General features: G+C 41.9%; 57 protein-coding genes (1 of these 57 running past the window's edge). 33 read left to right on the top strand and 24 right to left on the bottom strand.

All coding sequences use genetic code 11. The features are described from left to right. The 4 genes from RMZ95_RS18430 to RMZ95_RS18415 all read right to left on the bottom strand — a co-directional run. Nucleotides 1-1,110, bottom strand: the 5' end (the start) of a protein-coding gene (locus RMZ95_RS18430; protein ID WP_409883064.1) for an AAA family ATPase. 1,197 nt of this gene lie to the left of the window's left edge; the window shows 1,110 of its 2,307 coding nt (coding positions 1-1,110); the start codon lies at nucleotides 1,108-1,110; its stop codon lies off the left edge, out of view. A 182-nt stretch (nucleotides 1,111-1,292) separates the two neighbouring features. Beyond that, nucleotides 1,293-2,000 (bottom strand): hypothetical protein, encoded by a 708-nt coding sequence (locus RMZ95_RS18425; protein WP_409883062.1) that lies wholly within the window; start codon nucleotides 1,998-2,000, stop codon nucleotides 1,293-1,295. Continuing rightward, on the bottom strand, nucleotides 1,963-3,318 hold the full coding sequence (gene dnaB, locus RMZ95_RS18420) for a replicative DNA helicase (protein WP_409883060.1): 1,356 nt from the start codon (nucleotides 3,316-3,318) through the stop codon (nucleotides 1,963-1,965). The genes RMZ95_RS18425 and dnaB overlap by 38 nt, the downstream gene beginning before the upstream one ends. Next, a complete protein-coding gene (locus RMZ95_RS18415; protein WP_409883058.1) occupies nucleotides 3,315-4,208 on the bottom strand; it encodes a MarR family transcriptional regulator in 894 nt (297 codons plus the stop codon). The genes dnaB and RMZ95_RS18415 overlap by 4 nt, the downstream gene beginning before the upstream one ends. A 283-nt stretch (nucleotides 4,209-4,491) precedes the next feature. Between RMZ95_RS18415 and RMZ95_RS18410 the strand changes: the two genes are divergently transcribed. From RMZ95_RS18410 to RMZ95_RS18400, 3 genes are all read left to right on the top strand, one after another. Further along, nucleotides 4,492-4,866, top strand: coding sequence for a hypothetical protein (locus RMZ95_RS18410; protein WP_069069515.1), 375 nt, complete (start codon nucleotides 4,492-4,494; stop codon nucleotides 4,864-4,866). A gap of 558 nt (nucleotides 4,867-5,424) precedes the next feature. After that, nucleotides 5,425-5,706, top strand: coding sequence for a recombinase family protein (locus RMZ95_RS18405; protein ID WP_409883055.1), 282 nt, complete (start codon nucleotides 5,425-5,427; stop codon nucleotides 5,704-5,706). Next, nucleotides 5,591-6,757, top strand: coding sequence for an RNA-guided endonuclease InsQ/TnpB family protein (locus RMZ95_RS18400; protein WP_409883149.1), 1,167 nt, complete (start codon nucleotides 5,591-5,593; stop codon nucleotides 6,755-6,757). Before RMZ95_RS18405 ends, RMZ95_RS18400 begins: the two co-directional genes overlap by 116 nt. A 29-nt stretch (nucleotides 6,758-6,786) precedes the next feature. Here RMZ95_RS18400 and RMZ95_RS18395 read toward each other — a convergent pair whose 3' ends face one another. Next, on the bottom strand, nucleotides 6,787-7,245 hold the full coding sequence (locus tag RMZ95_RS18395; protein WP_409883053.1) for a hypothetical protein: 459 nt from the start codon (nucleotides 7,243-7,245) through the stop codon (nucleotides 6,787-6,789). Then, complete coding sequence (locus RMZ95_RS18390; RefSeq protein ID WP_409883051.1) at nucleotides 7,238-8,002, bottom strand: ParA family protein; 765 nt, start codon at nucleotides 8,000-8,002, stop codon at nucleotides 7,238-7,240. The genes RMZ95_RS18395 and RMZ95_RS18390 overlap by 8 nt, the downstream gene beginning before the upstream one ends. Nucleotides 8,003-8,606: 604 nt before the next feature. Here RMZ95_RS18390 and RMZ95_RS18385 point away from each other — a divergent pair. Then, nucleotides 8,607-9,566, top strand: a complete 960-nt coding sequence (locus RMZ95_RS18385; RefSeq protein ID WP_409883049.1) for a ParM/StbA family protein — start codon at nucleotides 8,607-8,609, stop codon at nucleotides 9,564-9,566. A 10-nt stretch (nucleotides 9,567-9,576) separates the two neighbouring features. Then, nucleotides 9,577-9,867 carry a hypothetical protein gene (locus RMZ95_RS18380; protein WP_409883047.1) on the top strand — a complete coding sequence of 97 codons (291 nt, stop codon included), beginning with the start codon at nucleotides 9,577-9,579 and terminating at the stop codon, nucleotides 9,865-9,867. Nucleotides 9,868-9,910: 43 nt separating this feature from the next. On the opposite strand, the gene RMZ95_RS18375 is transcribed toward RMZ95_RS18380, so the two are convergent. The 4 genes from RMZ95_RS18375 to RMZ95_RS18360 all read right to left on the bottom strand — a co-directional run bounded on the left by RMZ95_RS18375 (nucleotide 9,911) and on the right by RMZ95_RS18360 (nucleotide 12,777). Then, on the bottom strand, nucleotides 9,911-10,633 hold the full coding sequence (locus RMZ95_RS18375; protein WP_409883045.1) for a hypothetical protein: 723 nt from the start codon (nucleotides 10,631-10,633) through the stop codon (nucleotides 9,911-9,913). After that, entirely contained in the window at nucleotides 10,630-11,103 is a 474-nt protein-coding gene (locus tag RMZ95_RS18370; RefSeq protein WP_409883043.1) for a hypothetical protein, read from the bottom strand. The genes RMZ95_RS18375 and RMZ95_RS18370 overlap by 4 nt, the downstream gene beginning before the upstream one ends. Before the next feature lie 2 nt (nucleotides 11,104-11,105). Beyond that, on the bottom strand, nucleotides 11,106-12,119 hold the full coding sequence (locus RMZ95_RS18365) for a tyrosine-type recombinase/integrase (RefSeq protein ID WP_409883041.1): 1,014 nt from the start codon (nucleotides 12,117-12,119) through the stop codon (nucleotides 11,106-11,108). 250 nt (nucleotides 12,120-12,369) lie between these two features. Then, the gene (locus RMZ95_RS18360; protein ID WP_409883039.1) at nucleotides 12,370-12,777 is read right to left on the bottom strand and encodes a four helix bundle protein; all 408 of its coding nucleotides are present in this window, start codon (nucleotides 12,775-12,777) and stop codon (nucleotides 12,370-12,372) included. A gap of 679 nt (nucleotides 12,778-13,456) precedes the next feature. Between RMZ95_RS18360 and RMZ95_RS18355 the strand changes: the two genes are divergently transcribed. Then, nucleotides 13,457-15,049, top strand: coding sequence for a group II intron reverse transcriptase/maturase (locus RMZ95_RS18355; protein WP_409883037.1), 1,593 nt, complete (start codon nucleotides 13,457-13,459; stop codon nucleotides 15,047-15,049). 601 nt (nucleotides 15,050-15,650) lie between these two features. Here the strand turns inward: RMZ95_RS18355 and RMZ95_RS18350 are convergent. Continuing rightward, complete coding sequence (locus RMZ95_RS18350; RefSeq protein ID WP_409883035.1) at nucleotides 15,651-17,312, bottom strand: AAA family ATPase; 1,662 nt, start codon at nucleotides 17,310-17,312, stop codon at nucleotides 15,651-15,653. Between the two features lie 326 nt (nucleotides 17,313-17,638). Here RMZ95_RS18350 and RMZ95_RS18345 point away from each other — a divergent pair, with 326 nt between their 5' ends. From RMZ95_RS18345 to RMZ95_RS18335, 3 genes are all read left to right on the top strand, one after another. Beyond that, nucleotides 17,639-18,265, top strand: coding sequence for a primosomal protein (locus RMZ95_RS18345; protein ID WP_409883033.1), 627 nt, complete (start codon nucleotides 17,639-17,641; stop codon nucleotides 18,263-18,265). A 172-nt stretch (nucleotides 18,266-18,437) separates the two neighbouring features. Then, nucleotides 18,438-18,869, top strand: a complete 432-nt coding sequence (locus tag RMZ95_RS18340; RefSeq protein ID WP_069069520.1) for a hypothetical protein — start codon at nucleotides 18,438-18,440, stop codon at nucleotides 18,867-18,869. 185 nt (nucleotides 18,870-19,054) lie between these two features. Then, entirely contained in the window at nucleotides 19,055-19,378 is a 324-nt protein-coding gene (locus tag RMZ95_RS18335) for a hypothetical protein (protein ID WP_409883030.1), read from the top strand. Nucleotides 19,379-19,456: 78 nt separating this feature from the next. On the opposite strand, the gene RMZ95_RS18330 is transcribed toward RMZ95_RS18335, so the two are convergent. The 6 genes from RMZ95_RS18330 to RMZ95_RS18305 form a co-directional block, all read right to left on the bottom strand. Next, on the bottom strand, nucleotides 19,457-19,996 hold the full coding sequence (locus tag RMZ95_RS18330; RefSeq protein ID WP_409883028.1) for a hypothetical protein: 540 nt from the start codon (nucleotides 19,994-19,996) through the stop codon (nucleotides 19,457-19,459). A gap of 152 nt (nucleotides 19,997-20,148) precedes the next feature. Further along, a complete protein-coding gene (locus tag RMZ95_RS18325; protein ID WP_409883026.1) occupies nucleotides 20,149-20,934 on the bottom strand; it encodes a DUF6753 family protein in 786 nt (261 codons plus the stop codon). 177 nt (nucleotides 20,935-21,111) lie between these two features. Then, nucleotides 21,112-21,882, bottom strand: coding sequence for a mobilization protein (locus RMZ95_RS18320; protein WP_409883024.1), 771 nt, complete (start codon nucleotides 21,880-21,882; stop codon nucleotides 21,112-21,114). 45 nt (nucleotides 21,883-21,927) lie between these two features. Continuing rightward, on the bottom strand, nucleotides 21,928-22,494 hold the full coding sequence (locus tag RMZ95_RS18315; RefSeq protein ID WP_409883022.1) for a hypothetical protein: 567 nt from the start codon (nucleotides 22,492-22,494) through the stop codon (nucleotides 21,928-21,930). Nucleotides 22,495-22,496: 2 nt separating this feature from the next. After that, nucleotides 22,497-23,645 (bottom strand): ParM/StbA family protein, encoded by a 1,149-nt coding sequence (locus tag RMZ95_RS18310; RefSeq protein ID WP_409883020.1) that lies wholly within the window; start codon nucleotides 23,643-23,645, stop codon nucleotides 22,497-22,499. A gap of 580 nt (nucleotides 23,646-24,225) precedes the next feature. Next, nucleotides 24,226-24,354, bottom strand: coding sequence for a hypothetical protein (locus tag RMZ95_RS18305; protein WP_409883017.1), 129 nt, complete (start codon nucleotides 24,352-24,354; stop codon nucleotides 24,226-24,228). 119 nt (nucleotides 24,355-24,473) lie between these two features. On the opposite strand from RMZ95_RS18305, the gene RMZ95_RS18300 reads away from it, so the two are divergent. The 3 genes from RMZ95_RS18300 to RMZ95_RS18290 all read left to right on the top strand — a co-directional run bounded on the left by RMZ95_RS18300 (nucleotide 24,474) and on the right by RMZ95_RS18290 (nucleotide 27,847). Next, a complete protein-coding gene (locus RMZ95_RS18300; protein ID WP_228043408.1) occupies nucleotides 24,474-24,848 on the top strand; it encodes a plasmid mobilization protein in 375 nt (124 codons plus the stop codon). Then, nucleotides 24,845-26,350, top strand: coding sequence for a relaxase/mobilization nuclease domain-containing protein (locus RMZ95_RS18295; RefSeq protein WP_409883015.1), 1,506 nt, complete (start codon nucleotides 24,845-24,847; stop codon nucleotides 26,348-26,350). The genes RMZ95_RS18300 and RMZ95_RS18295 overlap by 4 nt, the downstream gene beginning before the upstream one ends. 141 nt (nucleotides 26,351-26,491) lie before the next feature. Then, nucleotides 26,492-27,847: a hypothetical protein gene (locus tag RMZ95_RS18290; protein ID WP_409883012.1), complete on the top strand. Its 1,356-nt coding sequence runs from the start codon at nucleotides 26,492-26,494 to the stop codon at nucleotides 27,845-27,847. A 161-nt stretch (nucleotides 27,848-28,008) separates the two neighbouring features. Here RMZ95_RS18290 and RMZ95_RS18285 read toward each other — a convergent pair whose 3' ends face one another. Next, the gene (locus RMZ95_RS18285) at nucleotides 28,009-28,632 is read right to left on the bottom strand and encodes a hypothetical protein (RefSeq protein ID WP_409883010.1); all 624 of its coding nucleotides are present in this window, start codon (nucleotides 28,630-28,632) and stop codon (nucleotides 28,009-28,011) included. A 327-nt stretch (nucleotides 28,633-28,959) separates the two neighbouring features. Then, entirely contained in the window at nucleotides 28,960-29,523 is a 564-nt protein-coding gene (locus tag RMZ95_RS18280) for a Uma2 family endonuclease (RefSeq protein ID WP_409883008.1), read from the bottom strand. 124 nt (nucleotides 29,524-29,647) lie between these two features. On the opposite strand from RMZ95_RS18280, the gene RMZ95_RS18275 reads away from it, so the two are divergent. From RMZ95_RS18275 to RMZ95_RS18250, 6 genes are all read left to right on the top strand, one after another. After that, entirely contained in the window at nucleotides 29,648-30,292 is a 645-nt protein-coding gene (locus tag RMZ95_RS18275) for a hypothetical protein (RefSeq protein ID WP_409883006.1), read from the top strand. Nucleotides 30,293-30,297: 5 nt separating this feature from the next. Further along, nucleotides 30,298-30,735: a hypothetical protein gene (locus RMZ95_RS18270; RefSeq protein WP_409883004.1), complete on the top strand. Its 438-nt coding sequence runs from the start codon at nucleotides 30,298-30,300 to the stop codon at nucleotides 30,733-30,735. A gap of 151 nt (nucleotides 30,736-30,886) precedes the next feature. Continuing rightward, entirely contained in the window at nucleotides 30,887-31,711 is an 825-nt protein-coding gene (locus tag RMZ95_RS18265; protein ID WP_409883002.1) for a hypothetical protein, read from the top strand. After that, nucleotides 31,684-32,442, top strand: coding sequence for a hypothetical protein (locus RMZ95_RS18260; protein WP_409883000.1), 759 nt, complete (start codon nucleotides 31,684-31,686; stop codon nucleotides 32,440-32,442). The genes RMZ95_RS18265 and RMZ95_RS18260 overlap by 28 nt, the downstream gene beginning before the upstream one ends. Continuing rightward, nucleotides 32,426-32,647, top strand: a complete 222-nt coding sequence (locus tag RMZ95_RS18255) for a hypothetical protein (protein WP_409882998.1) — start codon at nucleotides 32,426-32,428, stop codon at nucleotides 32,645-32,647. Before RMZ95_RS18260 ends, RMZ95_RS18255 begins: the two co-directional genes overlap by 17 nt. Before the next feature lie 61 nt (nucleotides 32,648-32,708). Beyond that, nucleotides 32,709-34,385 carry a hypothetical protein gene (locus RMZ95_RS18250; protein ID WP_409882996.1) on the top strand — a complete coding sequence of 559 codons (1,677 nt, stop codon included), beginning with the start codon at nucleotides 32,709-32,711 and terminating at the stop codon, nucleotides 34,383-34,385. Between the two features lie 104 nt (nucleotides 34,386-34,489). Here RMZ95_RS18250 and RMZ95_RS18245 read toward each other — a convergent pair whose 3' ends face one another. Continuing rightward, entirely contained in the window at nucleotides 34,490-35,209 is a 720-nt protein-coding gene (locus RMZ95_RS18245) for a response regulator (RefSeq protein ID WP_409883147.1), read from the bottom strand. 740 nt (nucleotides 35,210-35,949) lie between these two features. Here RMZ95_RS18245 and RMZ95_RS18240 point away from each other — a divergent pair. Next, entirely contained in the window at nucleotides 35,950-37,092 is a 1,143-nt protein-coding gene (locus RMZ95_RS18240) for an ATP-binding protein (protein ID WP_409882994.1), read from the top strand. 128 nt (nucleotides 37,093-37,220) lie between these two features. On the opposite strand, the gene RMZ95_RS18235 is transcribed toward RMZ95_RS18240, so the two are convergent. Beyond that, nucleotides 37,221-37,547, bottom strand: coding sequence for a hypothetical protein (locus tag RMZ95_RS18235; protein ID WP_409882992.1), 327 nt, complete (start codon nucleotides 37,545-37,547; stop codon nucleotides 37,221-37,223). Nucleotides 37,548-37,632: 85 nt separating this feature from the next. Next, on the bottom strand, nucleotides 37,633-37,764 hold the full coding sequence (locus RMZ95_RS18230; protein ID WP_409882990.1) for a hypothetical protein: 132 nt from the start codon (nucleotides 37,762-37,764) through the stop codon (nucleotides 37,633-37,635). A 35-nt stretch (nucleotides 37,765-37,799) separates the two neighbouring features. Here RMZ95_RS18230 and RMZ95_RS18225 point away from each other — a divergent pair, with 35 nt between their 5' ends. The 4 genes from RMZ95_RS18225 to RMZ95_RS18210 all read left to right on the top strand — a co-directional run bounded on the left by RMZ95_RS18225 (nucleotide 37,800) and on the right by RMZ95_RS18210 (nucleotide 42,796). Continuing rightward, nucleotides 37,800-41,171 carry a hypothetical protein gene (locus RMZ95_RS18225; RefSeq protein ID WP_409882988.1) on the top strand — a complete coding sequence of 1,124 codons (3,372 nt, stop codon included), beginning with the start codon at nucleotides 37,800-37,802 and terminating at the stop codon, nucleotides 41,169-41,171. Between the two features lie 463 nt (nucleotides 41,172-41,634). Beyond that, nucleotides 41,635-42,051 carry a hypothetical protein gene (locus RMZ95_RS18220; RefSeq protein WP_409882986.1) on the top strand — a complete coding sequence of 139 codons (417 nt, stop codon included), beginning with the start codon at nucleotides 41,635-41,637 and terminating at the stop codon, nucleotides 42,049-42,051. A 33-nt stretch (nucleotides 42,052-42,084) separates the two neighbouring features. Beyond that, nucleotides 42,085-42,363, top strand: a complete 279-nt coding sequence (locus RMZ95_RS18215) for a hypothetical protein (RefSeq protein ID WP_409882984.1) — start codon at nucleotides 42,085-42,087, stop codon at nucleotides 42,361-42,363. An 82-nt stretch (nucleotides 42,364-42,445) separates the two neighbouring features. Then, nucleotides 42,446-42,796: a hypothetical protein gene (locus RMZ95_RS18210; RefSeq protein WP_409882982.1), complete on the top strand. Its 351-nt coding sequence runs from the start codon at nucleotides 42,446-42,448 to the stop codon at nucleotides 42,794-42,796. Between the two features lie 2 nt (nucleotides 42,797-42,798). On the opposite strand, the gene RMZ95_RS18205 is transcribed toward RMZ95_RS18210, so the two are convergent. Continuing rightward, nucleotides 42,799-43,125, bottom strand: a complete 327-nt coding sequence (locus RMZ95_RS18205) for a hypothetical protein (RefSeq protein WP_409882980.1) — start codon at nucleotides 43,123-43,125, stop codon at nucleotides 42,799-42,801. 345 nt (nucleotides 43,126-43,470) lie between these two features. Here RMZ95_RS18205 and RMZ95_RS18200 point away from each other — a divergent pair, with 345 nt between their 5' ends. Together RMZ95_RS18200 and RMZ95_RS18195 are read left to right on the top strand one after the other, a co-directional pair. Beyond that, entirely contained in the window at nucleotides 43,471-43,950 is a 480-nt protein-coding gene (locus tag RMZ95_RS18200; RefSeq protein WP_409882978.1) for a hypothetical protein, read from the top strand. Continuing rightward, entirely contained in the window at nucleotides 43,943-44,137 is a 195-nt protein-coding gene (locus RMZ95_RS18195) for a hypothetical protein (protein ID WP_199331162.1), read from the top strand. The genes RMZ95_RS18200 and RMZ95_RS18195 overlap by 8 nt, the downstream gene beginning before the upstream one ends. Nucleotides 44,138-44,274: 137 nt before the next feature. On the opposite strand, the gene RMZ95_RS18190 is transcribed toward RMZ95_RS18195, so the two are convergent. Further along, nucleotides 44,275-45,153 carry a hypothetical protein gene (locus RMZ95_RS18190; protein WP_409882976.1) on the bottom strand — a complete coding sequence of 293 codons (879 nt, stop codon included), beginning with the start codon at nucleotides 45,151-45,153 and terminating at the stop codon, nucleotides 44,275-44,277. A gap of 216 nt (nucleotides 45,154-45,369) precedes the next feature. On the opposite strand from RMZ95_RS18190, the gene RMZ95_RS18185 reads away from it, so the two are divergent. From RMZ95_RS18185 to RMZ95_RS18150, 8 genes are all read left to right on the top strand, one after another. After that, nucleotides 45,370-47,394 carry a hypothetical protein gene (locus RMZ95_RS18185; RefSeq protein ID WP_409882974.1) on the top strand — a complete coding sequence of 675 codons (2,025 nt, stop codon included), beginning with the start codon at nucleotides 45,370-45,372 and terminating at the stop codon, nucleotides 47,392-47,394. 22 nt (nucleotides 47,395-47,416) lie between these two features. Continuing rightward, nucleotides 47,417-48,049 carry a hypothetical protein gene (locus RMZ95_RS18180; protein WP_409882972.1) on the top strand — a complete coding sequence of 211 codons (633 nt, stop codon included), beginning with the start codon at nucleotides 47,417-47,419 and terminating at the stop codon, nucleotides 48,047-48,049. Between the two features lie 87 nt (nucleotides 48,050-48,136). Continuing rightward, entirely contained in the window at nucleotides 48,137-51,484 is a 3,348-nt protein-coding gene (locus tag RMZ95_RS18175) for a hypothetical protein (RefSeq protein WP_409882970.1), read from the top strand. Between the two features lie 29 nt (nucleotides 51,485-51,513). Continuing rightward, nucleotides 51,514-52,332 (top strand): hypothetical protein, encoded by an 819-nt coding sequence (locus RMZ95_RS18170; RefSeq protein WP_409882968.1) that lies wholly within the window; start codon nucleotides 51,514-51,516, stop codon nucleotides 52,330-52,332. Between the two features lie 347 nt (nucleotides 52,333-52,679). After that, nucleotides 52,680-53,798: a hypothetical protein gene (locus RMZ95_RS18165; RefSeq protein WP_162398245.1), complete on the top strand. Its 1,119-nt coding sequence runs from the start codon at nucleotides 52,680-52,682 to the stop codon at nucleotides 53,796-53,798. Nucleotides 53,799-54,252: 454 nt separating this feature from the next. Then, nucleotides 54,253-54,984 carry a hypothetical protein gene (locus tag RMZ95_RS18160; protein ID WP_409882966.1) on the top strand — a complete coding sequence of 244 codons (732 nt, stop codon included), beginning with the start codon at nucleotides 54,253-54,255 and terminating at the stop codon, nucleotides 54,982-54,984. A gap of 17 nt (nucleotides 54,985-55,001) precedes the next feature. Then, entirely contained in the window at nucleotides 55,002-56,630 is a 1,629-nt protein-coding gene (locus tag RMZ95_RS18155) for a hypothetical protein (RefSeq protein ID WP_409882964.1), read from the top strand. 173 nt (nucleotides 56,631-56,803) lie between these two features. Next, entirely contained in the window at nucleotides 56,804-57,610 is an 807-nt protein-coding gene (locus tag RMZ95_RS18150; RefSeq protein WP_409882962.1) for a hypothetical protein, read from the top strand. Nucleotides 57,611-57,671 lie beyond the last annotated feature (61 nt).

Raw genomic sequence — 57,671 nt, 5'->3', positions numbered from 1 at the left:
TTGTTGATAAGCAACTAGAGCATCCTGATTATCAGGATTTTTGCTGAGTTCTTGATAGAGAATAATTTTTTGTTCTACCTCCTGAAGATGGCTGCGGATGCTTTGTGTCAAACTATTAGCTACTGCCTTGGCAATCATGGTTTTACCACAGCCAGGAGGCCCATATAATAAAATTCCTTTGGGACGGACAAGTTGATATTCTTCAAACAACTTTTGGTAGACGTAGGGTAGTTCGATCGCATCCTTAATTGCTTCTGTCTGGTCATCTAGTCCCCCGATATCTTCGTAGGTAACATCTGGCACTTCTTCCAAAGTTAAGCCGCCAGTTTGATAGCTTGGCAGCTTTTCAAAAGCAAACTGTAGCCTTGTATCTACCCGGATCAAGTCCCCAATTTCTACACCTTCTTGAAAAAGGCGATCGCTAATTTCTACGACAATCCCATCATTACCACCACTACGAATATGTAGGCGAGGTTTAACTTTAGCTATTGCCAATTTCTGACTTTCATCAAGTTGTATTATGTTTCCGGGATACAAAGATTTACGCAGATATGGCTCACAATCAACCTCAAACTTATTACCATCTAGCGACTGTACGCGCACTGGCTTATCATCTGTGGGAACATTCACTACTCTGGCTGTGCCAACTGGACTGATCACGTTAACGACTTCTGCCGTTTCCCCGCGCATCACCTGTTCATTGTCTACGCCTATAACATTTAAAACTTTGTTGAAAATTAGTTGTTGACCTTCAGATAGTTCTTCTGCTGTGATCTCATCAGCAGCCAGTTTGACTTCATATCTTTGTCCACGCACTCCAACAACTATCTCACGTTCATTTTCGCTACCAGATATAGCGGCTCTAGTTGGGCATTTACCTAGAAAGATCCCATATTCAAGAGGAGGTTCGATTAATTCGGCGCTCTGTTTTTGCAATTCGTCAATTTTTGACTTCAAACGTGGAAACTCTTCCAGTGGTGTTCGGATTTTATCCAGAAACTGCCGGAGTTCTGTGAGTGAACTACGCTCTTGTGGCAGGCTATTGCTGGTGATTACCTTTAAAATAAGAGCTTTCCAACTGTCAAGGTTGCGTAAATCAATATCGTCCATTTGTGAACTCGCTGACTTTAAACATATTTAGAAATGCAGGAAGACGAAAACGCGATCACTTATCTGAGAGATAAATTACAAAGCTTGTTGGCATAAATTTAAGTAAAAATGATAATTATTATTGTAAACCTGTAATAGACTTACCCGGTATTTACAATTTACGCGATTTTTATGAAGTTTTTCTATAATTTTACTCGCAATATTGACAAAATCTCTCTAACTGGCGCTTTATCTGCTTCTAGCTTCTCTATTCTGCTTAATAGTCGTTTTGGAATATACTTGCACTTTTTAACAAGCCGATCGCCATCTTTCCAAAACTCATAGTGATACCAAGCTTGGGGATAATCTTTGCCGTGAAGGGTGATGGTTTTCCACTGAATGGAGCCACTACCCAATCCTTTGTCCCGTCTAGTTTTACTAGGGCTATCTTTACTGGGGGGTATTTCTGACTGCTCGACATCGTTACTAGGGCTATTTTCCATATCCCCCAGTAATGTGTTTTTACTAGGGCTAGGCACAACACCCAGTAATACCAAAATTTCTCTAATTGGGCGCTTCTTGAACTCTGCTTCTTGAATATCCCCAAGTAAATGCTTAGGGATGTACTTGGTCTTCTTTCTCCCTTTTTCTTGCCAATGATAGTAAGCCTGGGGATAGTCCTTTCCACCCTTAGTAATGGTGCGCCAATGAATAGTGCCGTTACCCTCACCCCAATTTCTACGCTTTTTACTAGGGCTATCTTTACTGGGGGATATCTGTATTTGTTCAGAGTTTTTACTAGGGCTATCATCAATACCCCCCAGTAAAAATTCCGACGCAGGAGGGGGATGATTTTGACAGCAGTTTGAGGACTCAGATATTACATGAGCGCAAATTCTGTATAATTCCATAAGACTTGTCAAAAAATACCGTTGCTGTGCCTGTTTCACCGTGTCGAGCCTTAGCCATGATGAGTTCTAATATTCCTTGGTCTGTAGTGTCTGGGTTGTAGTACTCATCCCGGTAAGCAAGAATAATATTGTCTGCCACCATTTCTAAAATTCCCGATTGGCTAAGGTCGCTCATCATTGGGCGCTTATTCTGTCTGCCATCAACTCCCCTAGAGATTTGCGACAGTGCTAACACGGGTACATCCAATTCCCCTGCCATTTTGTAAAGTCCCCTGGCTACATCTCCCAATTCATAGCTGCGGTTGCCTCCAGAGTCCTCTGCCATCATTTGCAGGTAATCAACTACAACTAGCCCCAGTTTTCCCTCTTTAGCCTTAATTTGGCGGCATTCTGAAGCAATTTGTGAAACGGTGATGCCCCTTGAGTCATTCATATACAGCGGTAATTCTGAAGCAACACCGACGATTTTGGCAATGCTTGTAAATTCCCAGTCTGCTAGGGGTTTATTACCTGAGCGATGTCTGCGGATGCGATCGCTTTTTAGTGGCGTTAACTCTAAATGCTTATAGGCGTTGCTAACACTAATTAAACTCCACAGCCTGTACTCCAATTGTTGCTTTGTCATCTCCAAGGAGAAGATGACCACAGGTAGCTCATGGAACAGTATCATTTGGAAAGCCAAAAACAAGGCGATCTGAGACTTTCCCATTGATGGCCTACCCGCAACTATGGTGAGTGTGCCGCTTTCAAATCCCACCATCAAATTATCCAGTTCATGAAGTCCTGTAGGGTAAATGGGGTTTCCTGAATTTAAATCCTCGTAAGCAGCAACGTTAATCGTGCTGTTATGTTCAGTGTTTGAAGATAGGGTTTGATTAGATAATTGGAAAATTTTCTGTTCTGATTGGTCAAGGATTTGTGGTAACTCAGTTTCTGTCTCGTAACCGAGATGTACAATTTCATTTCCAGCCTTGATTAACTGTCTACGCGCGAATTTGTCCATTACCAACTCGGCTAAAGTGTCAATGTTGACAGCTGACACTGTGCGGTCTACCAGAGTTGCTAATTTATTTCTCCCACCGATACGGACTAGTAAATCGTGGTCAGTAAGCCAAGCTGTAACTGTGAGTAAATCAGTGGGTTTACCAGAGCAATAAAGGCGCTGCACGGCTTGATAGATATCTTTATGGGCGCTAATGTAAAAGGCTTCGGGAACTAAGCGATCGCTCACTCTATCGATTGCTTCTGGGTCAAGCATGATACCGCCTAAAATCGCCTCTTCCGCTTCGATGTTTTGGGGTGGCAGTTTATCAATCATGTCGCACCGCCAGTATTCTCAGCGAGATTTTGACTTTGCGACTCTTCCCAAGCTCTTTGAGCTTGTCGCTGTCGTTCCTCGAGTTCTCGACGGAATTCATCTCGAGCATTTTTTGTTTCAGTTTTTTTGGCTTGTACCTGTTTTGAAGCCAGATATTTTTCGTAATAAACCTCCCAGCGATTCCTTCCGGCTTTGTTTTTGTGAGCTAACCAAGCCTCAATGTCATTCACTGGCTGGCTAAGATTTTTGGTTTTTTCCTCACAAAATGCTAGAAAATTCGCTCGCTCGTCTTCTGAGAGAGTCTTTATAAAGTCTAAATAATTCTTATTGATCTTAGGGTTTTGAAATTCTCTCTCCACAAGGCTTTCAGCCTCTGCATGGTGCGTGGCGATCGCGCATGGTGCGTCATGATCCATCGTGGTGCGTGGTGATCCACTGTGGTGTGTGGCGATCGCACTCGGTGCGTCATCACACCTTGGGTGCATCATTACACCATCGGTGTCTTCACACACCATTGGTGCGTCATCACACCTTGGGTGCATCATTACACCATCGGTGTCTTCAATAAATTCGGGTGTGTCATTGCACCATAATCCCTTTGGTTTCACCTTGGTTCTGACTTGCAATAGCTCTAGATCAATGAATCCCTTTGCGTCTAATTCCTTAAGAGCGCGGCTTACAGTTTGCCTGTGGACTATCCGCTCTGGTGCTGACAGCTGACGAGCTACCTCAGCGGCATTGATGTCAATCCCTTGGTTATAAGGGTCAATGGTTCGGATGTAGTATAGGACATCCCTCTGTGCTGGTGTGAGTTCACGGCAGGCTTTCAGCCATTCTTCATGCTTAAGTGGATAGAAACGTCCCTGAATTTTTGAATTTGGTTGTGTCACAATTTTGTTAATACCAATGAAAATACAAAATTTCACCTCGATCCGTTGGGATAGAGACTAATTTTTTAGGTGTCCATCATTAACACTTAGTCAACGAATTTTTATATTCAATCGTGACAAGGTATTTATTTGATGGCTATGCTAGTAATGTGAAGATTAAAGATATGTCTGGGAAAAAGCACTCCTAGCAAGAGTTTGGTAAGATTAGGGTATACATCATCGTTGTCGTTTAATCAAACATCAAATAGTATAACCGTTAAACTTAAGTATAATTAGCAAAGCAATGCAAAGTTTTGTATCAGAAAAAACACAAAGTTATCAGCAGTTATTCGATGAGATGATGAATCGCTTCAATTTGGAAGCGAAGAAAACTGCTGAACAGGCTAAAGTGTCAGAAGTAATGTTATCCCGCTTTCGTCGCGGGAAGGCGGATCTAGGAGCATCAAAACTAATAGCGCTACTTTTGGCTATTCCGGTAGAAGCTAGGGTGTGGTATTTATCTGAGTTATTTGGTCAGAGGCCAGGAATTAGCCTGCGATCGCTGATTGCTGAAGCACCTCCAGAAGAACAAGCTGAAGTTTTACGACTAATTGCTGATATTTTTGTGAATAACAGCCGTGAGGCTACAGAACCAGTGCAGTTCCTTAAAGCTTTATAACTCACCCTTTGCAATAGAATTTAACTAAGAGTAATTATCCACCAAGTTGCAAATATCCAGCAATTCTCATTATGAGAATTACTGCTTTTTCCTACAACATCCCAGATATTAGTGCAATTACCTTAACCTCTCACGGATGGATTAGGGTTAGCCAATAGCTAACTATTTGCTAACAATAGATTACGTATACTAACAAATGCTTCTCGTAGTGGTACATAAACCATACCACTACGAGAAGCAGTCAAAAGACTTGGACTGCATCCAAACACTTTAAAGAAGTACGCAGGTAATGGCAAGATCGAAAGCATCAAAAACGAGGCAGGGCAAAGACTGTTTAACGTCGAGTCTTACCTCCGTGGTGCAAGCCAGAAGCTCTCCTTTATTTGTTACTGCCGAGTCAGTTCAACCAAACAACGAGACGACCTTGGTAGACAAATTGCTTACATGCAATCACTCTACCCAGATGCCGAAATCAGACGCTCCTTACGTCGCTAACGCTTCGCTATCAAAGACATTGGCAGTGGAATCAACTTCAAGCGGAAAGGACTGCAAGCCTTATTGGACAGACTTATGCGAGGAGATAAGCTCACGCTTGTTATTGCCTGTCGTGACCGGCTCGCAAGGTTTGGATTCGAGCTTATTCAGTACATGGTCGAGCAAAACGGTGGACAAATCGTGGTTCTCGACAATACTGTACACTGCCCCGAATCAGAACTTACCTCGGATCTTCTCTCCATCCTCTACGTCTTCTCTTGTCGGATGCACGGATTCAGGAAGTACAGTAAAAAAATCAAGGAAGATCCGGATCTTCCTCACGGCGGCACAAAGGCAGATTCTTAAATCTTGGTTTGGTGTGTCTAGATTTGTCTATAACACTACTGTTAAATCGCTGCAAGATTCTAGCATCAAGGCTAACTGGAAAGCGATTAAGACTGACATATTGAATGGACTACCAGAATGGAGTAAATCAGTCCCTTATCAAATTAAATCAATCGCCATCAAAGATGCCTGTAAAGCTGTTAGTAACGCCAAGAAAAAATTTAAAAATGGTGGTGGTATTAGCAAGGTTAGATTTAGGTCAAGGAAAGACACTGTACAATCTTGCTACATTCCCAAGTCTGCGGTAAAAGACTTAGGTATTTACCACACTATATTAGGTGAGGCAATCTTCAAAGAAGCCTTGCCGCAAAGCTTTGGCGACTGTCGTTTAATATTTGCCTACCGTGATTACTATCTGACAGTTCCAGAGAACGTGCCACAAGAAAAATCTGATAACCAAGGACGCGTTGTGGCACTTGACCCCGGCATCAGGACGTTTATCACATTCTTTTCTGAATCTAGTTTTGGTGAAATTGGAACAGCTGCTAATTTGCAAATTCAGAAGCTATGCTTCCGCTTAGATAAGTTAATTTCTAAACTCACCAAAGCTAAATGCAAACAGAAAAGAAGAATGAAACTTGCGGCAAGTTCACTACGAGGTAAAATCAAAAATCTTGTAGACGAACTGCACAAGAAAACTGCTCGATTTTTGGTTGACAACTTTGACATTATTTTGCTACCAACTTTTGAAACATCTCAGATGTCTAAGAAAGCAAAGCGGCGAATTAGGTCAAAGTCAGTACGCCAGATGTTAACACTCTCCCACTACCGATTTAAGCAGTTTCTTAAACACAAAGCTTTTGAAACTAGCAAGTCAGTTATGGATGTTAACGAGGCATACACATCAAAAACAGTCAGTTGGACTGGTGAAATAATCCCCAATCTTGGTGGCGCTAAATTCGTCAAGTCTCCATCTGATGGGCAAGTGATGAGCCGGGATCTAAATGGTGCGCGAGGGATTTTCCTTCGTGCATTGGTTGATACGCCCTCTCTCCAAGAGTGTATTTGTTAATGAATGTTAGCAAAAAGGTATCGGTTAACTTAATCGTTAACGTTGATTTTCTTAGCCAATGTCTGAAATTTGCGTTGTTCACCAGCTTGTTTACGCTGTTGATAACGTTTTCTAGCTTGCTTTAGTACCTCTTGCAATAATTCCTCATTTTCTGAGCAGACGAGAAATGCAGCTTCTAGGAAAGTATCTCTAGTAATTTTATTTACATTGCAAAAGCTATCTAGGTTGGTATCAATGTCCTGTTCTAACCTGATTGTTCGCCTGATGATCTGGGGTAACTCTAACTGCTGTTCTTGATTAGAAGTGCTTACCTTATCGTTTATAACTTCCTCACTATCTAAATCTGGTTTTGGTTTTTCAGGTAAATGACTAAATTCAGTAATTTCGTCATTTAGTAAGTTATCATGTTGTACTTTTACAAGTGTTGTATCCCGTGCTGGAACACTTGGACGTGTCTTTTTCTTAAGGCGCTCAAAAACATCAGACATTCTTTTGTAACCTCTCGATAATTTGTTGGAAGGGAGTTTCGAGTTGTTCAAAGCCTAGAGAGGACAAACTTACACCTTTATCTATGGCCTTTTTAAATTGTTCAGATTCTAAAATTGAAGGTAAAACGACTATTCCTTCGGCAATTGTTCGCATTGCACTGATACTCGCCTTACTTTGTGCGACTTGGTTATTACCTACCCATTTATCTCTGAATGGCAAGATGCCAAGCACTATCCCTGAAAAAGCATCAATTTCTTGAAGTTCCTCAACTAAACTCAGAGTTCGGATGAGAGAATTGACACCCTTGGATGATGCTTCTACAGGAATAATGATACGGTCAGCAGCCCCCAACGATGTAAGGCAGATTTGCGATCGCTGAGGTGGCGCATCGACAATGCAGTATTGGAATAAATCTGATACCTCTTTTAAGCGTTTGCTCAGAACAATAGCTCCCATACCGCTCCCAGACAAAAATTCTTGAGCATTATCTAATCCATCATCAGCAGGAATTAACCATAGGTTTTCTCCGATTTCATAAATACCGTCTTCAGTATTGATCTGTTTTTTGAGAACTTCTAGAAGCGTGGGTTGATTCTGCTGAACTTCGTGTCCCAGGTAAAAAGTTAGGTTCGCTTGGGGATCGGCATCAATCATCAGTACACGCTGTCCTGTTTGAGCAAGCATTCTACCCAACAAGATTGCAACAGTTGTTTTTCCCTGGCCACCGGACAAGGATGCACAAGTAAGAATTAACATTTTACTGACTACCATCAGCATTGTGTAAATTAGTCAATATCATAATGCATAATGTCATTTTTGCATTATTTAGTCATTATACAATTTAGTCATTTAAGAGTGACTAAATTTTGTGGAGCGCTATTTAGTAATTATTTTAGCTCCCAAAAAGCCCTACTATTCGGGAAGATAACTGTAAATATAGGTTTTTAGCCTGTTTACTTATTACTGATTTTAGTCAAGACAGAATTTAGTCATTACGAAATGGTAAAAATTAGTAATGTTCTAATCTAGTAAACTAATTTTCTTTTATTCATAAAAACACTTCAAAAACTACCTTGGGGGCTATGTGGGGGCTATATGCACCCCAAAGATGATTTAGGAGTTTGATGCAAATTTGACTCCTATATAGGGTACTTATAGGGGCTAAGTGGGGTACAAAGTACAAAAGAGTTAAATGTACCCCACTTAGCCCCCAAGAAGGTATGATAAGCTCTTGAGGTTAAATAAAAAAGGGACAGAGGTCTGGGCAAAAACTTATAGCAAGTTATTTTTCTTTTACCTACTTTTCTATATCACCTGAACGGATAACTTTTACAAATAAAAACGTATTAACTTGAAGCCTGTGTCAAACATTCATACCTTGCAAAAAATTTTTCCTGCTGGCTTTGACAACGGTTACGGAAGCCTGAAACTTTTAGTCGATGGCTTTGAAGTCGTTCGTGTGCCTAGTTATATTTCCACAGCCGAAATGGAAGACGTACCAGGGAGGGTAGTTTTTAACGGTAGTGCTTACACTGTTGGAGAATCAGCTTTCCGTACAGGGAATTATTTTGACCGCAACACCGATAACAATAAAAATAAAGTCAATAATGCGTTGTTGACATTATTGGGTGCATTGGCACATCTACCACACCGTAGGGCTTGGCATTTAAAATTAGTCGTTAGCTTACATGATATTGGTTTGGCTGATGAATTGCAAAAAGTACTAAGTGGAGAATATCAGCCGATACTTGCTGGCAAACAATCAGAAGTGAAAGTAGAAGTGTTGAAAGTAGTACTAGAAGGGATGGGTGCATTGTTTGGGCATCAATTACCGAAAAAATTAACTATTTTAGACTTTGGTAATGGTACGACCCTGTATTCTCGTTACAACCAGGGAAAAAGAGAAGTTCACACCGCCTACCCCATCGGTGTAGAAGTTCTTCTCGATGATATTTCCCAAAAAATGAAACATTTAAATGGAGGAAAAATTGGGGATGCTTCCAAGATCCGGTTTTGTCTTGAGATGGGGCATACCAGGTACAGCCGTGACATCGATATCAAAGATATATACAGTGCTTGTTTGAAAGATTGGTATGAAAAATATTTGAAGAAAGTAGTGAATTTGACACTTGATGCCAAACACCAAGGGGATGAAATCTGGGCGATAGGTGGAGGTTGCTTGTTACCAGGGTTCAAGAAGCTCTTAGAGAAGAACGGGTTTAAAATTCTGGACAATCCAGTGGAAGCGAATGTCTTTGGGCTTTTAGAAATGGCAAAAACCATTAGCAGCAAGAATCCAACAACTACATCTCTTAAGTGAAGTTAGAACAATGGTAGACAAACAAGACTTGGCTCCGATAAAAATTCGGCTCAAAGATAATTACCGAGAACGCATATTTGCAGAATCCCAAAAACTAGATAAAAGTTACCTGGAGACGCTTTATTTTATTATTGATTGCTATTTTGTTTTTATAAAAGCTGGATTACCCATACAACAAGTAGCTTTCACTCCGCTGACTACTGATGAAAACAGACTCCAGCAGCCGACTTCACAACCATCTACAGACGCTAAGCAAGAGGATTCTGATGACCAAACCTTCACTCTTGATTTTGAGTTGTAAGGGAAATATAAGGCTGTAAATTAAGTCGGAAGTCGGAAGTAACTCACTTCCGACTTCCGACTTTTGAATGCTGTACAATCCTGTTGTTGCTGGTCATAGTTTCTGAGCTTTTCACCCAGACATTATGGTTGTGATAAAAATCACCACGCTGTTCTAGTGTAAACCCACCCAGCAATAGTCCCAACCATACTTCTACCATCGGCATTTGCAACACACGTTGGAGTTTAACTAAAGAAATCTCATCTTCTACATTTATCAGATAGTTAGCGATCGCGCTCTGCCATTTTTCCACATGTTCATCACCCGCCAGCTTGTGGATATCTTCTAAACTCGTTACCTCATCGAGCATTGCCAAAACATTTGCTTTCTCAACAGGTGCTACTACAGAATCGCCCTCCTCAGTAGGAGATGAAAATTGGTGTGATCTATGCGGTTTAAAGGTTTGTGGTGTTTCCGGTTCAATCAAATCATCTAAATCTAAGTGCATTGTTGTCCGCACTAACCCAGCAAAGAGATCAGTGCTAACAATTGGCCCCTTTGGGTTATTACGATCGCGCGTATCTTGCAACAGCATTTCTGCACGAGACTTAAGAATATCCGCAATTTGGCTGAAGGCAAGCGCTGCGGTTAATAACTGTGCCTCTAAGGGTAATTTTTCTAGCTCGGCATCTAAACATTCCCACATCGGTGCTAGTGTTGATGTCGTTGGAGATTCGGACAACTCATCAAGCACATCCCAGATTGTTAATTGGTGGTATGTGGTCATCGAAAAAATTCAGGACTTAACGGGCAAGGATTTACTGGGCAGTAGCTTGAGGCAATCTCAAACATATCTTTATATTGATATAGTGAAACACTATATTGTTTGGCAAACGCCTGTAAAACCTGATCTGTATAAGTGCGTATTTTACCCGTCGTTAACCCAAAGCAGTGAATTGGTTCTAAGCGACAAATAGGCTGTTGTCCCAGCCAGAGTTCTGCGCCCAAGGCGTGCAATGGCTTATCCCCCGGTTCTTTATATAGATACAGCACTGCAAAATATGTTGCTGGTGGTTCGACTCTTACTAAATCAATTTCTGCTGAATTCTTCTGGGAGCGGTGGCGATAAAATGAGCGGCGATTATGGCAAACTTTAGGATTCCAGCATCCATCCCCATTTGTCCCATGCAGCACCTTGGCTTTAGCTGTTGGTAACTTGGCACATAACTGGCATTTGGGATCGAGTGGCTTTGGCATATCTACTCTGCTTCCTCTTCACCAATGGCGCGATAATAAGCAGCGATCGCAGCTTCTTGTTCGCTGCGAAGGGTATAGCGCCGAAACGCTTTATCGCTTTGATGTCCCGTTAGCTTACGGGCATGGCTGGGGTCAACTCCCAATAGCAATAAGTCAGTGGCGTAGGTGTGGCGAAAGGAGTGAGGGTGCAAATCCTCAATGTGAGCTAGTTCACCGATTTTTTCTACAGCAAAGTAAATGCCGTGATAACTCAAGCGTTCACCTTTGTATGAAGCATGGTGTGAAATCATCAGTGGACTAAGGCTGTTTAACACCTCTCCTTGCTGTGAGCGTAATTGTAAATAATCTGCCACGACTTCTCGGCTTTCTTTTCGCAGTGGCACTAAGCGTGGTTCGTTGGTTTTGGTGTCCGGTAAAAACAGCAGCTTGCCATCAAATGAGCCAACATTTAACTGCACAACTTCCCCAGCCCGAAGTCCATGACTAAGGATGTGGACAAGTGCTGTATCTCGTTGTTTTGTTTCTCCCAATAACTCCAACGCTGACCATACCTGCTCCATCTGCTCTGGAGTTAAACTCTGGGCTGGTGGTAGAGGTACTTTTTCCAGTTTAATCCCCAGTGTGGGATTAGTAGCAATAATGTCAGGATACGCATAGCACATCCATTTAAAAAAGCTTTTGAGTGCCGCAACTGAGGCATTTATACTGCTTTTTGAAAGGGGATTACCTGCATCAGTCCGCAGTTCATCCCGCAGGTACTCTTTATATAGTGCAAGGTGACGCGGGCGTAGCTCATGATAGTGCAGCTCACTCCACGCCAAAAACCGCTTCAGTTCGCGTTCGTAAAGCTTGCGGCTGTTGGGTGCGAGATTGTTGCTGCGTAAAAATTCCAGAACTTTTACCCACCGAATATCGGTTGGTGGTCTTGTACTAGCCGTGCGCCCAGTCAGCGATGCTGTTTCAGCGTTCAGAGGAATAAGTTTAATCGGAGGCAACGAATCTGCGTTATAGTTCATTCTCTTCTTTAAAAGTCTTCACAAGTCGCAAGTCGCAGGTCGCAAGTCGCAAGTAATACCAATTAGAAGTTGCAAGTCGCAAGTCGCAAGTCGCAAGTATTGAATCAAGCCAGACACTCCGGGGCGAGGTTTTGAACCTTCACTTTTTTGATAAATATATTTTCATACTTTTAATAACAAGACAACTACTTACGACTTGCGACTTGCAACTTGCGACTTGATTTTTTATTCTCTATTCGGAGTTAAACTATTAATTCTCGCTTGCCGCTTCCATCCTCCTGCCGTTGGATTTGCTGCCATTCAATCTCTCTTTAATTTTGCGAGTAGAAGCAATGAGTATCCTCACTATTTCCTTAGTTTCTTGAAGCAACGAATCAAATTTACCTTTTTCAACAACTTCAGATTCAATTAAAATTTCCAACCAGTACTCAGTTTCGCGCGCTTCCTTAAGAGCTATTTCCATTTTGTGCAAGAAGTCTTTATCAGACTGAGCCGAACGAGATTCGTGTACATTAGCACCAATACTGGTACCAGAACGTAACAGTTGCTTAGAAAGGGTACGGCAAACACCCGGTTTTTCATCAAGAAAGCTACAAGCCTTGATGATTCTGACTGCATACGCTTTAGTTCTGTCAGTAATATTTGTGTCTTTATCCATACTTGTACCCGTTGTACTTTATCTTTCTTTATTTTTACTTGCGACTTGCGACTTCAACCATCATACCCGATCGCGGATACAAAATAAGTAACCCTTATCTTTTATCCGACAAAAACTACGATTGTGCGATTCGTTGATTAGTGAATCACGGTATAAGCCCGTACATAACTAATCCAACCTGACAGCAGATTACTGTCATCAAAGGTTGAACTCTCGGTTTGATGTAGGTGTAAGTCCTACCATTCAGACTCAGAATTGACTCCTTACCTGCCCACACCGAACAAGCTCGTTTCTTGTAGAGTGAAGCTGGGAACAGGGAGCAATCAGACAGCCGTTACGGGCTGACACTGGCGCTAATAGGGAGTTCCCATGATGAAACAGAGCCTAGAAAAGCAACTTAGTTTTGAGCAGGGCGTAACATAAAACCCCTGACTTCGCTAGAGCTAACCCCGCCGAACAAAATCGTAGTATCGGCAAGAGTCCAGGGAATCTAGCAGTTGAATTGGCTACATCTAACGGAACAATCAATCTCACCGAGGGAACGAATAAAAACGATTTGTGAGTCTTGGGGAAGTCGAACCCCAGGTAGGTAAGACGGGATACGGAACTCTCACAAGTCGGGTAGGACAGACCGTAATTGGTCTGAGGTGTTCAGAATACATGAACTAGAGAAGAGAAAATGATTAGACACAGTTACAAAACTAGTGAATCTTGGAAAGCTCTACCGTGGAAGAAATTCCGCCGTAACCTTTTCCGCCTTCAAAAGCGCGTGTACAAAGCTGTTCAAGTTGGAGACAAGCGGAAAGCTCGGTCACTCCAAAAGCTCATTCTAAAATCAACCTCGGCTCGATTTCTTGCAATAAGACAAGTATCTCAGCTAAACGCTGGTAAAAAGACGGCTGGTATTGATGGCAAAAAATCCCTAACTTTTAGCGAACGCTTCTATCTAGAAGAATGGTTAAGAGTTAATAGCGGAAACTGGAAACATCAAGGCTTACGAGAAATACCCATCCCTAAAAAGGACGGTACTATCAGAATGCTTAAGATACCCACCATAGCAGATAGAGCTTGGCAATGCCTTGCAAAATATGCACTAGAGCCAGCACACGAAGCAACTTTCCACGCTAGGAGCTACGGGTTCAGAACTGGGCGCTCTGCCCATGATGCACAAAAGTACATCTTCACTAACCTAAACTCAGGTAAGAACGGAACAGGAAAACGAGTAATAGAACTCGATATCGAAAAATGCTTCGACAGGATTAATCACTCAACAATTATGGATGAACTCATTGCCCCTAAAGGCTTAAAACTCGGAATTTTCCGATGCCTCAAGGCAGGAGTTAACCCACAATTCCCTGAACAAGGAACCCCGCAAGGGGGAGTAGTTAGTCCATTACTAGCGAATATCGCACTCAACGGGATTGAAAGTATCCACAGATATCATAGACAGTCGGGTAGTAGTAAAAAAACTCAACTCAAAGTAACTGAGAAAACACCCCAAAACGATATCAATGAACCATCAATCCGTTATGCGGATGACATGGTTATTATACTACGTCCCCAAGATGATGCAGTAGAGATACTTGAAAGAATCTCCGAATTCCTCCGCGTTCGCGGAATGAATGTTAGCCAAAAGAAAACCAAAGTTACCGCCGCGACAGACGGGTTTGATTTCCTCGGCTGGAACTTTAAAGTCCAGAAAAACGGAAAGTTTAGAAGTACTCCCTCAGTGGATAACTTTAAAGCGTTTCGTAAGAAAGTAAAACACATCGTCAACAACTCGAATTATGGTTCTATCGTAAAGGCAGAAAAACTAGCCCCGATAGTTAGAGGCTGGAGAAACTACCACAAGTTCTGTGATATGACTGGCTCAAAGCACTCGCTTTGGTTCTTAAATCACAGAGCATACGCGGTACTTAACAAGGAAACAAAGCAGAATCGCTATTCAAGTGCAGAACTCATAAAGAAAGCATTCCCAATGGTTCCTTACTCCGAAAATAAACACGTCATGGTTAAGGGCACAAAATCCCCCTATGACGGAGATATAGCCTACTGGAGCGAACGTAACAGCAAGCTCTACAACGGCGAAACCTCTATTGCTCTCAAGAAGCAAAGCCATAAATGTGCTTCCTGCGGTCTGAAATTTATCGATGAAGAACGGATTCATCTGCATCACATCGATGGAAATCACGCCAACTGGAAGAAAAATAATCTCGAAGCAATTCATGAGAGTTGCCACGATTACAAACACATGAGCAAAAGCGCAAGCTAAGAACATCGGGAGCCGAATGCACAGAAATGGGCACGTTCGGATCTAACTGAGAGGTGCGGGAGATAATACTCCCCATCGACTCAACCAATACCGCTGTCGGTTCGCAGACTAAATGAAATTTGTGCGGACTAAGTGAAATTCTGTTGCAGACTAATTGAAAATCTACTTGTGTAACCCTGATTCTTTCGTCGCTAAGGGCGATCGCCACTTACAGAATTTTTGCTCCAAAGCCTTGTTTTGTAATGAATTGGAACGTTTTATGCCCATTTGGTGGAAAATTTCATTTAGTCTGCGAATTTAGGGGGAAAATTTCACTTAGTCCGCAAAAAAATTTCATTTAGTCTGCTAAAAAGGTTGCTCAAACCCTTATTCTTAGGTTGAAAAAATTTCACTTAGTCTGTAAACCCACACACTTACACCATAAGTTGTCCGTTACGGACAGCTTATGGTGTAAGTCACAGAATTGACTATTTGGCTAAAACCCAGACTTCACAGTTGATTTCACTTATACGCGAATATCGTCGCCTGGAACCCTTATAAATTCGTTGTTAGAATTTCATCTTATGTCCGAACCCACAGAATTTCAAAAATTCCACTCATATCACCCAAATAACTCCCGATGCTGATAAGCAAATCGAGAAACATCCTGACTAGCTACAGGTTTAGCATAAATAGCCTGATTGCGAATTGCCTGCATCTGTTCTGACTCTCGTTCCATAGCTGGTGTGAATTCTTGTCGCTGTTTCAGCAAATCCTCAAACTCAATTTCCCCAGGTCTACCTTGATAAAAAGCCTCTTCAGCACAACGACGGACTGCATTACCAATTTCTGCGGGACTGCAAATGCGATATTCAGCCAACAACCTACGCCATTGGTCATCACTCCAAGGTGAGTTATTGTCTCGAAAAGCTGGAAAATATTTAGCTAAATGTAGATTAAAAACTTCATATCTTGCCCCTTCATGGGGTAAATCCACAAAAAAGATATCATCAAAACGGCGCACTAATTCCGCAGGTAGCATTGACAAGCGATTGACAGTAGCAATGGTATAAACTGGCTCTTGATGCTCTTGCATCCAAGTTAACAAAGCCGCAGATAGCCGCCGTGCCACACCTCCATCTGCATTGGAGTCCCAGCCAGCAAAGCCTTTATCAAAGTCATCCCAGTAGAGTACACAAGGAGAAAGGGAAGTCACCAAAGCAATAAACTCCTTTAATGCTCTGTCGGGATGAGGATCGCCCAGTAGTACACCCCAATTAGCTGCTAACAATGGCAATCCCATTTTTTTAGCTGCTAATTTGGCAGAGAGACTTTTACCAGTACCCGGTGGCCCCCATAAGAGCATCCCAGTGGGAAACTTTAATCCATATTGCTTTGCTTTAGGTTGAAGTAGACAGGTAATGGTTTCCAACCTTTTCTCTAGTAAATCTAATCCCCCGGCTGAAGGTACATCCGGTTGAGCAATGTATTCTAAACCCCGACCCCGCAGTTTGCTAACTTTATGCTCTAGGACTAATTGGGCGATTTCCTCAAGCCGCTTTGTAAAACCCAGACATTGCTGTAGTAGCATATTTATCTCGCCTATGGGTAAACCCTGACAGGCAAGAAAGAGCAATTGCAGTGCTGATGTTTTTTCTGTTGTCTTTAACCAAGAATTGCGATCGACTACGGCGAGGTAATCGCGATCTGCGCTTCGCAGCAGCGCTTCGCTATCGCACTCCGCAAACTGCTGAAGCCGGGGATGACTACGCCCAACCCAGGTATCACAAAACTGCTGCACAACCATCTGTACCTGCTGTTGGTCTGGAAGTGGATTTGACAGTATAGGAATAAAAGGCTGTAATTCTAGAGGTAGTTGAACGTAAGTTTCCAATAACACCCAGTAATGATGTTGCTGACACCAGAGAGCTTGATGACAGGCATTGAGTAATTGATAGCTACATTTTTGACTTATTTTGCTACCATCACCCTCATTTAGAACTCCCTCCAGTAAATAAATGCCTGGTTGATATTCCTCCAGAAGATACTGAATAATGTCCCCATCTTTACCCCTGTTAGTTGACTGTAAGATGTACTGACCTTGATGCTTAATTAATTGCTGTAGTCCACAGTAACCAGGATTCCAGACAAAGACTGATAAAGACCGTTCTTCACCCCAATGGTAAAACTGCTGTAGTATTTGCATTCTGTCAGGCGTATGATACTCCACAGCCACAATTGGAGTATTTTGGTTAGCTAGAGCAGGCCAGTCTGTCAACTTCATAAATCTGACTTCAACAACTTACTTTCCCCTTTTAGAGCAAATTTATTACTGATGCTTTAGCCACACGGATAATTATTACTAACGGATTGGCTATATTTCTTGTGTGAAAAAGAGCGATGGCTACGCCCGCCGCAGGCATCGCCTCCAGTACAGTGTTAATTTCGGAAACTGCTCCTAGTCCGCTTCTTTATCTCTTAAAAGCATAAATTTGTCGCAGCAAAGACAGGTTTTAAATCGCAAAAAAATGAAATTGAAATGAAATGGATGTGAAAGCCGCGATTGCGGCAAGGAGGTGAAAAATTTACTTCATTAAAGGAAGCTGTAAAATGGCTATCGCTAAAGCTAGAACCAATAACAATCGCAACGCAGCTAATACTAAAACATCTGCCAAAACCAACGGCACATCCGCTACAACTAAATCAAAGGTAGCGAATGCTTCACCACAAGAAGAGGCATTAGCATTGTTGAAGGAATTGCGGAACCTAATCTTCAAAGAATATGGTGTTAAGTTGCAGCTACGGGATTCGCGTGTTTCAACTAAAATCGGTCATGCAGCGCGTGAAAAACTCGGACTTGATATTGCTGCTCAGGTCAAAAAGAAAGGTGGTAACAAAAAGTTTGATTGGCAAAAATGGAATACAAAATTATTTACTAAATTGTTTGGACAACCAGATGCACTCAAATATGCACCAGAAGTAGTGGCAATTTTCATGAGTATGCTGTATGACACTATCAGCACTGACCCAGAGCAAGCAATAGCAGATTTAGTGGAATTCAACCGCGCATCTCTAGAACGTCGTAATTCTTTCCAAGAACAAGAAGAGGAAGAACTTGACGATTTAGATGACGAACTGGACGAAGACCTGGATGAAGATGAGGAGGATATCGAAGATGAACTCGACGAAGATTTAGATGAAGATGACGAATTAGATGAAGAAGATGAGGACGAGTAAACAATTCTGAATTATTCTCAGTAATTGACAGAATAATAACCCAAAATAACCATGTATTGCCTCAAACAATACAGGTTATTTTTTTGCCGAATAAAGAATTGAAATTGGAGCTAATTGCATCTTTCGATGCTGTTTCTATGAGAAAAATACTAAATATCAAGGAGTAATTCTCATGGTTAACGCTAACGTTCGCAAAACTGCCAAAGCATCACGTAAAATTGAAAGGCATATTCCTGCTTTAGAACGAGTAATGACTTATCAGGAAAAAGTACACCTGATGGTAATTGAAGTATTGCGGGAAGAATCAGGAAGAGAATTAGCAGCAGCAGCCAGATTTAACGGACAAGAGTTTGATTGGGACAAACACAATTCCCAATTCCGTAAGGATTATGTAAATACACCATTAAAAGAACTGGTGAATTATGCCCGCAAACTTTACGGCTTGAATAATCTTGATGAAATACGAGATAGACGTGCTTCTCATAAAGCTGCTCGGTCTAAACGTATGGACGGACTCAATGGTTTAAGTAGCAACTCTGATGACTTGATAAATGACGATTTTGAACAAGATGAAGATGACGAAGATATAGAAATTGACGATTAATTACAATGCCCTGAATTATCTAATTCGGGGCATTCTATTTCCCATCCACCCACATTCAATAAACAGAATTCAAGGCAGCGATTGCTGCTGAATTGAAGAGATTTAAAAGTCAACTCTAACTCAGAAGGCATCTGTCGATGCTGTCCAGATGAGATGTAGTAACTCGTTAATCAAAGGATAATCAAATGACTCAAATGACTCGTAATCAGCAACAAACAAAAGCGTTGGATCAGGTAGTAGGATATCAGGATAAAGTGCGATTAATGGTACTGGAAGTTTTACGTGAGGAATCAGGCAGAGAACTTGCTGGTCAAGCACGTTTTAATCAGCAAGAGTTTGATTGGAACAAACATAACATTCAGTTTCGCCAGGACTATAGCGAAACTCCCATCAATGAACTACTAGCATACGCCAAACGTCTGTATGGACTGAAAGATTTGGATGCAGTACGGGAGCGGCGTAAAGCTCATAAACAACAACGTACAGCTAGATGGGCTGAAGCTTCATAATTACCTGCTGGCTCTCACAGTAGCCCCACTAAAATGTGGGGTAACTTTTTTGCCCACCCACCCTCAACCGTAAAAGCTTTATTTTACCGAAGATGCAGCTTCGCACCCCACCCCACCAAATGTTGTAATTGTCCGACTGGAAAGTTTACTAGTCATCAACTCATCAATCTGCTGGTTTGAAAGTTGAGTTGGCTTGACTTCGACTGTAGGTGCAGTTTCTCCCCTGTTGACTTGAATAATGGAATTAGCCCAATAAAACTGCTGCTGGTCAGGTTGGGAATAAACAGGGTAACAGCCTTTCGAGGCGATCGCTAATTTATGCTCTACGCTAGAAACTGATGGTAGAGAAATACCAGCACGAACTAATTTTGCCTCTCCTACTGGGCCCCACAAACGTAATTGTTGATTGACACAACGTTTTCCATCCTTGAGAGGGGCAATAATGTTGCCACAAACTTTAACATCCACATCATACATCGGCGGATAATCAGGTACAGTTTGAGCTTGAGTCGTATTCTTCTCATCCTTGCCACTGACATTTACAGTAGTAGGCGTACAAGCTGTAACTATACCTCCTATTACCAGCAGCCAAAGCCAGTTAACTTTGCAGGTAAACATCTCCTGAATCCTCTTCTACGATTGAGAACTTGACAAGTAATTTTTTAACTTAAACCCCGTCCATTTTGAAACCTGGAGTTTTTAAGGAGAGTATATTATTCGGTCGTGCTTTGAGTTCTGAACTTTACTCTAGTTCCAAAAAACTATGATTTTCAAGGTAGACGCGGTTTAGATACAAACTGGCGCTGATTGCTAGGTGATGTCCATAACGTGCAGAACCCGGACGAGGCTTTTCTGCTACTTGCTCCAATTTGCAGTGTTACCCCCAAACGCTTGACATCCTTAGCACAAGTAAGTTGACCGTTTTGGTCACGACTCAGCAAATCTTGATTCCATTGCATTAAGTTGTGAGCAAACTTACCTTCATTACTGGTTGCCCATTCCAAAGCATTGGCTTGGGCTTGTGTGAGTTGGCGTGGCCCAGCAGGATCTAGATGACTGGATTGATACCAAGACATTCCACCTACACTTACTAGTCCACCTACTCCAGCTGCAATTAATAGCAGTATTCCCGCAGCAATTAAAGAGGGAACTGAATGAATAGCACGTTCAAATTCAGTACGCCTAATTAATCCTGTTACAGCCTGAGCGATCGCTTTTTGTTGACCTTTTACTGCTGCCTTTTCATATGTCTGGAGATGGTCATAAAGCTGCGTTTGCCATAGGTCAAACATTGCTTCCATTTCTTTGGGATTGTCTTCCAACAGTACTTGTAGCCTACCAGTAGCAATCATTATCAGAAATGCTGGGTCATCAGGGTCAAGTCCGGTTTGGACTACTATTTCCCAAACCCTAGCTTTAAATGAATCGTCTTTACCTCGAATGGCTAAATCTAGTAAAGTTGGGTAAGGAATTTGGCTCAGTCCTTTACCTCTAGCAGCTACTGAATCCAAAAACTCATCGTCTAAATCGAGTTCTTCAGTGTGAGAATTACTCATATCTGTATTTGCTTTTAGCTAATTCGCGTCCTCGTCCCCCACGCTTATTTGGTAATTTTATTTGATGGTGGGAGATGTCACCGAAACAGTGCTGAGTGCTGAGTGCTGAGTAAAAAAGTAAAATTAATTGCACGGGCTAAACGCCCCGCTATCCATGTACAGCACTCCTGAATTAGATTACTTCTTGGTAGCAACCTTGCTGTTGACATTAGCATCATCAAATTTTTCTGTGGGGGAAGTAATTGAAGCTGCCGGAGGGTTCCAGATTTTAGCTTTCTCAATTTCGTCAGAAGTTCTTTTGAGAAAATTGTGTAATCGCTGCTTACCCAATACACCTAACTCTCCATAATCTCTAGCCGCAGAAAAATTTATCTGATTGGCATCAAGGATATCCCGCTCTCGATAGCTGAATTTGGGAAAATTGATGACAGCTACTTTATAAGCTTTGATTAATTCCTGTAAATTCTTACGTCCATCTACGTGTTTCCAGTCATCACATAAACCATAATTGCGTACAAATATGTGCTTAATCTTGTTTTCAAAGCGTTCGAGAGATTGCATAAATAATTGAACGCTGTCATATCCACCACTACAAACAAACCACTTATATATTTTGACCTTATTTTTCCCAGTAAGTTCTAGGATTTGATTACGTTCAATCCAATCAGTTACTGCTGGGTATACTTGAGCAGGTAAATTGACAATGACAGAAGTTGTTAGTGCTAAATTAAAAATTTCATCAGCATCGTAAGCTTTACGTTCTGATTCGCTAAAAATTGCTGTTTTATGATTATCTGGGTAAAATGCGCCCACATCTGGATTACTTTGGTCTGCTTCTACCAATTCATAAGAGAGCTTATTGTCAATACAGTATTGCACCATAACCCGTGCAAACAAAGACTTGCCAACTCCACCTTTTTCACCATCCATGAAGTGAATTGCTGCCATCTTAAATCTCCTTTCTGATTTGACTAAATGTGCATTAATAAATACTTAAATATTCTCAAACATATTGTCTGTATCATCATAGAAAGACCCCTCACCAGCAATGAAGGAATCAGAATCTATTTTGTGTTTTGCCTTGCTGCTACAATTGTTATTGCTATTACTACTACCTTTGTTTTCGCCAATATTATCATCAGGATTAATGTGACTGAAATTACCTGCATCTAGACCGAACATAGTAGCAAGCGTTTGAGGATTGGTCATAGTGCTTATAGGCATAGGCAAAACATCACTTGATTTATGTGGTAATCCTAGTTCCATTCGTAAATAAGCCAAATGTTGTTCCAGGGCATGACAACAAATCAACCCTACCCGACGCAGTTCTTGATCGCTAATATCTACACCTGCATCTGCTTGTGCTTTGTATGCTAAAGGCAACCAGCACATTCGTAATGCCTGCAATACCATCTCTTTGCTAGAACGCGCTTCATCTCCCTGTTGCAAATATGTGATTAACTGGCCGTCTACTGTATTTGAGTAAGGATGGTAAGAAAATCTAAAAATTTTGCGCTGTCTATTAGTGTCATGATTTTTACGTAATTTATTATTAGTCATAGTTATGCTACCTTCTCGATTTGCGCTCTAAACCGCATAAACAAACCAAACGCATCAATCAACCTAAACGACAAAGCTTCCTGCTCTCGGAAAGTGCGGCAATAATCATTACTTTTATCCTTGAATACTTCTTGTACCTGCTGCTGTAGGTCAGCACCCCAATAAGTTGAAATTTCTTGAAAGCAGTCTTGTAACTCTTGCTCTAAGTACAATGCTGCGCCACCACTCAAAATCACCTCGTTTACCGCAGGTAAAGTTGATTCCAGCCAATCGTAAAGCCTAGACCAATACTCAGCTTTAGCTGTAGCAATGGCATTAACAATCATCTGCAATTCATAATCAATGTTTTTAGGTTCTCTGCTTTTGACCAGAGTGCGAATTGCTTGGTTATCAGCCGTGATATCTGAACCGGCTGCATAGATGGCAGAGGTCAAAACAGTGGCATCCTGCCCAGATGTGCGCTCAATTACTCGCTTTACCATTTGGTGAAAGCCCAACCCATTGGTGTAACCCGCCGTCATTTTGCCCCGTTCAAATAATAGAAGGCTGGTATTGCGATGCCCAAACATTAGCACTGCAATGGTTTGGGCGTTGAACCATTCTTTACCATTCTGGCGTTGACGGATCATTGCCAATCCCGCACCTTCGGGTAAACACTCGAATCGCTCCAGCTTCACCCGCAACCTTTGACCCCGAAACCTAAAATCCTTGAGCGCAGACTGTAACTGTTGCTCAAATGCTTGGCGATTTTGATATTCACCATAGGGTAGTAGTGAGGTCAGTGATAGTGAAAACCTGTTAGGCAATTTGTTATGTTGAGCGATCGCACCAATAACCGCCAAGGCTTTGTGAATTGAGGTTTCGTACTTGAGCTTATCGAGTCTGGCAGATGCTGAAAACTGCTGTGCCAGGAATCCAACTACCGTACATTGTGTATCACCATCCGCAGGACTTGACACCCAGGCTTCATCTGCTGGTTTAGGAGATTCCAGACCCTTGCGACTCGACATATAAGCGTCAATCGAACTTTGAGGCAACTTCAGCATCTCTGGTTCCATTGTCATCAAATGTGGTTTGCCTTCAGTTGCTAGTTCGTAAACAATCTTGGTCAAGGAAGCACCAGGGTCAAAACTGACTATCAGGTTTGACATTGACTGTGGTTGTGATTATCCATAAAAGCTGCTTTTAACTTAAATGCAAATACTGGCTGTGAACATCACTCTACTGACCATTTTGTTGAAGGCAAATTTTATCCAGTTGGTTATTTTTTTTTGCTGCTGTTAATTAAGTCGTTACTTTTCTGCTAAGAAATTCGATTTAGAAAAGTGTGCCATCACAGATCCATGCCAGTTCCACGAATGAGCCATTGCGGATTCATTACAGTGACAATGTTGATCCAATAGAGATCCATTTGTATGGCATACATATTCTATGTATAATTTTTATTTGCAACAATTATTAACTATTGACAAAGATTATGCCATGAGAGATCCAATACAAATCCATCAGCGATCCATTACATATTCATCTAACAGTTGATTTGAGTAGCCCAAAAAAACCTTTGGTGAGTAGCAAGCTATGTTGCTGTCCGGACATTTTTTCTGGGGAGAAAAAACGCACCCCCCAGGTGCGGCAACAAACTTGCCCTCTTTTCACGGTTCCCCTACCTCAGTAGGTCAACCACCGTGACAGAAGGGAAGACGATACGAAAATTCTCTGTAAAAGTTTAGCCTAGAAAATTTCTGCGAGGTTTGGGCGGATTAGCTTTTTAATTGCGCGATGTGCTACGCCTTGCCGTAGGCGATCGCTCACTTTCGTTTGAGATACCCCTAGCGCTATCTTGACTTTCTTAGTACTCAAGCAAAGCTATTGCAGCGCATTTCGTTATCTCGCATCGCATCTTGGCATCGAACCAGAATCGTAAGTAACCGCTTGGTCAATGACAAATGATAGTGCAGTCGTCAAACTTAAAACAGCTAATGACTAATGCATCAATAATGCGACAGAAACGCTCACACAGAATAGACATTAGACTGACTTTGGCAGAATACGAGAAAGCACAGTTAATGGCAGATGAAAATAATCTCACTATGAGTGAGTTGTTTCGTGCCAAGACTCTGAAAAATAGATTGCCCAGGCGTGTCACCAAAGTAGCAGGCCAAACTTACTGGGAGTTGGGGAAAATAGGTAACAATCTCAACCAAATAGCTAAAGCAATCAATACTTCAGTACTTATGGGAGAACCTGTGGTCGTAGATAGAGCATTGTTGTCACAGGTAAGAGATTTGGTGAAACAGGTGCGGCGAGAGATTGCTGAAATTGATTTAATCACTGATTTACAAGATGAAGCATGATTGGCAAGCACATCAAAGGTAAAAGTTTTCGGGGACTGCTAAACTACCTCTTTGGCAAAGATGGAGCAAGACAAATCGGTGGGAATATGGAAGGAACAAACCCACGCGAATTAGCAGCTGAATTTGGTATATCTCGAAGATTAAACCCGAAGGTGAACAGGGCTGTTTATCACGCTTCTCTTAGTTTGGCTCACAAAGAGAGTTTAGATGATGATACTTGGGATGAAATCGCCCAGAAGTATCTGCAAGCAATGGGTTTTGATATGAACCAATATGTCGTAGTGCGGCATACTGACCGGACTCATGAACACATACATATTGCTGCCAGTCGCATTCAATTAGATGGCACTACAGTTTCTGATAGCTGGGACGATCGCAGAAGTGAAGCGGTAATTCGCAAGTTTGAGCAGGAATACAATTTGCAATCGGTGCAACCAAGTTGGGAAAAAGATAAGCACAGTCCAACTACTGGCGAACGTAGGCAACTTGCCAGAACTGGAGAGGAAAGCGTTAGAGTGAGACTCCAGCGATCGCTCGACCAAGCAACCCACGACCATCCTACTATGCCAGAGTTAATAGAGCGATCGCAACAACAAGGTGTTAATGTCCGCGTTGGTTATACTCGCACGGGCAAAGTCAAAGGCATTAGTTACCAACTTGACGGTGTGGCTTTTAGTGGTACGCATCTCGGTAAAGCATATACTTTTCCTGGTTTACAAAAGCATCGAGGGGTAAACTACAGTCCCAAGCGGGATGACAAACGTATCCAGAAACTGATGGAGCAAGCTGTTGAAAATCCCACATCAGCAGTGCCTCCAAAACAGGATGACAAACGCACAAAGAAACTTATGGAGCAAACTGTTGAAAATCCCACACCAGCAGTTACTCAAACAAACTCCTTGCCTATACCAGAACCAACAAACTGGGAGCAAATACGCCTAAAGTTAAGCCAGCAGTACAATTTCCCCAATTCTCTGCTCACAGAACTGTATGAAAAGGGTTGGCTCTATGCAAGTCAAATAGGTCAAGCAATATTTGTGGAACGCACGCTCGACGATCTTCCAACTCTTGCCAAGCAGCTAGAACCAACAGGTAACTTCACCGCTATTCCCCTGAACTCTGAAGCTACGAAAAATGGTAGTTTTTGGATTGCTACAGATGCCACAGTAGAAAGAGCAGTATTGGTGAGTGACCCGATTGAAGTTCTCTCTGTCATTGCCTTAGAATCAACTGTTGACAAAGAAAAGCGCAAACCTACATTGTATTGGAGTGTAGGCAATAGTGAGCAAATACCTTTAGAATTTTTGCGAGCGATCGATACAGTAGTCATCGCTTTTAAAAATAATGAGAAAGTTGAGAACTTGATAGCTGAGATACTGGCTGAACTACCTCAAGCCAAAGAAGTTTCTCCCGGTGAAGCTGGTTGGAATGGAATGCTAACTAACAATCACTCGCAACCCAACCAAAGCCAAATACCAGAGCTTCAAAATTGGGAACTTTGATATCAGTTATTATTTTTTCCTGAGTGAGCCAAGCCAATTAAAGGTTTCAGGCAAAAATTTATGTAAGTAAAATGTGGAGAAGTTGGTTCTAGCGCAGCTAACGCCACTTAGAGAGGGATAAACTCTCTAGGCGTAACTGCCATGACCTTAAATTCCAGACAAACAACGATTAAATTTCTTAGACAAATAGGTTTTACCACCGGAACCAAAATTTGGCTCAGGATTTCTTGGGACTTGCCCAGAGAAATGATACCTGAAAACTGGAAGAATTACTGCCGCAATGGTCAATTTGTCTACTCCCACTACATTCTCTGCGGTAAAATCACCCAGCAAGGATTTCAACTATACTGCTGCGCTTATGGAAGTCGAGACAAACAGGGCAACACCTGCTGGCGATTGACACCTAAACGCTATGCTGATGGTTGGGCATTGGCATTTAAAATGTCATATCTTGGTGCTACAGTCAGCTTTTACCCCAACCAACCAGACAAGGGCATCAGCAATCAGCACGTTAGTCAATGCCAATGTTTGTTCTACGAAATTGATGATTTGGGATTGAGTGAGCAGCGACAAGCTGTGAACCGGCTAAGGGATGAAATCAACTTGGAACCCGCTGCCGTAGTTTACACAGGTGGGAAATCCCTGCACGTTTACTTTAAATGCAGCCATTTTTTAAATCCTGCTGAATGGCTGTACCTCAATCGCCAACTGACGATTATCCAAAACGCAGATCCAGCCATTTGCAACTTGGCTCGTTCCATGAGACTGCCAGGTATGCTTCGCAGACGGGTGGTGGATGGAATATTGAGTGCAACCATCCCTATTACCCTAGAGCATTGGTCAAACTGTCAGTACAACGTGAAAGAGCTAGAAACCGCATTTGATTCTACAGCCTTATTTCCCTACGAACTTTCTGAGCAACGTTGGCGCAGGTGGGTGCAGCTTCTCACAAGAGCGAAAAATGGAGAAGTTATCGACCCACAAACAGCGCTACTGCAACGTTCTATTACTGCACCTCGCCCAACCTTACATTGCCGACGAGGGACAGTAACACAGGCTACAACCAGAGATAATTGCTCATCTCTTAAACAACTACGCGCTAGCGGAGTGTCTGTTCCTTTATCTATCTGTTTAACTTTGAGCGATCGCACTTTACTAACTTATGGCGAATCTGAGGGAAACAGAAACAATGCTGGCTACAAATTAGCTCGTAATCTACTGGGTACATCTAATTTACTTACCAAACACCGAATCGCTTATCATCCCGAACCACGCCAACTATTTGACCGATATTGCGATCGCTGTACACCTCCACTTGAGCCAACTGAGGCAGATACAATTTGGCACAGTGCGAATAAAACAATAGCCTTTGCCAGTCGGGACTTTGGCTCAATTGTCATGAGCATTCATAAGTGGAAGTCACACCGTAAATCAAAAAAGCAGTGCGTAAGAAAACCAAAAAGATTAGTTAACGCAAGATTGACAAAATCGATGTAACACTCTTCCAATTCTACCCATAATTTACCGTGTACACATATCTTTGTACAGGATTAAAACGGTGTGGGACAACTCCAAAATACTTGTGTGTACACGGTAGCCCTATTCCAGGGAGACTATATGACTATTAAAGATGAGTATTGAAAGTACTATCTCTAGTTTTACTTTCCCATTTTTGGTAAATAAGACTGACGATAATTGTTCTTAGCCATCAGCCTAGCCTCACGCTTTGTCCACTGTTTTTGTAAAGGAACATCAGCCAATCTTTGCAATAATATGAACACGCTATCATCTCCAGTCAACCGAGCGATGATTTGAGCGATCGCCTTACAGCAACTCCAAGGATGACGTACCACCTGAACTTCTGCAAATCTCACCACACCCCAATTGCGCTCTAAGAAAAAACGGTTACGGATTTTATCGTCATCAACATCAATACAGTGGTGAGGCTTACCTGTATCTCCAGTATAAGGTTCATCAATCTCAATATCGAGAGCTAACCCAGAAAACCGATGGTAAAGGATAAAATCAGCCGAATAACGTCTAGACGAACCAGGAATTTCAAATTCCACCGCTTGACAGATAAGATTCTCTAGAAAAGCACACAGTAAATGGCGAAAAAATTGCTTTTCACTGACACCTTGCTTGGCCGTACCATTTCCATTTGATAATTGAACACATCCTTGAAACGAAGCTTTCAAATGCTCCCGACTTGTAGAATCTTTAGTGTATAAACGTCTCACTAGTGGTGGATAAAGAATAATTGGATAGTACCCAGTAAACATAACCACACATTTGTTAAACTTTTACAAATCAAAAAGAACAAAATAAAGATAATAACTAGAAATTATCTAATCTAATATCCTTCCAAATATCAGAAACTTGCCATCCCGTCTTACCAACAGCAATTCATGACTTCAAAGACTCGCTTTTAACTTAGCAATAGCTTTAACTGATTTATCAGCCAACAACAGGGATTTTACTGTTTTGTTGGCTGCTACTTATAACTATTTTTTGATACTTAAGTAGGTTGGCACTAGGAAAGTTAAATATGTTCAAACGTAACTGAATTAAGCCTGGTTTCTAAAATAAATAGTGTTTCATCTGTTTCTCTAACTGCTCATTTTTAGCCAACCAAACACCTGAGTAACAGTTAACTCCAAGTCTATCCCGGCTAACACTGGCAAACGCTCATCACCCTGCAAAAGTTCTGGTTGTTGATTTGGACGGAAGACCAAAATAGAACGATCTTCTGGGTCTATTAACCAACCTAATTGGCAACCATGATCTAAGCAATAGAGAATATTGCCTGTGACTCGATTTGAACTTTGTTCGGGAGAAAGAATTTCAATTGTCCAGTCTGGAGGAAGCAGAAAATCATTGGGTGCCTCCCCATCAGCAGCAAAGGGAATACGCGACCAGTTGAAAACCGCTACATCAGGTACTACTGAGCGGATACCAAAACTACAGCGCAGTTCTGGAAAGGCATAAGCAATATGCACGCTTTCGGCAACATCATTAATACTGTTGCATAGCCTTAACTGTAATCGGCTATGCTTTCCTTTTGACATTGGCTTCTGAATAATCTCACCATTAATGTAAATGCTTGCAGGCTTTGTTTCTGGTAGCTTGAGAAACTCCTCCAGAGTCAGGGATTGGGTAATTACCGTAGACATGGCTCAGTCGAGAAAAGCAAAGGGGATATGTTTTAGTCTAGCAGTACCGTAGTCTCAAAAACAGTTTCTACTTCTGGCTACCGCCACAACTGCTTGCACACCAGTTAACAAGGCTAAAAAAGCTATGACTACAAAATGGCTAACACCAGAACAGGCCATTGTCAAAGCCAACCTTACTGTTACATCTGAAACCTTAAAATCTTACATTTCAGAACAACAGGGAAAAACCACTGCTGAAGAACAATTCCAAGCTTTAGGATTGCTATTTGACAGGGAACGCTTGCGTGCAGGTAAACCTAACTTCTTGCAACTTTTAGAACCAGTAAGTGATGAAAATAGCTACGCCGAAGATGAAATCGACTCTCATCAGTTAGATGACGATGACATAGAAACATCTGCTACCAACAAGGTAAATCAACTAGAACCATTTATTTTCGAGCAATGCAAAGTTCAAATCGTTATTACCTTACTACCTACACAACAAACAGGAGATAGACCTGTAATGATTGCTGCCAGCAGCCACGGTGATTTCCCTGTAGTTACCATGCTCAATCAAGAAGAACTCGGTGATTTACCACCTGCAATTGTTCAACTACTGGACGAACTCAAAGCCGATTTTCCTAATCGCCAAATTCGCCGGAATATAACCCGGACTAAAGCTGTCAAAATCAATAAACCGCCCACTGCCCAGACTCCAGTTCGCACTGAAACTGCTAGCTCAGATACTACTAAACCAGCCAGTAATACTACGCAGATATCACTGTTTTAAATGCCATGACTACTACAAATACCAATAAATTACTTGTTATCTACGAAGGTCAACAGCACTGGATTCCAGAAGCGATCGCCTTTGACGACCAATTACTACGCGATGCCTTTACTCCTCTTTGCGCTGAACTGGCAAACGCAGACATTGAGCGTCAACCAGGAGAACCCATTCACATCATCAAGAAGCCCGGTAAAAAAGGTACTTCTCCTCTAGATTGCCTGATAGTGGCTCCTGAAGAAATCAACCTCGCAGTCCAAATGTGCTACCAAATGCGTCAACGTCAGATCATCACTGGAATTGACTGGCAAAATGCAGGACAGCTATCAGTCCAGATTGAAGAGGCGATCGCATCTGGAACAGAATTTTCTGAGTCACTCAACCAAACCCTAAAATCCTTAACAGCCTGCACTCCTACATCTAGCGTTATCCCTGAAGGTTTTTGAATGCTGACAAAAGGGGGCGGAAATTGACTTGAGGGATAAATGATTGCCCACATTACAGCAGTTAGCATTTCGATTGAAGTAGACCCCACACCCTACCTCTGTCTCTTTGTTATTCAATTCCGGCCCCCATAATAACGAGTTGCACTAAAATATGTCTCACCTCGTACCCCTCAGTATGGCAGAGGCAATCTATAGTCTTTGTCAGTGCCAACTTACCTTAGATGCCACAGAATCACTCGATTATCTGGAAACCCAACTCAACATTTACTCCTTACTAGCACTGTATCAGCACTACTTTCCCACCGAATGGAAAGCCAGCCAAGCCAATATTTACCCACCTACAGATGTAGATTGCCATAGTCCCAGAGAACTGGAATTCATTGTACTGATTTACACTCATCTGTTTCCGTTATCTCACTGGACTGTAGAAACAGCCTACGAACAAAGATTGCATAGCATTCCTATTACCCCAATGGGTATTGACTGGACAATGGATGGAGAAATTGAACATCTCAAAGATGGTTGGCAACTACTTTTACCCTTTAGCCATGACAGTCGCCGTTGGCTCGATGACATACACCCAGAAGGTAGCGACTGGTTTGATAGTGAATTTGCTATTTACGAAATTACCTACACTGCCATCGACCACCCAGACAAAATTGACCACAAAAAACTGAAACGGCAGTGTTATCACTTAGATAATCCTTTAAAGTTTCTGCCTTTAACTTTAAAGCTGCTAGACCATGAAACTAAAAACCTTTGGTTAGATGAGTACGCAGACGATTATTACTACCAACCTGACCGCACCTCTTTACCTTGGTCAAAAGCATCTATTGATTTGCTCACCAGAAAATGGCAGCAAGCAAACCGAATGCTGAACTGTGCAGCCAATTTAATTGATTGGCTAGAAGCAGACTTAAAACCTCATGCTCAAATCCTACTAAAACTATGGAAACAAGCATTGAAACCACGTTAATCGACGTTACATCGACACCAATTCTATCCAGCGAAATTCTACGAGCAATCCTGGCAGACCCTCCCCGAAAATCTCCAATAATTCAAGCAGAATTGCTGTTTTTGGATGGCATTTACATCTTCCACCACCGAGACAAAGAAATTGCCGATGCTCATATTTACAAATGTATCTCACCCGCAGCCCTGAGAACTGCTTTCAGCAATGAACCCATTGATACAGGTTGGATGGAACCAGGAATTGTGCGCTGGGGTACGGGCAGTACAGACACATATTTGGTAAAATTTATCCCATCAACCACTTATACAATTAACTGCGATGAACTTGGATCTTTAACCGTTCCACTACCTGCAATGGTGTTTGTGGGCAAGGGATTAAAGTATTGGGTTTGGGCAATTCAAGAACAGGAGTTTACTCCTCAAGCACCAGCCTTTCATGTGCCACTACCCAATGTCTACAGTTCTGGACAGGTTTGCTGGGGAGTGAACGAACCACCTGCTGCTAATGGTCTATCAATTAACCATGCTTGGAATTTGTTTATTTCCAGTATTTTCACTAACCATTTAACAATAAGTAAATCACAAAAATACCGCAAGGATGTTCGCCAGCAACTTCTAAAACTGCACAAAAGATGTAGACGCGCAACCTATCCTGTATCTGACTTTGTGCCTATCGGCAATCAAAAAAGTGTTGCTATGCTTGTACAGGAAATCCTCAATGAACTCATTGCTTGAAAGTATTATTGGTTACAAACTTGTCACAACTTCATCTCTACCAACACACACCAGCAGTGGACTAGAGTACCTTTATGCCGGAAATGGCATCTTTGCTAGAGCCATTCATCCTGGCATAGAGGTATTAATGCCTATTTACTTGTGTTCCCAAACTATAATTACGTTTTGTTACTTTAGCTGGGCTGGACTAGTCAAATATGCCTAAATTCGTTGGTATAGCACATCTCGATGACTCGAAGAAAATAAACTAAGGAAGGAGAAAAAACATGGGTATCTCAATTTCCACTGAAGTATTTGCTAATATCACTGGTTTCAAAGGTAGAGATATTCTTGTTTATAAAGATGCAAAAGCAGTAAGTGATATTACCGACCAAATTTTTTATCATACTCCCTTGTTTTTTCTAGTATCCGATGATACAGGAAACCCAACAGTGACAACTGACGACACTACAGTTGAAGTTCTTTTTCAATGTCGCACTCAAGAACTGCTTGATTTAATTTTAAATGAAATAAGAGAACGTAGCAAAAGTGTTGAACTCTCGGCTAATCAAATTAGTTTCGTACCTTTAATTGGTATAAAAATAATTCCTGAGTTTGAAGAAGCATCTCCTTATACTTATCCTAATACTGGATTAAGTTTCATTCCATTAAGCGAACAGCATGAGGCTAAGTTTAAGTTCTCTAATGTAGAAACTGCCAAGAAATTTGCTGACCGCGTTAAGAATAAAGATGAAGATTTTTATATTGAGCTAACTATTCCATCTGTAGGCGTAACAGAGGATAAGATTGAGATCAGTGCGGGTGATTTCAGAAAAGTAGATTGGAAAAACTTGGTTAATGACGAAAATGCAGATAAAAATATCGATAATGAGAATCAAGCTTTTACAATTGATCAGATATCAAATTCGTTTGACAGCATTTTAAGAAGTATAAAAATCACTATTGTATCTGATTCTGCAAAAGTAGGAGCCAAACAATTAACACTCAATGAAAAGAAAGAATTGCTTGATAGATTTATTCAGGATTTGACCAAAATTACAGCAGTAGATTTTCCGCCTTCTGATGCTAAAGATATATTCATTGACAAAGAATCATTTAAGCCTGATGTAATTACAAAAGAAAAATTGTCTACAAGTGAGGCTATGACTAGTGCTATTGAGAAAGTTATAGATACAGCAAAAGAGGATATTCAGGATGGCACAAAATGGAGTAATCGTGAATCGTTATTGAAGCAGTTAGACGAAGAGTACACGAATAATAAAGGTAGTGGCAGCCTTGCAACAAAGGTTAATGTTTTCGATATTTTCGGAGGTTCAACCAATGGCACAGCAAGCTTTGACTTCACTTCTGATTTAGTGAGGCAAATGGAGAAAGAATCAAAGCAAACAAATTTCGATCAATTCAGTACTTCAACAAAAGATAGAATGAAATCTGAACTCAAAGATTTACTTCAGAAGGAATCAAACTATGAGTGGGAATTTGAAGGAGAAAAAATTGTTCCAAAAAAAATTAAGTTAAGAAGGATTATTAGTGGTGAGTTCAAAGCCGATCATCAACTTCTTCAGATATACCGCAGCATTGAGCGTTCTGTTACTGAAATTGGATTTCCAACTAGTAGCAAGCTAAACTTAATTAGCTTACAACAATTATCTGACAAAGGAACACGTGCCTGCATAGCTATGGCTAATCGAATTGCCGAAGGATTGAGAGCACCTACGAATAATCGTGATGTAACTGCAACATATGACTCTGTTTCAAATCGTATCTTTGTTAAATTCGCTGATACAAGTAAGGGCGAAAAGGATCGTGAAATAGAGGAATCTGGTGCAGCCAAAACTGCTATGACAGAATCCCTAAAGCATTTTGGGGAGAGTTTTGTTTGTAATGCTGAGGTTTTCTATATCGGTGGTAACAACTCAGTACCGACTCAAATGCTTCCATAAATTTAAGTAATGGGGTGTGCCGAGTGCTATAGAACACGCACTCGCTCTTTGGAGAAAAACTTTTTGGTTTACTGGCACTGTACAGCTGCTTCTGTACAGTGACTTCAATTTAGCAAACCAGCCCGCAACGCTAATACAGCTGCTTGGGTGCGATCGCTTGCACAAAGCTTGTTCAAAACCCCACGCACATATACTTTTACACTTCCCAAGCTGAGATAGAGTTTCTGGGCAATCTCGTTATTGCTATAGCCTTGGACAATTAACTCCAAGACTTCCAGTTCCCGATTTGTCAATGGATCTGCTTGTAGAATGCTTGCTTGCTCTGGGTCAATTGCAGAGATTGTTACCGTTTGAGTAGCATTCGGTTTCACCGCAGCAGCCGCTCCTTGACGAGTATGCTTGAGAACGATACGAGCGATCCCTGGATCAATCCAAGACTGACCTTCATGGGTGATATGCAGCGCTTCCAACAACAACTCGAACTTAATTGTCTTCACACAGTAAGAGTCTGCCCCAGCTGCAAACGCTGCCAGTACCATCTGCTCTTTGGCAAACGAAGTAAGCATTATTACTTTAGTCTGTGCAGCAGTTTCCGACACCAGAGATTCCCGAAACTGCTGCACCAGCCATATTCCGTCTCTATCCGGCAAGCCAATATCAACGATCGCTATGTCTGGTTTTGTACTTTGGAGCAGTTTCAACCCATTGGAGGCTGTAGCTTCATCACCCACGACTTGAATACCTTCTTGCTCGTTGAGGGAACTACGCATTCCAATCCGCGTTAAGCTATGGTCTTCAATAATTGCTACTCGAATATCTACCATCATTTACCTCAGCAGCTTGGTAACTATACTTTTTTAACTGTCGAATATGGTTTCAAGGAAAGGATTACTCCATTGGACGAAAAATTTTAGCTATTTAGCCAAAATGTGGCTATTGAGATGCAAAGCGGCATTTCAATGTTATTAAACCTCATCCAGGTTGAAACCAGTAGTTTTTACAGTATTGGTTGAAAAGTTCATATATCAAGGGCTACATATCTCAACTGGCTGTTGAAAAAGCTCCAGTGTTCAAAATGGACATCGTTTAATCTGAAAATTCTCTGAAAAAATCTTCCTAAAGTATAAAAAAATATAAAAGCACTGAAGTTAAACTGAAACTAATACAGTTTATTCTGACTTGTGTCCACATCACACTTAGAGGAGGATGTAGCTTATTTCTAAGCGAGAACCTTGGCTCTTACACATAACATAGCCAGATTAACAATTCGTAATTACGTTATGCATGGAAATTTAGACCTCAATCATAAGGTTGTGACCTGTAGAGATGGGAGACTATAACCAGTTTCTTAATTACCAATTACGTAGCTTGCTACTCGTTAGAAGCGAGTATTACGAATTAGTAATTATATTGACCAATGCCTTGAATTTCAAAAAATTCTGATGAATGTTCATCGCCGTGTAGTGGTCAGCATGACGGTTGAAATTACACTTTTCCCAACGAAATTTAGCTTGACTACTCTATTTCTCTACTCGGAAGGGATTAGGTTTATTAAAGGCGTTTTATGAAGAACACTTTATCTTGGAATATAACTTCAGAAGAAAGAAACCAAAGAATTCTGCTAGTGGATGACTCAGCTGACAGCCTCCGCTTGCTGCAAGTCACTTTGAAGCTGAAGGGATACAACGTGATCATAGCCGACAGTGGTGCTGAAGCATTGCTAAAAATTGCTGAATCTCCTCCCGATTTGGTACTCCTAGATGTGGTGATGCCGGATATGGATGGCTACGAAGTGACTCGGCAAATTAAGCACAATTCAAACTTACCTTTTATCCCAATTTTGCTGGTGACAGGTTCTGAAAAATCAAGTGTTGTCAAAGGTTTAGATGCAGGTGCAGACGAATTTATTTGCAAGCCGGTAGATAAGAAGGAATTACTGGCCAGGGTGCGGGCTTTGCTGAGATTGAAACACAGTATGGACGAACAGCTGTTCCTTAGTCAGCGACGGGAAGATTTTGTGACCCGCCTCACTCACGATCTGCGAACTCCGTTGATAGCTGCTGACCAATTTCTAAAGTTGCTGCAAAGAGGTGTTTTTGGCAATACCTTATCAGCAATGCGTGAATCTTTAGAACAAATGGCTCAGAGTAACCAAACTTTGTTGTCAATGGTCGATACCTTGTTAGAAGTTTACCAGTATGAAGCTGGAGGCAAAACTTTGGATTTTTTTGTAGTTGACCTGTGGGAATTATGTCAGCAAGTAGTGCAAGAACTAATGCCTTTAGCTGATGTTAAACATTTAACTCTCAAAGCTGTCTTGACAAAGGATACTGAAGCTTTTTTAGTTAGGGTTAGAGGCGATCGCTTGGAACTACGCCGACTCCTCACTAACTTAGTTGGTAACGCCATTCGCTTCACCGATACTGGGTCAGTAGAAGTTCGCCTCAATTCCACTGTTCAAGGGGTAACGATTGAAGTAGAGGATACAGGTATTGGCATGAATCCAGAAGAACAATTACTCTTATTCGATCGCTTTCGACAGGGCAAGCATCAACGTCGGGGGAACGGTTTAGGATTATATTTGTCCCGTCAAATTGTTGAAGCCCATCAAGGGAATATCTCTGTTTCATCGACTGTAGGGGAAGGCAGTATCTTCACAGTTTATTTACCTGTACAAACAGCTTATTCAGAAATGTTATCAGCATAAAAAATTTTGAAAATCGAGCTTCACAATTCGCACCGAAATAACTTACCTATTTTATCAAAAAAATGATAATCAAGGTTTTCAGTTATTCAAAAAGGTAACTTATTAATGCGTGCATCTTAAGGGAAGTTTTACCAAGATTCATCTGGTTCAGGTGGACGCCAACCACGAGTAGTTGAACTTTCATCACCTAGTCGATCAATTGCTCCAGGATCGCTATTGAGGAATTCATCTAAATCTTCATATCCACTTGGATAATAAGAACCTGATGTAGAGTTGATAGGATTTTTCTTAATTATTATGCTTTCACCAGGTTTGAGATGAGCATATTCGGGGTAATGCTCATCTTGGGATATATCATGAGAAGGAGTGATCAACTCATCTCCTGGTGAATCTGGGTCATCGTCATAAAGCATTACTAATAAACCGTCTTCTAGCCGTTGAATTCTTTTATTCATAAAATCTAGTGGGAGCTTCAAAATTGTGTAGTTTAAGTAACACAGCGCAACAATGATAATACGATTAAAAGTACTGTTCAGCTATTTAACTTTCTTGGAAGTCTGCTAGCAGAGCTAATACCGTATAAAATACCGTCTGCCATGAAATCAGTAAATTATCCACTTGGATGATTTTATCGAGTGTAATTTCGTGCCAAGGTGGATATTGGAATTTCATGCTTGCTAGATAAGCTATCTAATAGATTATTGGTAATGGATTTAACCACTAGAGTCTTAGAAGGTTCTGGTTTGAGCATACCTATCTTTGATGGGTCGTATAACAATGGTAAGGGGAGATATTTATCTGAACCAGAAATCATTAAAAATTCTCTGCTCGAACAGATGTTTGAAGCAGAAGATTTACAATCTCTATTACTGGTTAAAATTGATAGTAAAAATCCAGATGCCAACCATTTAAGACAAAGAACCTTTCAGGATGGAATCCGACGCAAGTTAGCTTTCAGTTCTGGTAATAGTTATTACTTTGCTGATGGTTCACTGCATAAAAAAATTAGACGCTTATTCGCTACAGAACCGGATACTGCCTGTCGCTATGGTTCTTTGCTAGTTAGTAATTGCTATAAAGGCTCAGAAACTTTTACAGGGGTGCGAGTTAAAATTGTAGACTTTGAAGACCCACAGTATGCTCATTATAAAACAGGAGACTGTCACGGCAAGATTTCGCCCCAACTTGCCAAACAATTGGGAGGAGAAGGGAATTGTCCATTCCAATTTCGGTTTGCCTGGAGGAGTAATTGGGCTGAACCAGATAATTCTCAGTGCCCAAAAACCAGCTTCTTATCCAAAGGTACTTTCCTGCCCGATGCCAATTTGACTGATGCCAAAGGCTACGACATTATTATGGATCGTTCCTCAATTAAAGGCATTAAAAAGTCAGAACTCAAAAACTTAATACCCTGCGGTGACTATGAGTTTCCCCAAGCGGTAATCGGTAATCGAGGTAACGCCAAAGCGACCAGTTATGATAATAGTTGGCAGTTTACCATTTGGTACTCAGAAGAAGCAGTCAAACAAGATTTGAGCAAACCCACCGAAGAAAAAGCTAGAGAACTTGCCGAGTTGCAGCGCAATCCCTTGGTGTTGGCAAAATACATCATCCAACAATATGACAAACAACAGCGATCGCAGCAAGAGCAGTCAGAAGAAGCTTTTAACGAAATTGAGGGTAATGCTAACAATCAAGCGCAGGAATCTCGCTGGATTTCCCTATTACGCAGCGATAAATATGGTCAATTGATTGAAACTCCCAAATTCCGCAAGTTTGCCACCGATTACATAGCCAATCAATGGCGCGATTTAGCGATTAAGGGAGGATACAACCATAATTCAGGTATGGCAATGCCATGCGATCGCCTAACTCGTGGCACAATCTGTGTACCCCATCTACCGGAAGGAGATGTCATTCTCACCCGTTACCCCATTGTCAACTCAGACAACATCCGCCTCTACAGTAACATCCACGACCCAGAATTGAAGAAAACTCGCAACGTAGTTTGGATTCACCCCAAGGATGCCGAGGAATACCACCAAGCCGATTTTGACGGCGACCAATTAATGGTCAGCCCTGCTAGTAAACTGCCTAATATTGCTCAAGAAACTCTCCGTGCAGGTGAACCGGGACGATTTGAACCAGTTAAACAACGCCCTAAGCTGGCGTATACGGAAATTACAGATGAGGAAGGCAACTTAAAATACAAAAATTTAGCAGAGATTGCTGCTGCCAGCAGTCAAAATAAAGTTGGGCTAGTAGCAACAAACATAGGGCGTGTACAATCATCGATGCCCGAAGAAGGGGAGAATGTAGAGCGATTTGGCAGACGACAAAGGAAGCTACTAAATCGTCTATTTCAAGCACTTCAGGTTGAGGTAGATTCGCCCAAAAGTGCAGAAAGATTGGAAGATATCAAGGAAATAGGTGGGGAAAATTTACTCGCCGATGCCAAAAAATGGTCAGAGTCTCACCCCAGTTACTTCTTTGACTTTAAGAAAGATGAACGACTTTATCGCTCCTTTGCCATGCCTGCGGATGCTCCCGGCTCAATCAACGTCATTGCAAGAGTTGTTGTCAATCCTTTGTGGGAACCAACACGCATTCGCAGCAGAGATAGGCATGAGTTTCGCTACCTGTTTCCCAAAGAGACGCTATCTGTAGATGCCTTGGAATGGGCAGAAGAACTGAAAACAAGGTTTCAGCAAGCTAGAGACGAAATTAAGGAACGGGTGGGAGATGACAGGGAAGCCTTTAATGAGGAACTAGGAAAGCTCTACGAAAGCTATCGGGCGGAAATTGATGAATTATTCACCACTTCGGAGGAACGATTTGTAAGTCGTGCGGACAGGCTCAGTCAATGCGTAGCGTCTCGCAGAGAAGGCGCGGCGGCACTGTGGAATACACAACACACCCGTCCAGAATTAGATCGGCATCGCAAAGACTGTTTAAAGCTGGCAGAACAGATGGAAATTACGTTTTCGTTGGAGCATGATTATGAACTGCCAAGCGTTGCATTACCACAGGATATTTATGTTTTGAGTGTTCCTTTTAGTGCAGGTGCTATTAAATGGAAAGAATCTTTAGAACAAAAGGGAATTAAATTTGATGCCACGATTCATCCTCAATTACCTCTGATTGAATTTGCTTTGAAAGACTTATCACCCAAAGTAGTTGATAAATTAGCAGCTAAATTTGGCGAAAACATTAACGATTTAGATGAACTTAACATTCCCAAGGATTTGAGAATTATCCCACCGGCAGATCATAGTTGGGCAACATCACGTCAGGATTCAGGTGTTGGTGCTTTGGCATATAACCTGTTTACAGAGGAAGTATGTCAACAGCTTCAGGATTTTCAGTTTGATGAAATTAAAGTGTTAGGTATCAAATACAATCACTTCGCCAATGAAAACTTTGCTAGTAAGCAATGGAAAAAGCACAGCGTTACTCTGGAAGTAGGAGTTTTTGAGTTACCCGAATCACACCCAGAGCATTATCGTTACAACGGTACACCAATATTACAGATTGATGGCAAAAATTTAGGCACTTTTGCTCCCGACAGTCCGAAACTGCCGATTGGTGCCACATTTGCAGCTACTTTGCAGCCAGATGGCTCTAGTATTATCCTCAAGGTTAATCCTGAGTCAATCAATCTGCCAGAAGTTCCATTACCGGAATCAGAACCAAAGTTAGATACTGCTGGGCAATTCCGAGCCATTCACCGTGAACTCTGGCGTAAAGAAATGTTTGATAATTTGGTAGGGGCGATCGCTACTACCTACGAACAGCGACAAGCCAATCAATCTGCAAGTAATGAAATTGAGCAGTTTAAGATAGGTAGCCATTGGACTGCTTATGTGCAACCCAGTGGTGATTTCATTGTGCGAAATGAAGGTAAACGGACGATTTGTCGAGGTAATCTCCAGACGCGTGAGGAGATATTTCCACTTTCAGAAGAACGTGCCAGTGAGCTAGAAGCGATGATTTTAGAGAGAGAACGATTACTTCATATAAAACATGATTTATCACATAATGGACACCATATTAGCAGTCAGGATATAGAGTTGAACTAAAGTGGTAAAGGAAATTATTTCAATGCGTAAAATAGTATAGGCGCTTTTATAAGTTTACGATTACCTTTGAAACTCCAATAAGACTTTTTCTTAAAAATTATTGATTTTAGAGTAGCTTTAATTTGATATATTAAAGATATTTTCAAACAGAAGTAAAGACCATAAAAATGGTGTATCAAATAAAGGATATTTGCAGATGTGGCTTAGGTATGGTGTTGCTCAAGATGAAACCTTAGTCTCAATTGAAGATGTTAGCCTGGGAAAACTCAGCTAAGATGTTTTTAATGTGGTCATGAGTTGACAGCAAAGAAGAGCTATGAATTTATCAAACTTATCATTAGAATTGGAGTTGGCTATTTGCATGATTGCAGCGCCAGCCTATGCATAAATAACAGAAACTTTTTATCAATTGTATCAGTTTTTCAATAATGTTTGCATCGGTATTCAAAGAAATTATTAATTAATGAGTTTATCTACTTTACCTATAGAATTTGAATTAGCCGCCGCCAAAATATTATCTGCTCATTATCCAAACTCTCGCTTTAAATTAACAGCAGAAATTGAAAAAGGTTTTATAACAATTGATTTTCAAGGCTACTTTACCGAAAATTTTAATCCGAAAAATCGTCCTTATTCTAATCCTATTAGTGAAGTTTATCGAAATAATAAGGTTGATTTTCGGCTATTTTGGTCTGGTGAACATCTAGCGTTATCGGGATGGTGGAGAACTGCAATTCTATCGCTTGAGTACACTCCCATACGGCAAGAGTGGTTGAATGAAGATGGGGAGGAAATTTCTCGTCCCTATCCAGACGGTGATAAGTTTGAGGCGATTGCTAATTCTTTGTACCCAATCTTACAACAGTATTTTCCTATTTGAAGATTACGTTTAAAAAGAAGAGCGGAGTTAAAAATGATAGTTGCTAAAATAAATCAGCTAATAATCTCTTCCAAAATAAAAATTTACTTCTCTCTTGAAGAGCTAATTCACTTAATAGAAATGCGGATAGTGGAATTAGATGAAAATCTAGAATTAACCACTGAAGATATTTTTGAGATTGTGTGCCTAGAATATCACCTAAATGCTGATTTTATAGAACAAGAGCTAAGTTGTAAATGTCCATTTGCATTAATTGGCTTTTTAAGTGAGTTAGAAAAGACAGAAATTTCTGATTATTTAACACTTAATTAATCTAATACCTCTTTTATAAAGTAAAATAAAGAATAAGCTTTTGACCACCGACAGAGACACTTAATAACTATTAATTTTGACCATGAACCGCTCGGAAATAGCTCGGGAGATTGTTAAAGAATGTGGTATTGAGCTAACCGAAAAACAAGAACAGTATGTTATTGCCTATCCCTTTTCGCCTGATGTCTTCCCCGTTGCCATAGGTGACGATGGAGGCATTGTTTTTTATGAATGTGAAGTGCCAATTACTAGAGAAGGTGATTTAATTCAAGTCGGTCATCGATACGATACTACTGATGAAGATAATATGTTAGTTAAATCAATGGAATTAAAGAGGTATACAGCCTCTTTTAGATGGTATATAACTGTAGTTGATTCTGATGATTATGAGTGGCCGATGTTAGTTTGGGAATTTAAACGTATTTCCTTTTAATCTTAGGATTCTTTTTCCCCGATAGCCTTAACTAACATACAAACTTCTTTATGTCCTTGTACTGCTTGCTCCCAAGTTGAATATCTTCTGAATTGACCATTGTGTTCACCTCCAAAAACCATAGTTTCAAAAAGCTGTAGCTTTTGATTAGGGAAATTGGAATAATCCTTTCCTAAAAAGATTGTAGAGACTTTTCCCCAAGAAAAAATACTTAAATCTACTTGTAGATTATTATCATCTTTCCGCCACTTAGACCACTGCTCAAGAGTTGTTGGAGCAATAGGCTGTTGATTTTCATCTAGTATATAAAGACCATCTAGCATATCCATATAATTTCTTCCCATAGCTAATAAACTTAAGAAACACAGCTACTTTACCGAAAGCTTTGATCCTAAAAACAGTCTTTATTCTAATCCTATCAATGAAATGTATCAAAATCAGAAGATTGATTTTCGGTTATTTTGGAGGAGGGAACATCTAGCGTTATCGATCTGGTGGAGAAATGCAATTCTATCAAAACAGTTTAATTTGCACTTCATGATAGCTTCGCCATCTCTAACCCAAGAAGGATAATTGAGACGAGCGATGCCTACGGCAGGCTGCGCCTACGGAGAGGGACAAAAAGTAAGCAGTTTGTTCTATTATTGGGTAGACAAGTCTAGTCAAGTCTAGTCATGAGCCGACCACAATTAAACATCAAATTTGATGGAGAGGGCGAGAAAGAACTACTTGAGGCTGTAAAAGCACGAGCGCAGGATGAGCGTATTTCTCTTAAAGAATTTGTGTTGGATGCGTTGAAAAATCGTCTAACAGTTCCTTTGCTTGTTCAATCTACCCAAGCTAAACCAACTATTAGCAAGGTAGAGGTGGATGAGTTGAAACGGCGTATAGCTAATAATCAGATAGGCTTAATGGGGGAAATTAGGAAGGACAGAGATCAGATTGCAACTCTTGCAGCAGCGATCGCTCTGATTGAATCGCGTCTGGATGTTCTTGACCCTCCTACTTTAGCAGTAGGTGAAGATAGTCAGGCTAGACAGTCTAGACATGGATGCGAAGAAGACTGTGAACCAGGAAACAGAGCTTGGGATACCTGGGGAAGTGATGCCATTGAGTTCTTAGATACAGTCAGATGGGGTGATGCTGATGGGTGAAATTAACGATTTGCGATTTACTGCTACACCAGAAGACTTGGCCAGATGGGAGTGGTTTTTTAAGGAAATGGAGAAACGCGGACTGATAACCATTTTTGAAAAATCTAACCAGTATGCAAATCGTGGCGACTCGAAGCTAAAGCGGCAATATTTCAAAGTCAAATTAAATGTAGACAATTCTGAGTAGTACTTGTGTAGGCGTAGCCCGCACTTCTCTTCTTAGGCTGCTCCAACGAAAAAGGCATCGCTTTTCTTAGTGTGCGCGTTTCCATATTGTTCTAGTAAAGTTTACTAGAACAATATGGGTTGGAGTTGGGTTTATGTTTATTCCTTGCTCTCATCGTCGAAACTCCATAACAGCACTTCAATTTCTCGCTGCAATGCCTCAATACGCCTACGGGTTGCTAACCCTTGTATTGCTACGTTGTATGCCAAGGTGTCAGGCTTCCCTAGATGCATGGTTTTAACCTTGCCGCTTTTCTGGTAGTCCTTGCCCTGGCTTAACCAGAACGCTTTTTGCTTGTCGTTCATCTTTGCCGGGAAGACTGGGTAATGACTCCACAATTTCCAGTATTCATAGCAGCCGTAGAGTTTTTTCACTTTGTAAGTGCTGAGGTAGCAACCAGCTGGGGGTACAAATCCACTGCTCTCTAGTTCTCGTACCTCAGCCCGCAGCTGGTCAAGTCGTTGGCGGCGCTCCTGAGACTTGACCTTTCTAAATTCTTCTGCCTTATTTCTAATCTCGTTTCTGTAAGCAGCAGCAATATTTTCAGGCGCAGGCGTGGGCATCACAGCATCTCTGTACATAGCCCAAATTTCCAAGTTCACCTTTTGGAAATCATGCCACCCGTCGATAGTTAAATCTTGAATCAGCTGTAGTTTGTAGCGCCAGTCATTAAGTGTTGGTTCCCAATACTCAATCATGGCTTGTTTTATACCTTCCAAGTTTTCAGGCTCATCTACTAACAACCAAGCGATCCGAACATCGGACATCGCCGCGAGATGACTGTATTGACTATTGGCAATCCACTTTTGATTTAGATTGAGTGTGGAATCTATATACAGTATTTTGTTGTCTGCCTCTATGCAGAAGTAGACTGCTGGCACTGCTGGAAGTGTCGCCCGATTTCCTAATGAGACAGATGGTAGTGAGAGAGGATCAATCCCACCTGGGGGTGGTAATGGTTGTGTTGTACTGTTCATTTCACAGTTGGTAGTAGGCTAAATTGTTCTAGTAAAGTTTACTAGAACATTATAGGATAGGCGCAAATTTCTTAATCCTTAAGAGGATATTTGTTCATAAAACTGCTAACTGTCAACATTAGCCAACTGGACAATTTATAAATCGCCATTTGGTCTAGCTGTTTTTAAATCAAGTCTTGTTAGGTTAACTGCTAAGGCAATCAGCTTTGAGTACCTATGGCTACCAAAACACTGACCAAACCTAAGCAAAGACAAAATTCTCAAAATCGCTCATGGGAAAACCTGACAGATCGCCGCAAACTCCGCCATATTGAAAACACATTGGATAAAGCGATCGCATCCTCAATTCAGGATGATTCTATCCAGTCCCACGAAGACTTTAAAGCCTATGTAGAAAATTACAGCCAGGAATCGGGTAAAGCCCCCATCACAGTAGAACTCTGTGTAGGAGGTGGGGATGATGACGAGATTAGAGGCTATCGCTTCTACCTCACTAATGATCCCAACCACAGAACCAGTGGCAAATACCTGATTAAAAACCTCGAAGGAATTACCAGCAAAGATGAAAACTACTTCACCCCTTCTAACATTGCTGAAATTTGCGGTTTTGCTGAAACAGAACTAGACGACCTCGATGATGAATTAGAAGATGACCTGCTCGATTTAGATGAAGAAAATGAAGAAATAGATGATACAAACGACGAACTAGACGACCTATTAAATGACGATTTCAACACTAAACTTGACGACCTAGATGACTTAGGTGAAGAAAACGAGCCATCTGTTAGTCGTGTTAGCGCAGCCCAAACTAAAACTCAAGCCAAAACTTCAACTAAAACCCAAAGTAATTCTCAGCCTAAAACACAACCTAAAACTCAGGACAGAGCTAAGACCAATAAAACTGCTGCCAAAAACTCCAAATCCAGAGAGCCTCTAGACGAAGCTTCGCGTTTAAGTGCCACAGCTGCCACCAATGGACGAGAAGTGAATGGGGTGAATTTGGCAGGCTTAACAGGACAACTGGCATCTCTGGGAATTGCGGTAGGACAAGGTGTTTTGGAACAGCTGGCAGCCGAGGCTGATTCCAAGCGGCTTGAACGAATTCTCAAAGAACTGCAACAGCAGAATGACCGCGTAGATAACATAGCCAGTCGCTTGCAAGAAACAAAGCCGGACTCACCAGAGTCTCAAAAGTCTCAAGATTTTCAAACTGTATCTGAAGAATCAACCGCAGACAATCCACTGGCTGTAGCTGCTACCAAAATCGGCTCGAAAGTAGATAATCTTGGTGACAAACTAGACCCCAAATACCAATCTCTACCATTTGAATTAAATAAGGATGCCAGCGTCAGCGAACAGCTTGACCAAATTGAAGCCTACCTGAAAGTTCTTTCCAAGCGACTTGACCGTTTAGAAATGGTAGTTAGCCGATTGGAAAAACAGATGGCAGCACCACAGAATAATTCTACTGCTGTCGAGTCAGAAACTGATGCAGATATTGTCCAACCTAACTCTGCTAACCAGCAACCAGCAAACGTTGACATTTTAGAACATTTGACGAAACGCCAAGCACAGCAACAACAAGCTGCTTGTGCCGATGCTTTAGTGGGGTTTGCCAAAGTAGCTGGTGAGTTATTTGACCAATCACCCCAAGCAGGTATCGCCATTTCCAGTAACAAAACTTTATGGGTAGAACCACAGGACAAGCAGGTAGCCATCGCTTTAGAGAATACCCAAGGTGAAACACTCTTTGCTGGTACTCGCACTCAGGGACAGTGGGCGATCGCACAAGACAATCTTAGCCCTGATGAAAAGACGGGCATCTGCAAACTGCCACAGTCGAAAGAAGAATACGCCCTTAAAGCCAGCACTCAAGCATTAATTCAAAAATTTCAAGAACAACTACCTAACCGATTTAACAGCAACGATGAACCGACATTCACCTGGACTGAAAAGGGCAAAGTCAAGTACGAGTTTGAAGTAGTAAAACTGCCCAATGATACACGGCTACTTCAAGGATTTAACCCTAATCGTAACGATGAACAAGTGCTTGATGCCGTTTTAGTACCAGGGCAGCCTCCGGAGATTTTGCAGTGTAGCATCCCCCTGCGTGAGATAGAAACGCTACTGGACAATCAGCAATCAACTCGCTCTACCCAAGCTCAGACTGATAAAGATACTGCAAGGCAACGCCAGAAACAAACTCAAAGAAAAGCCAGCAAACCAGAAATGCAAGTTTAATTCTACAAACGAGAAGAGAAAAATGAACAATACAAAATCTCACATTTCTCAGTTAAAACTGCTGCCATCTCGGAAATTTTCAACCAACTTGATAAACCTGAAAATCAACCGCACAGACTTACTTTTCATTTTACTATGTCTTGCAATTGGAATTTATTTGTTAGCTACCAAACCCATATTCGTCACTATTTTGGGATGTGCCACCATTGTTTTCTTGAGTATTGGGTACGTAATTCGCACAGTACCAATTCTAGAAAAGTATTTAGGTAGAAAAATTCGTTTTTGGCATATTGTTGCCGCCATTATCACTGTTACCGCTTTACTCGATACTTTTACAACTCCAGCCCAAGCTATTTTCTTAAGCGGGTTGGAAAGCTTCTTCAACAATTTAGCCCAACAAAGTTCCCAAGCCGGAGGCGGTTCCACTAGTACTTTGGATGCCAACGTTGTTGGTTTGACATTTAACCTCATCCGAGGTGCATTCTTGCTGCTGGTTGCTGCGGCTTCTCTATTTGCCTATAACCAAGCACAGCAAGGTAACGACTGGCGGCCGATTGTTACTCAAGTTGGTCTAGCGTTCTCCATCGTAATTGCCATTGATGTCATCACTTTCATATTTGTCGGTAATGGCACAGGAACAACAGCCATCAGGTAAACCCAACTTGAATTTTATAGCAATTAAATAAGAATTCAGAAGTCAGAAAACATTCGTCAGAATGCAGCACCAAAGAATTACAAAAATATGGCACAAGACAATCAAGAATTCATCAAAGTCAATCGGATTCTAGGCAAACAAGCCAGCATTGGGCCAATTCCGGCTGAACAGCTACTTCCTTGGATTGCCATCATTGTAGTTTGCTATGTTCTCACTAATGGTTTACTCAGTTTGGGTATGGGTTGGTTCTTTGCCACCTCGTTCTGGCTAATTATCAGTTGGTGGATTCTCACAGGCAAACAGCCCCATCAGTTTTTAGATCGATGGCGTAATCCACCGGGAACAGAGTGGTGCAATAGTAACAGCATTTACATCTCACCGATTCCCGAATATCGACCCTGGTGGGTGCGTCGGCGGTACGCAGACTCGCAAGTACAAATCCGATTCAAGCCACTGATTGTACCGAATCAATATGGAGGCAAAAGTAAGCTCATGCCCTTCCAAAATGAGGTAAACATCTGCTGTATTGCAGAAATTAAGAAGGATGATCGTGAAGTGGCTGCCCTGTTATTAGATAAAGGCAACTCTCAGTATCAACTCGTGTTTGGGTTTCGTATTGCTGGACTGCATGACATACTGCATGAAAATGAGGTCAGCGAATTTGCCCACTCTATCGAAGAGGGTTTGAAAGAACTACCTCCCGGTGAAAAAATTACTTTTTGTACAGGCTGTTATAGTGATAATACTGAGTCATATCCCCTACAAACAGGCTCTACCAAGGGAGTACCTCATAAATTCCAAACCCCACTTACTGCCTTAGCAGACGATTGCCACTTGAAACCAGTTTCTGTGCTGCTTCGCAACGAGCAATTGCGGGTGGAACAACTCAAGGAAGCAGGTTCTCGCCAAATCTGGAATCAAATTGCCTTCTGTACTTGGACGAGCGATGATGAAGCTGGTTCACAGCAAAAGGATTTTGTGGGTGGACTGATTGAAAAATGTAGAAAATTCGGCTCTTGGGCAGTTGAACTGATTACAGGGAACAAACGCATTTACCAAGAGGAGTTTTTCAAAAAGCTTTTACTGCAAGGGTTTCAGCAAGGATTCATTCAGTGGGAATTGCTGCTCAATACTAAAATTGGCTTAGAAGTAACACCTTGCAATGCTACAGATTTGTGGCAGTGGCTTTGGAATCGATTTAATGAGGGTGCAGCACCTCCTATTCCCCAAGTCATTACACTGAAGGAGACTGAGACGGGACTGGAGTTAACAGAAACCCTAACCACCGATAAACACATTTCTACATTACTGATTGAAGGACAACAGGGACGCTCTGCCTGTCCCGAACATCGGGGAGATAATGACCGAGTTTACCTGACAGGTAAAAGTAAGGTTTGTGGAGTCATGGTTGTAACAGATCCCCCCGTCGGTTGGTCTAATGCCCAAGAGCAGCTAAAGTGGGTCTGGAAAATCCTTGCTTCCAGCTATGTTCACGATACAGAAGCTTGGATTGAAATCAGCCGCAGCAATGACTTCTTAATCCAAGACAACCTGGCGCGTCAGGCAAAACAATCCAAAACAGCCCGCACTTTAGCCATAACCAAAGGACAAGGACGGGACGTTGGAGCGGAAATCAAACAGGAGGAATCCTTTGAAGCCCAACGACGACTCTATGAAGGGACGAAAGCGTTGCACTGTGCGCCTGTATTTCTAGTTTATCGTCACAGTGCCCAAGAGTTAACCCACGCTTGTAACTTGTTAGCTAACAGTTTTGAGACTGCCAAAGTCATTCGAGAGCGTAATATTGCTTGGGAAATTTGGCTGCAAACCCTGCCGATTACCTGCAAATGGTTGCTGCATGGAGGTAATCTCAGCGAACGCAGAATAACTTTAGATACCCATACTGTAGCTGGGATTATGCCCCTAACTGTCCCCAAGGACATCGATAAACAAGGTGTGGAATTCCTTACCAGTCGTGGTGGCAAGCCTATTTATGTTGACTTATTTCACCAGCAGATTGGACGCGCGCTAATTACAGGTACTTCCGGCTCAGGAAAGAGCGTTTTGGGATGGCGCTTTGCTTTAGAGGCATTAGCGAACAATATTCCCGTTGTTGGTATGGATATCTCTGCCAGTGGTAATAGCACTTTCAAAATGGCAATTGAGCTTTTGGGCGAACAAGGAGCATATTACGATATTTCCAGTGGCAGCAGTAACCTACTGGAACCGCCAGATTTGCGACGCTTCGACAAGTCAGAACGGGAACGGCGCATGGAATCTTGGAAGGACTTTATTCGCAAAGCATTAACTGCGATCGCAATGGGTAAAGTCACAAACCCCCATTTAGCTCAACGGGTTGATGCTTTACTGGTGAAAGCTTTGGATGTATTTTTAAAAGACGCAGAAATTATTACTCGCTACAATCGAGCCTTTGATATGGGCTGGCTTTCACCAGAATGGCAGCAGATACCCACGCTACCAGATTTCGTCAAGTTCTGCACTAGAGAACGTCTCAATCTGAGATCCTTTGAAGAGATTGACCGACAGGCACTTAACCAAATCCAAAATCAGGTTAGCGCTTTACTGGCATCTAGGTTGGGAAAAGCGATCGCTCGTCCCAGCACTTTTTCCCCATTACCGGCGATTAAATTCTTTGCTCTCAGTGGATTGAGTAACGAACAGGATGCTTACTTGATGGCAATTAACGCCCATAGTGCCTGTATCCGTAATGCCCTATCCTATCCTAAGAGTTTGTTTATTGGCGATGAGCTTTCCGTATTGTTACGTAAAGATGGCTTTGCCCAGATTATAGGCGAAACCTGTGCCACGGGAAGGAAAGAAGGCATTGCTGTTCTGCTGATGTCCCAAGACCCGGATACCATTTGCGAGTGTTCGACAGGCGCTCAAATTATGCAGAACATGACCTACCGGATTACCGGACGTATTACCAGTAGCGGTATTGCTTCTTTCCAACAGTATCTGGGCTATCCCGTCAATATTATCAGTCAGAATGCGACTGAAGCATTTTTGCCCCGTACCAGCGACCTTTATTCCTGCTGGCTAGTAGAAACAGGTGGTAGATTCTGGCGTACCCGCTTTTACCCAGGGGAAATGATGCTGGCCAGTGTTGCCAATAACCAGGATGAACGGGAAGCACGAGAACGGGTGATGGCTCAGTATCCAAATACCGCTAAAGGCAACCTGTTAGGACTGAGAGCGTTTACCGATGCTTACATTCCTGCTTTGAAGGAAAACAGAGGCTTTAAGCATATTGGTCAAGAGATACATCAAACCACAGCATTGCGCGATTGGCTACGCCCAGCCGTAAGTCCTGCGGACAGGCCCCACCAAAGCGGAGCATCTCTGCTAGGAGAAAGCGATCGCCCAGAGAATAACGATGGCCAACAGGCTCAAGAACGCCTGATTGCAAGTTGATATATCTAAAAACTTAAGGAGCGTGAGTCATGAAATCTAAACTTACCTTTATCAGATTGATGGCACTAATTCTAATTTTTGAACTTGGTTCTATCGCCAGTCCAGCCCTTGCTCGCACTCAAGACAACGGTCGAGATCCGGTAGCTGCTGCTGTTAGTAACAAAACTACTGGTAGTAGTATTTTCACCTCAGACACAACATCTCAAATCAATGATTTTGTGGGAGATGTCAAAAATTTCGCTCAAAATGACCTATTTAATCCTCTTGGCAATTTGCTCAATTCTGCCTTGGGTGCAATTCAAATTCCAGATTTAAACAAAGTTTTGGCAGGAATCATGAACGGTTCTGCCAACAACGATCCTGGAGCGGTGCTGTCTGAAACTTTGGAGAACAAAACCAATGGTCAAAGCTCTTATGGTATCCGTGAAGACCTTGGTAAATATGCTACTAGAACAGTTGCCACAGAGATCGCTAATCAGGCTACTTTGAGCCAAACAGCCCAAAGTCAGATGGCTCAAATTAAGCAAGCTACTCAACAAGATACTCAAGAAAGCGTCAGCTTAGGTGAGGAATCCCAAAGTTTAGATGTCACCCAACAGATTTTGCAAAACCTATCCCAACAGACTGCCCTTAGCAGTCGCGTCAACGAGCGGATGCTTATTGAAGCCCAGCAAGCACGCATTGACAGGGCATTGAGTAACACCTTAACCGCTCAAACAGCTAAGGAACTTTCGGCCATCAATACAGCCGATCGCCGTAAAAGTGTTGCCGCAGGCAATGCTGCCACTCAACAGGCGGGGTTATTGATCATGCCTGGTGGCATTACCCTTGGTTCTGACAAGCAGTAGCTAGCAATTGGAATCTTAGAGCTAGTACGGTTTAGAGCTAGTACGGTAAGGCGGAAGTCAAAAGTTTGATTAATCAACCTTTTTAGCTATTTTGTAGCAAGTTTTAAGAGTAGGGATATGGTTCGTTTATTTATGCCGTGCTGTACTAGCTCTAAGTAATTAATTAGACATTGTAAATCAATTACAACTTACGCAAAACCTTTCATTTCTTCGTGTCTTCCCTTCTCTACGAGAGGCTACGCCCTAAGCGGAGCTATGCCGCAGGCTTTATGGGACGATCCGCAAACTTATTCTTTATCCGTAAGTCCTGTCAATTTTAGCTGCGATCGCTAACGCTTTCGACACTCATGATCCACATTATTGCTCAATCATTTCCAGTAACAGGCGGAGAATCCGATGCCTTAGAAATTATCTCCAGTTCTTTAGAACTTTCTCGCGCCACAGTTGAGTCGTGGAATACTGTCTGGCTAGTTACTTTAGATCCGCTCGGTTCGGCATTATGGATTGGCTTGATTAAATTGGGCATCACCTTGGGAGCCGCCAGCATATTATTTGTGGCGCTAACCACTGGTAAGGAAATCATTGAAAAGCAATCATGGTCAGAACTGGCATCAATCTTTGTTTGGCCCTTCGTGATTATGATTTTCTTGGGGGCCAACGGCAATATGCTGGCGAAGACAATTACTGTTATCCGAGGCTTCGCTTACAACCAAGTGCAAAGCGTTCTTCAGCTTCAAGTTGGTGAACTAACATTTCGAGATGCTATTACCAATGTGGCAATTAGCAGTATCGCTAGACAACAGCTAGAAAACCTCTATAGCGAATGTCAAGGAAAAGTCGGTACAGAGTTAGTTGAATGCTGGAACTCAAAGCAAGCCCAGGCACAGGCAATTGTTACCAAAGCTGAAGAGCAAGCTAAATCTCCACTCCAACCACTACGAGATTTTGCTAGTTTTCTCTGGAATAGAACTTTACCTGGTCAAATCGGTACTGCTGTTCAGTTTGCCAACGATCCAGGTAGTGTGTTTCGAGATACTGCCATCCCCATTATTCGCTTTATCCTCTATGCCCTGCAATGGGGCTTTGTAAACATCTTGGAAGCTGCTCTGTTGCTAACGGCATTATTTGCACCGATCGCAGTTGGTTTATCTTTGCTGCCATTACAAGGTCGTCCTATTTGGGCATGGCTAACAGGGTTTATTTCCTTGTTTGGCGTTCAACTTGGTTACAACATTTTAGTAGGTTTAGCAGCCGTCGTCCTGGTGAAGTCGGGTGCTGAATTAGCATCTGATGTAGCATTTTTATGTTTCCTGAGCATCTTTGCACCAGTTTTGGCGGTATTGATAGCTGGAGGTGGGGGAATGGCAATCTATAACGGCATTTCTGCCAATGTCAAAGGTTTAATCGATATTTTTAGCAGTGCCATTGGAACTGCTACCAGTATTGCTCTACTCCGTAGGGGGTAATACCAATTTTGGATTTTAGATTTTGGATTTTGCGGAAAGTCTGTAGCAAGATCCCGCAGGGTGCGCCGACTTCCGCCTCTCCGTTAGCGCAGCGTAAAGCCTGCGGCATAACTAACTTCTCTACGAGATGCTAGCTTGCTTCCCCGCAGGGGTACCTTAAAGCGACGGAGGAGCGTCACTTTTCAAGACAGTCAATCACGGGAAAATCCCACAATCAATGGATGAAAATCCTTATTCCCCTATTCCCTATTTTCAAGCTAAACGGTCATGTGATGAATCACACAACGATGGCATGAAAATTAACCTACCCTCGTTCCTAGTTCCCAGTCCCCAGTCCCCAATCCCTAGTCCCTATTTTCAAGACAGGCATCATAACTTTCCAAGATGGATTAAAAACCTTTAACACAAGGCTGTTCGGTGGATTTTCAAACAATACTACTTGTGCCAATTTGGTATGACTCTGCAAATTAAACGACTTCAAGCTCCATTGCTTCCAGAAGCCAAAAACCTCCTAGCTGTTTGCTTTATCTGCCTAACTGCATTTAACGGTCTGATATTTTTGTTGACTCTATTCACCGCTTTCAGGGTCAATAAAATCGCCGATCGCAAGACGACCTTTGCCCAGTTGGTAAATGGTGAGACAATCTACATTTCTGAGCAAGACCGCAACTGGCGTTATCCAGCTGTAATTCAAAAAGTAGTTAGTGACTGGACAACCCTAACATTTAACTGGGATGACAAACTCACTGGCACTAATCAACCAGACCAAGGCATTCAAGTTGGTAGAAATGGGCGGATTCCCACAAATACTTGGTTTGCTTCCCTGCTACTAGAACCGGAATTTGCCAAAGCTTCTCTACCGAAGATAGCCGAATTAGTTCCTACCACCTTCTTTTCAGGTCAACTGCGTAGCACCACTATTATTTCCTATCTGTCAGAACCAAGAGCAGTACGACCTGGGGAATGGGAAATAGACATGATTGCTACCCGCATCTTAGTTGACCGCACTACTGGTAGAGATGAGCGTATTCCTTTTAACCGCACATTTACCGTCCAAGCAGTGGAGATTCCCCGATCTCCTTTAGGTAAAGATGCCCCTCTGGTAGAACAGAAAATTTATGAAGTGCGATCGTCTGGACTGCAAATTACCAAGATGGTTGAGTTCAATTCTCAGCAACGACGCTAAAGGAAAAGGGTAGAATTATGACCAATTCAAATCAAAACCATGAATTTGACTACCTAAACGAGAACTCTGCTGATTCTTCGCCGGGATTCAACAGTATTAACGGCAATCATCGCTCTAACCAAGCCACTTTGGTTGCTGATGATGATATCAGCCCTGAAGAGGAGCAGTTGTTGGCAGGTTATAACCCTACCGCAAGTCACCTCATTTCCGAAGAATATCGCTTGAAACAAGATGCAGAAGGAGCGGTAGAGCGACCGTTAGCAGAAAAACCTAGTGTGCGACTAGGTTCGGTAGTTGGCTTAGTCGGAATCGTTATTGGCTCTGTAGCACTGATCTGGTTTGGATTTCTCCAACCTAAACCTCCTGTCAAACAAGTAGTGCAAACTCCTGCTCCATCTCCAACAGGCGAACCAGTTTTGGATGAATCTGCCGAACTTAAAAGTAGATTAGCGTTTCAAGACCAACGGCAACAACTCAAAGTGGAACCTGTTGCTGCTAAGTCCCCAAGTCCAACCTTACAAAATAAACCCAAACCAACGCCATCTCGTCAGACTTTTTCACCGCGCACAACTCCTGCATCACGCATAACACCAATAACTCCTGTCAGAATTTCTCAACCTGCGCCACCAGTAGTGCGGTATATTTCTCCAAATCCTGTAAGTTATCAACCTTCACCACGAATACGACAGCCTGAAAGTAATGTCGATCCTTTCCAGCAGTGGAGCCAACTAGCTAGCCTGGGACAGTCGCAAATCGGTAACTCTAAAGCAGCTGAAACTCAGTCAGAAGTTGCTGTTAACACTCAAACTCCAACAGGCTTGAAACCAACAGCTAGGCCATCCATTTCCACTCCCGAAGACCCTGGTATTCAAACAGTTTTAATTGGCTCCAAAAGCACTGACAGTAAAACTGATAACTTGACTCCAGGAATGGTAGGTATTCTCAATCGCACCCCTGTAGCTCCAGCCGATCTTAATGTAAATGAAACTAAAGAGGTAGCACTAGGTACATCTGCCCCTGGTAGAATTGTTATGCCAATGATTTGGGATCAGGGAGGGAATAATCCCAGCGATCGCTTTGCTATCGAGTTAACCAAACCTCTCACAGCTACAGATGGCACGGTGGCACTCCCGGCTGGTACTGTTTTAGTAACGAAAACAGTGGCAGTAGGTAAAAAGAATAACTTGGTATCTGCTAGTGCGATCGCGCTGATTTACCCTGACTCCCAAGGCACAGTTAAACAGGAAACCATTCCGGCTGAGACTTTGTTAATTCGTGGTCGAGGACAGCAACCATTAATTGCTAAAAAGCTGAATGATGTGGGGACAGATATTGCCCAACAAGATTTGTTAGTTGGATTACTCAGTAGTTTGAGTAAAGTGGGAAGCATAGTGAATCAGCCCCGTACTCAATCTAGCACTGTTGTTTCTAGTGGCACTTTTAACCAAAGTACTATTACTAGTAACTCTAATCCTCAGATTTGGGCGGCGGCGCTGGAAGGCTTTTTTAGTCCAGTCAGTGAACGTCTATCTAGACGCTCTGACCAAGCAGTACAGGAATTATTACAACGTCCAAATATCCAGTTTTTACCTGAAGGTACAGAAGTCTCAGTTGTCGTCAATAGTTTTTTGAAAGTTGAACGATGATACCAATTTTGTATAGGTAGCCAGAAATTTAAAATTCAAACAGATTGAAGTCAAGTTATCTACAGCATCCTGGCTATTGAATAGATACAAACTGAACGTTCTACAACTTAATCTTTGAGATTACTGGAACAGCCTATAAGTCAAAACTTCTAGTCCAAAATTCTTTCATTGGTATGAAACAATTTGCCACTCTTGTTATTGCTAGCACCACAATACTATTTGGGGTGACGATACCTTTTGTACAGGCACAAGCACAAACTCCTGCATATCGCTTGATTGAACGGGATACAGCTGCAAGCAGCAGGATTCAGGTTCAAGTTACTCCAGGACGTGCTACGCCCATTAGCTTCACTCAAACCGACGAGGCGATCGCCTATATTTTGGTAGCAGACCCTTCACGACTGATCTACACCACAGATACAGATTTAAAAAGCGGACGCGCTACAACGATTTTTCTGAGGCCAATCCAACCGCTAAAGTTTCCAGGGGCTACTACTACTGCTATTACTAACTTACTTGTCCAAACTGTAGACAAAACGGGACAAAAACGACTCTACAACTTCGATATCGTTCCAGTGCGTAGAAACACTGGGTATGTTGGTATTCAGATTGCAAATGCGTTCGTCATACCCCTACAGGGAAGCAAGCTACGCGCAGCGTCTCCGATAGGCTTCGGCACTGCACGTAAACGCCGAACAGCTTCTGAAAGTAGCGCAATCGCTGGACAGCAGACACTATTAATAGATAAAAATCGCAGAGCTAGAGTAGATGATATTGAAACCGGGCTGAGAATTGCTATAAATCGGGGTTACACCAACAAAAGCGATCCAGTTGTTCCTAAAGTGCAGCAAGTTTTAGACCTATTGCGAAATAGCAAAGTAACAATCCCAGAAGCAGCTAAATCTGTTGGTGTTCCAGTTGAGGTTATTTCTGAATTAGGAAGAATCGCCTTAAATGACCGCTTATATCATGTCCGGTAAATCACTTACGATTAAGCTCCGATGTTAATCCACCAATGAAAACTAGTTAACCCTTGAATTA

This window comes from Nostoc sp. DedQUE07, assembly GCF_034530975.2.
Taxonomy (GTDB): domain Bacteria; phylum Cyanobacteriota; class Cyanobacteriia; order Cyanobacteriales; family Nostocaceae; genus Nostoc.
Note: the sequence above shows the minus strand (reverse complement) of the source record. Positions and strands in the feature narration are given on the sequence as shown.

Excerpts from the sequence above, each read along its gene's own strand:
- RMZ95_RS18185 (WP_409882974.1), top strand. The coding sequence starts at position 45,370 with ATGGCTACCAAAACACTGACCAAACCTAAGCAAAGACAAAATTCTCAA.
- RMZ95_RS18360 (WP_409883039.1), bottom strand. The coding sequence starts at position 12,777 with ATGGATAAAGACACAAATATTACTGACAGAACTAAAGCGTATGCAGTC.
- dnaB (WP_409883060.1), bottom strand. The coding sequence starts at position 3,318 with ATGATTGATAAACTGCCACCCCAAAACATCGAAGCGGAAGAGGCGATT.
- RMZ95_RS18340 (WP_069069520.1), top strand. The coding sequence starts at position 18,438 with ATGGTTAACGCTAACGTTCGCAAAACTGCCAAAGCATCACGTAAAATT.
- RMZ95_RS18170 (WP_409882968.1), top strand. The coding sequence starts at position 51,514 with ATGAAATCTAAACTTACCTTTATCAGATTGATGGCACTAATTCTAATT.
- RMZ95_RS18310 (WP_409883020.1), bottom strand. The coding sequence starts at position 23,645 with ATGTCAAACCTGATAGTCAGTTTTGACCCTGGTGCTTCCTTGACCAAG.
- RMZ95_RS18250 (WP_409882996.1), top strand. The coding sequence starts at position 32,709 with ATGGGTATCTCAATTTCCACTGAAGTATTTGCTAATATCACTGGTTTC.
- RMZ95_RS18215 (WP_409882984.1), top strand. The coding sequence starts at position 42,085 with ATGATAGTTGCTAAAATAAATCAGCTAATAATCTCTTCCAAAATAAAA.
- RMZ95_RS18175 (WP_409882970.1), top strand. The coding sequence starts at position 48,137 with ATGGCACAAGACAATCAAGAATTCATCAAAGTCAATCGGATTCTAGGC.
- RMZ95_RS18180 (WP_409882972.1), top strand. The coding sequence starts at position 47,417 with ATGAACAATACAAAATCTCACATTTCTCAGTTAAAACTGCTGCCATCT.
- RMZ95_RS18410 (WP_069069515.1), top strand. The coding sequence starts at position 4,492 with ATGCAAAGTTTTGTATCAGAAAAAACACAAAGTTATCAGCAGTTATTC.
- RMZ95_RS18295 (WP_409883015.1), top strand. The coding sequence starts at position 24,845 with ATGATTGGCAAGCACATCAAAGGTAAAAGTTTTCGGGGACTGCTAAAC.
- RMZ95_RS18230 (WP_409882990.1), bottom strand. The coding sequence starts at position 37,764 with ATGAAATTCCAATATCCACCTTGGCACGAAATTACACTCGATAAAATC.
- RMZ95_RS18330 (WP_409883028.1), bottom strand. The coding sequence starts at position 19,996 with ATGTTTACCTGCAAAGTTAACTGGCTTTGGCTGCTGGTAATAGGAGGT.
- RMZ95_RS18325 (WP_409883026.1), bottom strand. The coding sequence starts at position 20,934 with ATGAGTAATTCTCACACTGAAGAACTCGATTTAGACGATGAGTTTTTG.
- RMZ95_RS18240 (WP_409882994.1), top strand. The coding sequence starts at position 35,950 with ATGAAGAACACTTTATCTTGGAATATAACTTCAGAAGAAAGAAACCAA.
- RMZ95_RS18195 (WP_199331162.1), top strand. The coding sequence starts at position 43,943 with ATGGGTGAAATTAACGATTTGCGATTTACTGCTACACCAGAAGACTTG.
- RMZ95_RS18275 (WP_409883006.1), top strand. The coding sequence starts at position 29,648 with ATGACTACAAAATGGCTAACACCAGAACAGGCCATTGTCAAAGCCAAC.
- RMZ95_RS18300 (WP_228043408.1), top strand. The coding sequence starts at position 24,474 with ATGACTAATGCATCAATAATGCGACAGAAACGCTCACACAGAATAGAC.
- RMZ95_RS18260 (WP_409883000.1), top strand. The coding sequence starts at position 31,684 with ATGGAAACAAGCATTGAAACCACGTTAATCGACGTTACATCGACACCA.
- RMZ95_RS18160 (WP_409882966.1), top strand. The coding sequence starts at position 54,253 with ATGACTCTGCAAATTAAACGACTTCAAGCTCCATTGCTTCCAGAAGCC.
- RMZ95_RS18210 (WP_409882982.1), top strand. The coding sequence starts at position 42,446 with ATGAACCGCTCGGAAATAGCTCGGGAGATTGTTAAAGAATGTGGTATT.
- RMZ95_RS18315 (WP_409883022.1), bottom strand. The coding sequence starts at position 22,494 with ATGACTAATAATAAATTACGTAAAAATCATGACACTAATAGACAGCGC.
- RMZ95_RS18270 (WP_409883004.1), top strand. The coding sequence starts at position 30,298 with ATGACTACTACAAATACCAATAAATTACTTGTTATCTACGAAGGTCAA.
- RMZ95_RS18380 (WP_409883047.1), top strand. The coding sequence starts at position 9,577 with ATGGTAGACAAACAAGACTTGGCTCCGATAAAAATTCGGCTCAAAGAT.
- RMZ95_RS18255 (WP_409882998.1), top strand. The coding sequence starts at position 32,426 with ATGAACTCATTGCTTGAAAGTATTATTGGTTACAAACTTGTCACAACT.
- RMZ95_RS18155 (WP_409882964.1), top strand. The coding sequence starts at position 55,002 with ATGACCAATTCAAATCAAAACCATGAATTTGACTACCTAAACGAGAAC.
- RMZ95_RS18245 (WP_409883147.1), bottom strand. The coding sequence starts at position 35,209 with ATGGTAGATATTCGAGTAGCAATTATTGAAGACCATAGCTTAACGCGG.
- RMZ95_RS18335 (WP_409883030.1), top strand. The coding sequence starts at position 19,055 with ATGACTCAAATGACTCGTAATCAGCAACAAACAAAAGCGTTGGATCAG.
- RMZ95_RS18280 (WP_409883008.1), bottom strand. The coding sequence starts at position 29,523 with ATGTCTACGGTAATTACCCAATCCCTGACTCTGGAGGAGTTTCTCAAG.
- RMZ95_RS18205 (WP_409882980.1), bottom strand. The coding sequence starts at position 43,125 with ATGGATATGCTAGATGGTCTTTATATACTAGATGAAAATCAACAGCCT.
- RMZ95_RS18370 (WP_409883043.1), bottom strand. The coding sequence starts at position 11,103 with ATGCCAAAGCCACTCGATCCCAAATGCCAGTTATGTGCCAAGTTACCA.
- RMZ95_RS18290 (WP_409883012.1), top strand. The coding sequence starts at position 26,492 with ATGACCTTAAATTCCAGACAAACAACGATTAAATTTCTTAGACAAATA.
- RMZ95_RS18390 (WP_409883051.1), bottom strand. The coding sequence starts at position 8,002 with ATGTTAATTCTTACTTGTGCATCCTTGTCCGGTGGCCAGGGAAAAACA.
- RMZ95_RS18320 (WP_409883024.1), bottom strand. The coding sequence starts at position 21,882 with ATGGCAGCAATTCACTTCATGGATGGTGAAAAAGGTGGAGTTGGCAAG.
- RMZ95_RS18345 (WP_409883033.1), top strand. The coding sequence starts at position 17,639 with ATGGCTATCGCTAAAGCTAGAACCAATAACAATCGCAACGCAGCTAAT.
- RMZ95_RS18375 (WP_409883045.1), bottom strand. The coding sequence starts at position 10,633 with ATGACCACATACCACCAATTAACAATCTGGGATGTGCTTGATGAGTTG.
- RMZ95_RS18355 (WP_409883037.1), top strand. The coding sequence starts at position 13,457 with ATGATTAGACACAGTTACAAAACTAGTGAATCTTGGAAAGCTCTACCG.
- RMZ95_RS18150 (WP_409882962.1), top strand. The coding sequence starts at position 56,804 with ATGAAACAATTTGCCACTCTTGTTATTGCTAGCACCACAATACTATTT.
- RMZ95_RS18225 (WP_409882988.1), top strand. The coding sequence starts at position 37,800 with ATGGATTTAACCACTAGAGTCTTAGAAGGTTCTGGTTTGAGCATACCT.
- RMZ95_RS18190 (WP_409882976.1), bottom strand. The coding sequence starts at position 45,153 with ATGAACAGTACAACACAACCATTACCACCCCCAGGTGGGATTGATCCT.
- RMZ95_RS18395 (WP_409883053.1), bottom strand. The coding sequence starts at position 7,245 with ATGTCTGATGTTTTTGAGCGCCTTAAGAAAAAGACACGTCCAAGTGTT.
- RMZ95_RS18365 (WP_409883041.1), bottom strand. The coding sequence starts at position 12,119 with ATGAACTATAACGCAGATTCGTTGCCTCCGATTAAACTTATTCCTCTG.
- RMZ95_RS18200 (WP_409882978.1), top strand. The coding sequence starts at position 43,471 with ATGAGCCGACCACAATTAAACATCAAATTTGATGGAGAGGGCGAGAAA.
- RMZ95_RS18265 (WP_409883002.1), top strand. The coding sequence starts at position 30,887 with ATGTCTCACCTCGTACCCCTCAGTATGGCAGAGGCAATCTATAGTCTT.
- RMZ95_RS18425 (WP_409883062.1), bottom strand. The coding sequence starts at position 2,000 with ATGGAATTATACAGAATTTGCGCTCATGTAATATCTGAGTCCTCAAAC.
- RMZ95_RS18220 (WP_409882986.1), top strand. The coding sequence starts at position 41,635 with ATGAGTTTATCTACTTTACCTATAGAATTTGAATTAGCCGCCGCCAAA.
- RMZ95_RS18165 (WP_162398245.1), top strand. The coding sequence starts at position 52,680 with ATGATCCACATTATTGCTCAATCATTTCCAGTAACAGGCGGAGAATCC.
- RMZ95_RS18285 (WP_409883010.1), bottom strand. The coding sequence starts at position 28,632 with ATGTTTACTGGGTACTATCCAATTATTCTTTATCCACCACTAGTGAGA.
- RMZ95_RS18350 (WP_409883035.1), bottom strand. The coding sequence starts at position 17,312 with ATGAAGTTGACAGACTGGCCTGCTCTAGCTAACCAAAATACTCCAATT.
- RMZ95_RS18235 (WP_409882992.1), bottom strand. The coding sequence starts at position 37,547 with ATGAATAAAAGAATTCAACGGCTAGAAGACGGTTTATTAGTAATGCTT.